At 46.1% G+C, this 57,671-nt stretch carries 48 protein-coding genes (2 of these 48 cut by a window edge); 24 read left to right on the top strand and 24 right to left on the bottom strand.

All coding sequences use genetic code 11. The features are described 5' to 3' along the window. The 5 genes from ABQ275_RS21775 to ABQ275_RS21755 form a co-directional block, all read right to left on the bottom strand. Positions 1-457: the 5' portion of a type II CAAX endopeptidase family protein gene (locus ABQ275_RS21775; RefSeq protein WP_349315249.1), read on the bottom strand. 407 nt of this gene lie to the left of the window's left edge; the window shows 457 of its 864 coding nt (coding positions 1-457); the start codon lies at positions 455-457; the stop codon falls past the left edge of the window. Between the two features lie 65 nt (positions 458-522). Beyond that, complete coding sequence (locus ABQ275_RS21770) at positions 523-1,767, bottom strand: DUF1015 family protein (protein ID WP_349315248.1); 1,245 nt, start codon at positions 1,765-1,767, stop codon at positions 523-525. A 164-nt stretch (positions 1,768-1,931) separates the two neighbouring features. Further along, positions 1,932-3,002, bottom strand: coding sequence for a 3-phosphoserine/phosphohydroxythreonine transaminase (gene serC / locus ABQ275_RS21765; protein ID WP_349315247.1), 1,071 nt, complete (start codon positions 3,000-3,002; stop codon positions 1,932-1,934). A gap of 192 nt (positions 3,003-3,194) precedes the next feature. Further along, positions 3,195-4,175 (bottom strand): zinc dependent phospholipase C family protein, encoded by a 981-nt coding sequence (locus ABQ275_RS21760; RefSeq protein ID WP_349315246.1) that lies wholly within the window; start codon positions 4,173-4,175, stop codon positions 3,195-3,197. Between the two features lie 117 nt (positions 4,176-4,292). Beyond that, positions 4,293-4,901, bottom strand: a complete 609-nt coding sequence (locus tag ABQ275_RS21755; protein WP_349315245.1) for a DUF502 domain-containing protein — start codon at positions 4,899-4,901, stop codon at positions 4,293-4,295. Positions 4,902-5,219: 318 nt separating this feature from the next. Here ABQ275_RS21755 and ABQ275_RS21750 point away from each other — a divergent pair, with 318 nt between their 5' ends. From ABQ275_RS21750 to ABQ275_RS21725, 6 genes are all read left to right on the top strand, one after another. Continuing rightward, on the top strand, positions 5,220-5,831 hold the full coding sequence (locus ABQ275_RS21750; RefSeq protein WP_349315244.1) for a TetR/AcrR family transcriptional regulator: 612 nt from the start codon (positions 5,220-5,222) through the stop codon (positions 5,829-5,831). A gap of 4 nt (positions 5,832-5,835) precedes the next feature. Beyond that, a complete protein-coding gene (locus ABQ275_RS21745; protein ID WP_349315243.1) occupies positions 5,836-7,194 on the top strand; it encodes a TolC family protein in 1,359 nt (452 codons plus the stop codon). Between the two features lie 38 nt (positions 7,195-7,232). Next, the gene (locus tag ABQ275_RS21740) at positions 7,233-8,354 is read left to right on the top strand and encodes an efflux RND transporter periplasmic adaptor subunit (RefSeq protein WP_349315242.1); all 1,122 of its coding nucleotides are present in this window, start codon (positions 7,233-7,235) and stop codon (positions 8,352-8,354) included. A gap of 30 nt (positions 8,355-8,384) precedes the next feature. Further along, complete coding sequence (locus ABQ275_RS21735; RefSeq protein ID WP_349315241.1) at positions 8,385-11,936, top strand: efflux RND transporter permease subunit; 3,552 nt, start codon at positions 8,385-8,387, stop codon at positions 11,934-11,936. Positions 11,937-12,343: 407 nt separating this feature from the next. Continuing rightward, complete coding sequence (kynU, locus tag ABQ275_RS21730) at positions 12,344-13,612, top strand: kynureninase (RefSeq protein WP_349315240.1); 1,269 nt, start codon at positions 12,344-12,346, stop codon at positions 13,610-13,612. 9 nt (positions 13,613-13,621) lie between these two features. Beyond that, positions 13,622-14,998 carry a 2'-5' RNA ligase family protein gene (locus ABQ275_RS21725; RefSeq protein WP_349315239.1) on the top strand — a complete coding sequence of 459 codons (1,377 nt, stop codon included), beginning with the start codon at positions 13,622-13,624 and terminating at the stop codon, positions 14,996-14,998. A gap of 127 nt (positions 14,999-15,125) precedes the next feature. Here ABQ275_RS21725 and ABQ275_RS21720 read toward each other — a convergent pair whose 3' ends face one another. The 3 genes from ABQ275_RS21720 to ABQ275_RS21710 form a co-directional block, all read right to left on the bottom strand. Continuing rightward, positions 15,126-15,875, bottom strand: coding sequence for a head GIN domain-containing protein (locus ABQ275_RS21720; protein ID WP_349315238.1), 750 nt, complete (start codon positions 15,873-15,875; stop codon positions 15,126-15,128). Positions 15,876-16,089: 214 nt separating this feature from the next. Next, positions 16,090-16,407 (bottom strand): carboxypeptidase regulatory-like domain-containing protein, encoded by a 318-nt coding sequence (locus tag ABQ275_RS21715; protein ID WP_349315237.1) that lies wholly within the window; start codon positions 16,405-16,407, stop codon positions 16,090-16,092. 234 nt (positions 16,408-16,641) lie between these two features. Next, positions 16,642-17,382, bottom strand: coding sequence for a Bax inhibitor-1/YccA family protein (locus ABQ275_RS21710; RefSeq protein WP_349315236.1), 741 nt, complete (start codon positions 17,380-17,382; stop codon positions 16,642-16,644). Positions 17,383-17,661: 279 nt separating this feature from the next. Here ABQ275_RS21710 and ABQ275_RS21705 point away from each other — a divergent pair, with 279 nt between their 5' ends. Next, positions 17,662-19,509: a 2-oxoacid:acceptor oxidoreductase subunit alpha gene (locus ABQ275_RS21705; RefSeq protein WP_349315235.1), complete on the top strand. Its 1,848-nt coding sequence runs from the start codon at positions 17,662-17,664 to the stop codon at positions 19,507-19,509. Between the two features lie 177 nt (positions 19,510-19,686). Continuing rightward, positions 19,687-20,280 (top strand): DUF6134 family protein, encoded by a 594-nt coding sequence (locus tag ABQ275_RS21700; RefSeq protein ID WP_349315234.1) that lies wholly within the window; start codon positions 19,687-19,689, stop codon positions 20,278-20,280. 158 nt (positions 20,281-20,438) lie between these two features. Here ABQ275_RS21700 and ABQ275_RS21695 read toward each other — a convergent pair whose 3' ends face one another. The 7 genes from ABQ275_RS21695 to gldA all read right to left on the bottom strand — a co-directional run bounded on the left by ABQ275_RS21695 (position 20,439) and on the right by gldA (position 26,935). Next, complete coding sequence (locus ABQ275_RS21695; RefSeq protein WP_349315233.1) at positions 20,439-21,635, bottom strand: Gfo/Idh/MocA family oxidoreductase; 1,197 nt, start codon at positions 21,633-21,635, stop codon at positions 20,439-20,441. A gap of 127 nt (positions 21,636-21,762) precedes the next feature. After that, a complete protein-coding gene (locus ABQ275_RS21690; RefSeq protein WP_349315232.1) occupies positions 21,763-22,956 on the bottom strand; it encodes a nucleoside permease in 1,194 nt (397 codons plus the stop codon). Between the two features lie 134 nt (positions 22,957-23,090). Next, positions 23,091-23,738: an endonuclease III gene (gene nth / locus ABQ275_RS21685; protein WP_349315231.1), complete on the bottom strand. Its 648-nt coding sequence runs from the start codon at positions 23,736-23,738 to the stop codon at positions 23,091-23,093. A 79-nt stretch (positions 23,739-23,817) separates the two neighbouring features. Beyond that, the gene (locus ABQ275_RS21680; RefSeq protein WP_349315230.1) at positions 23,818-24,030 is read right to left on the bottom strand and encodes a hypothetical protein; all 213 of its coding nucleotides are present in this window, start codon (positions 24,028-24,030) and stop codon (positions 23,818-23,820) included. Positions 24,031-24,138: 108 nt separating this feature from the next. Then, the gene (locus tag ABQ275_RS21675) at positions 24,139-24,450 is read right to left on the bottom strand and encodes a septum formation initiator family protein (protein ID WP_349315229.1); all 312 of its coding nucleotides are present in this window, start codon (positions 24,448-24,450) and stop codon (positions 24,139-24,141) included. Positions 24,451-24,665: 215 nt separating this feature from the next. Further along, entirely contained in the window at positions 24,666-25,961 is a 1,296-nt protein-coding gene (gene eno / locus ABQ275_RS21670; RefSeq protein WP_349315228.1) for a phosphopyruvate hydratase, read from the bottom strand. Between the two features lie 56 nt (positions 25,962-26,017). Continuing rightward, entirely contained in the window at positions 26,018-26,935 is a 918-nt protein-coding gene (gene gldA, locus ABQ275_RS21665) for a gliding motility-associated ABC transporter ATP-binding subunit GldA (protein WP_349315227.1), read from the bottom strand. Between the two features lie 116 nt (positions 26,936-27,051). Between gldA and ABQ275_RS21660 the strand changes: the two genes are divergently transcribed. Together ABQ275_RS21660 and bcp are read left to right on the top strand one after the other, a co-directional pair. Next, the gene (locus ABQ275_RS21660) at positions 27,052-28,743 is read left to right on the top strand and encodes a M23 family metallopeptidase (protein WP_349315226.1); all 1,692 of its coding nucleotides are present in this window, start codon (positions 27,052-27,054) and stop codon (positions 28,741-28,743) included. 56 nt (positions 28,744-28,799) lie between these two features. Further along, a complete protein-coding gene (gene bcp, locus ABQ275_RS21655; RefSeq protein WP_349315225.1) occupies positions 28,800-29,261 on the top strand; it encodes a thioredoxin-dependent thiol peroxidase in 462 nt (153 codons plus the stop codon). Between the two features lie 125 nt (positions 29,262-29,386). Here the strand turns inward: bcp and ABQ275_RS21650 are convergent, their stop codons facing one another. Further along, the gene (locus ABQ275_RS21650) at positions 29,387-30,937 is read right to left on the bottom strand and encodes an SUMF1/EgtB/PvdO family nonheme iron enzyme (RefSeq protein WP_349315224.1); all 1,551 of its coding nucleotides are present in this window, start codon (positions 30,935-30,937) and stop codon (positions 29,387-29,389) included. A 224-nt stretch (positions 30,938-31,161) separates the two neighbouring features. On the opposite strand from ABQ275_RS21650, the gene porU reads away from it, so the two are divergent. The 8 genes from porU (at position 31,162) to ABQ275_RS21610 (ending at position 42,716) form a co-directional block, all read left to right on the top strand. After that, the gene (gene porU, locus ABQ275_RS21645) at positions 31,162-34,569 is read left to right on the top strand and encodes a type IX secretion system sortase PorU (RefSeq protein ID WP_349315223.1); all 3,408 of its coding nucleotides are present in this window, start codon (positions 31,162-31,164) and stop codon (positions 34,567-34,569) included. Positions 34,570-34,663: 94 nt separating this feature from the next. Further along, positions 34,664-35,863 (top strand): type IX secretion system outer membrane channel protein PorV, encoded by a 1,200-nt coding sequence (gene porV, locus ABQ275_RS21640; protein WP_349315222.1) that lies wholly within the window; start codon positions 34,664-34,666, stop codon positions 35,861-35,863. 193 nt (positions 35,864-36,056) lie between these two features. After that, on the top strand, positions 36,057-36,545 hold the full coding sequence (ispF, locus tag ABQ275_RS21635) for a 2-C-methyl-D-erythritol 2,4-cyclodiphosphate synthase (RefSeq protein WP_349315221.1): 489 nt from the start codon (positions 36,057-36,059) through the stop codon (positions 36,543-36,545). A gap of 106 nt (positions 36,546-36,651) precedes the next feature. After that, on the top strand, positions 36,652-37,095 hold the full coding sequence (gene dut / locus ABQ275_RS21630; protein ID WP_349315220.1) for a dUTP diphosphatase: 444 nt from the start codon (positions 36,652-36,654) through the stop codon (positions 37,093-37,095). A 3-nt stretch (positions 37,096-37,098) separates the two neighbouring features. Beyond that, positions 37,099-38,835: a tetratricopeptide repeat protein gene (locus tag ABQ275_RS21625; protein ID WP_349315219.1), complete on the top strand. Its 1,737-nt coding sequence runs from the start codon at positions 37,099-37,101 to the stop codon at positions 38,833-38,835. A 74-nt stretch (positions 38,836-38,909) separates the two neighbouring features. After that, the gene (locus ABQ275_RS21620; protein ID WP_349315218.1) at positions 38,910-39,740 is read left to right on the top strand and encodes a DUF4292 domain-containing protein; all 831 of its coding nucleotides are present in this window, start codon (positions 38,910-38,912) and stop codon (positions 39,738-39,740) included. A 109-nt stretch (positions 39,741-39,849) separates the two neighbouring features. Next, positions 39,850-41,286 carry a peptidoglycan DD-metalloendopeptidase family protein gene (locus ABQ275_RS21615; protein WP_349315217.1) on the top strand — a complete coding sequence of 479 codons (1,437 nt, stop codon included), beginning with the start codon at positions 39,850-39,852 and terminating at the stop codon, positions 41,284-41,286. 62 nt (positions 41,287-41,348) lie between these two features. Continuing rightward, positions 41,349-42,716, top strand: a complete 1,368-nt coding sequence (locus ABQ275_RS21610) for a peptidoglycan DD-metalloendopeptidase family protein (protein ID WP_349315216.1) — start codon at positions 41,349-41,351, stop codon at positions 42,714-42,716. On the opposite strand, the gene bshA is transcribed toward ABQ275_RS21610, so the two are convergent. Next, positions 42,713-43,852 (bottom strand): N-acetyl-alpha-D-glucosaminyl L-malate synthase BshA, encoded by a 1,140-nt coding sequence (gene bshA / locus ABQ275_RS21605; protein WP_349315215.1) that lies wholly within the window; start codon positions 43,850-43,852, stop codon positions 42,713-42,715. The two genes, ABQ275_RS21610 and bshA, sit on opposite strands and share 4 nt — an antisense overlap. Before the next feature lie 207 nt (positions 43,853-44,059). Here bshA and ABQ275_RS21600 point away from each other — a divergent pair, with 207 nt between their 5' ends. After that, entirely contained in the window at positions 44,060-45,433 is a 1,374-nt protein-coding gene (locus ABQ275_RS21600; RefSeq protein WP_349315214.1) for a M20/M25/M40 family metallo-hydrolase, read from the top strand. Between the two features lie 23 nt (positions 45,434-45,456). After that, a complete protein-coding gene (locus tag ABQ275_RS21595; protein WP_349315213.1) occupies positions 45,457-45,846 on the top strand; it encodes a hypothetical protein in 390 nt (129 codons plus the stop codon). A 132-nt stretch (positions 45,847-45,978) separates the two neighbouring features. Here ABQ275_RS21595 and ABQ275_RS21590 read toward each other — a convergent pair whose 3' ends face one another. The 5 genes from ABQ275_RS21590 to ABQ275_RS21570 all read right to left on the bottom strand — a co-directional run bounded on the left by ABQ275_RS21590 (position 45,979) and on the right by ABQ275_RS21570 (position 51,377). Beyond that, entirely contained in the window at positions 45,979-46,695 is a 717-nt protein-coding gene (locus ABQ275_RS21590) for an SAM-dependent methyltransferase (protein ID WP_349315212.1), read from the bottom strand. Continuing rightward, entirely contained in the window at positions 46,695-47,459 is a 765-nt protein-coding gene (locus ABQ275_RS21585; RefSeq protein ID WP_349315211.1) for an EI24 domain-containing protein, read from the bottom strand. The genes ABQ275_RS21590 and ABQ275_RS21585 overlap by 1 nt, the downstream gene beginning before the upstream one ends. A gap of 121 nt (positions 47,460-47,580) precedes the next feature. Beyond that, complete coding sequence (locus ABQ275_RS21580; RefSeq protein WP_349315210.1) at positions 47,581-48,594, bottom strand: PorP/SprF family type IX secretion system membrane protein; 1,014 nt, start codon at positions 48,592-48,594, stop codon at positions 47,581-47,583. A gap of 237 nt (positions 48,595-48,831) precedes the next feature. Next, complete coding sequence (gene upp / locus ABQ275_RS21575; protein WP_349315209.1) at positions 48,832-49,485, bottom strand: uracil phosphoribosyltransferase; 654 nt, start codon at positions 49,483-49,485, stop codon at positions 48,832-48,834. A 44-nt stretch (positions 49,486-49,529) separates the two neighbouring features. After that, positions 49,530-51,377 (bottom strand): von Willebrand factor type A domain-containing protein, encoded by a 1,848-nt coding sequence (locus ABQ275_RS21570; RefSeq protein WP_349315208.1) that lies wholly within the window; start codon positions 51,375-51,377, stop codon positions 49,530-49,532. A 99-nt stretch (positions 51,378-51,476) separates the two neighbouring features. On the opposite strand from ABQ275_RS21570, the gene ABQ275_RS21565 reads away from it, so the two are divergent. Beyond that, the gene (locus ABQ275_RS21565; protein WP_349315207.1) at positions 51,477-52,568 is read left to right on the top strand and encodes an anhydro-N-acetylmuramic acid kinase; all 1,092 of its coding nucleotides are present in this window, start codon (positions 51,477-51,479) and stop codon (positions 52,566-52,568) included. Positions 52,569-52,625: 57 nt separating this feature from the next. Here the strand turns inward: ABQ275_RS21565 and ade are convergent, their stop codons facing one another. Continuing rightward, positions 52,626-54,266 carry an adenine deaminase gene (gene ade / locus ABQ275_RS21560; RefSeq protein ID WP_349315206.1) on the bottom strand — a complete coding sequence of 547 codons (1,641 nt, stop codon included), beginning with the start codon at positions 54,264-54,266 and terminating at the stop codon, positions 52,626-52,628. 118 nt (positions 54,267-54,384) lie between these two features. Between ade and ABQ275_RS21555 the strand changes: the two genes are divergently transcribed. After that, a complete protein-coding gene (locus tag ABQ275_RS21555) occupies positions 54,385-55,125 on the top strand; it encodes a hypothetical protein (RefSeq protein ID WP_349315205.1) in 741 nt (246 codons plus the stop codon). A gap of 3 nt (positions 55,126-55,128) precedes the next feature. Here ABQ275_RS21555 and ABQ275_RS21550 read toward each other — a convergent pair whose 3' ends face one another. After that, on the bottom strand, positions 55,129-56,133 hold the full coding sequence (locus ABQ275_RS21550; RefSeq protein WP_349315204.1) for a WYL domain-containing protein: 1,005 nt from the start codon (positions 56,131-56,133) through the stop codon (positions 55,129-55,131). Positions 56,134-56,272: 139 nt separating this feature from the next. On the opposite strand from ABQ275_RS21550, the gene ABQ275_RS21545 reads away from it, so the two are divergent. Together ABQ275_RS21545 and ABQ275_RS21540 are read left to right on the top strand one after the other, a co-directional pair. Then, positions 56,273-56,878 carry a hypothetical protein gene (locus ABQ275_RS21545; protein WP_349315203.1) on the top strand — a complete coding sequence of 202 codons (606 nt, stop codon included), beginning with the start codon at positions 56,273-56,275 and terminating at the stop codon, positions 56,876-56,878. Positions 56,879-57,044: 166 nt separating this feature from the next. After that, on the top strand, positions 57,045-57,671 hold the 5' portion of the coding sequence (locus tag ABQ275_RS21540; RefSeq protein ID WP_349315202.1) for a peroxiredoxin. Its footprint extends 9 nt past the window's final position; the window shows 627 of its 636 coding nt (coding positions 1-627); the start codon lies at positions 57,045-57,047; its stop codon lies beyond the right edge, outside the window.

Below are 57,671 nucleotides of genomic sequence, written 5' to 3'. Positions count from 1 at the left end.
GGTAGGAAATATAAGTAATAGGTGTAGGTGCTGTTATACCAACTACATACGAAGTCAATTTAGACCACAACGGTACCTGTAGCCATTCCAGTATTCCTATACAGGCAATAAGGGAGCTGGGTACAATCAGCAATAACAACAGTAATATTTGTACCGGTGGAAATTTAGCAGATAGTTTAAACCCCGGTTCCGCTTTGCTTTTCTGCGAATAGGCAAGCAGGAATATGGCTGTTAACCATATCACGGAAATCAGTATCGTAAATAGTGGCTGTTCTTCCCATACCTTCCCCGTCATACTTGTATAAAAGTAGATGAAGACAATAGTAACAATAGCAAATCCCAGCCATACAGGCAACAAAAGCCAGGTTTGTTTCAGATTAGGATACGCCGCCTTTTGCCGGGTTTGCAGCAGCGGGTCATCGTCAAAAATAGACTTGGCTTGCGTGGATGTTTGCATAGTAACAGGGATAGGGGGATAAAAAAACTCCCCTGACCAAAACAGGGCAGGGGAGCAGAAAAATATTAAATGAGATGTGTGATCAAACCATCGCGCAGCTTAGGTTCAAACCAGGTGCTCTTGGGCGGCATTACATTACCGCTGTCTGCAATGTCAAACAGCTGTTGAATGGTAACCGGGTACAGGGCAAAAGCTACTTTCATTTCGCCGCTGTCTACACGTTTCACCAGTTCTCCCAGTCCGCGGATGCCGCCTACAAAGTCAATGCGTTTATCGGTGCGCTGGTCTTTGATCCCCAGCAGTTTATCAAGTACATTATTGGAAAGGATCGTTACATCCAGGATGCCGATAGGATCGGTGGTATAGGTACCTTCTTTGGCCACCAGGCGATACCAGCTTCCATCCAGGTACATGCTGAATTCATGCAGCATGGCTGGTTGTTGCGGCATATGGCCGGTTTCTTCCACGGTAAAGTCGTAGTCCAGCCGGGATAACAAGTCCGCTTTGCTTAACCCGTTGAGGTCTTTTACGAGGCGGTTATAATCCAGGATGGCCAGTTGACTGGCAGGGAAGATGGTGGTCAGGAAGTAATTTACCGGATTCTCTACAGAAGTGATTTTGCCTTTCTCCTCAAATTCTTTCTGTACCAGGCTGGCGGAAGCAGCGCGGTGGTGCCCGTCGGCGATGTAGGTGCAGGGCACTTTGTCGGCAAACAGGGTGGTGATGTCGAGTACGGCAGAAGGGGTGCTGATCGCCCAAACGGTGTGCTGGATACCATCTTCCGCGGTAAAATCGTATACCGGTTTGTTATGTTCCTGCCAGTGGTCAATCAGGGCGTTTACTTCCGGCACATCGTTGTATGCGAGGAATACATTCCCTGTTTGGGCCAGCGTGGTTTTAATATGGTTGATGCGGTCCAGTTCTTTATCCGGGCGGGTGAACTCATGTTTTTTAATGATCCCGTTATTATAGTCTTCTACAGATGAAGCGCAAACCAGGCCAGTCTGGGAACGCCCGTTCATCACCAGTTTATAGATATAGTAGCTGGGTTGAGCATCCTGGAACAAGGTGCCTTCCTTCACGAGGCGTTGCAGGTTCTCTGCTGCTTTATGATATACTTCCTGGCTGTGCGTATCAATGCCGGCCGGTAAATCTATTTCAGATTTCGAAACATGATAATAAGAATAAGGATTACCGGAAGCCGCTGTTCTTGCTTCTTCTGCGCTGAGCACGTCATAAGGCCTTGCAGCTACTTTCGCCGCTAATTCTGCTTTGGGCCTTAATCCATTAAAAGGTCTGATGATAGCCATGATATAAATGTGAATGAGGGAGTAAAAGTAGATAAAATATTTACGGATTTTGGAATTTTGGAATTTTGAGATTTAAAATGCGGGGAAGATTACTTTATATATAATAATCTTCGCTGCATTTTAAATCTCAAAATCTCAAAATTCCAAAATCCGTAAATTCTTTTTTATGCCTTTTTCAGTGAGAAATATTTCATGGCTTCTACCATTACTTCCACACTTTCATAAGGTAATGCATTATACATAGATACACGGAAACCACCGGATAACCGGTGTCCTTTGATGCCAACGATATCTTCCTTCTTACAGAATTTCAGGAATTCTTCTTCCATTTCAGGCTTGTCCATGATGAAACAGGCGTTCATTTTACTCCGGTCTTCCTTGGCTACGGTGCCACGGAACAGGGGGTTGTGGTCTATTTCATCGTAGAGTAAAGCTGCTTTTTTGTCATTGAGCTTTTCAATGGCAGTTACGCCGCCTTGTTCTTTTAGCCAGCGAAGGGTAAGCATGGAGATGTACACGGCAAATACGGGAGGGGTGTTCAGCATGGATCCATTGTCTATATGATTTTTGTAATCAAGTATAGACGGTACTTTGCGGGTTACTTTACCCAGTATGCTTTTGCGTACAGCTACCATGGTGGCACCTGCAGCGCCCATGTTCTTCTGTACCCCGGCATAAATAAGGGAGTACTTGTTGAAGTCCATGCTACGGCTCATAATGTCACTACTCATGTCAGCTACCAGGGGAACATCGGTAACTGGCGTCATATGCCACTGTGTACCATAAATGGTATTGTTGGTGGTAATGTGGAGGTAACTCGCCTGCGGGGGAATGGTGAACTGTTTCGGGATGTGATTGTAGTTGCTTTCTTTGGAGCTGGCCACTACATCTACGAAGCCAAACAATTTAGCTTCTTTGATGGCTTTATTGGACCAGACGCCGGTGTCTACATAAGCAGCGGTTTCGCTGCTTTCCAACAGGTTCATGGGTACTTCCATGAATTGGGTAGTGGCACCACCATGTAGAAACAGCACTTCAAAATCGTCTTCCAGCTGCATCAGCTCCCTCACAAGGTTGCGCGCCTCATCCATCACTGCCTTAAACGGTTCCGTTCTGTGGCCAATTTCCAGTATAGACATCCCCGAACCTTCAAAGTCGATAAGGGCTTTGCTGGCTTTGTACAATACCTCGTTGGGTAATACAGAAGGACCTGCGTTAAAATTATGCACCTTCATGTTGCGATCTAGATTAAATTCATTTTTTGATCTTTCCACTTGTTTTGGTTTTTCTAAGGAAACGGAAAAAAAACGGCACGGTTGTTTTAAAACCAGTAAGGTGCGTGGTGTAGGACAGGTTAAAAGACGGTATGGGCAAAGATAAAATTTCTTTTCTAATTATTAAGTATTGTCATAAATATTTTGGCCGGTTCATTCCTGCCTGCCTTTCATTTTCCCCTGTATCCATTGTTGTTGCAACTGCCCGAACTCCTGCAACTCGCTATCGGTAAGGGTTGTATGTGTGAGGGATTGTAAAGGGGGCTGCCCTGCATTGACCCAGGCAGTATACCAGCAGGCCGCCACGGCTTCAATGGCATTCTTCATCCTTCTTTCTACCATGTCTCCAAGTGATAACCGGTAGGCTTTCGTATATCCGTCGGCGTAAGTTCTTACAAGTACTCCTTTGCGGTTTTCAAAGGCAAAACGCTGGGAGGGCGCCAGCTGCTCACTGAGCCGCTTCTCCTGCCGTAACACCGTATCTGCCGCCAATCCGCTGGCCGTAATGATCTGCCAGAAATACTTCCGCGTTTCCGGAACATAGCGCGCCTTGCCCGCCCAGTAGTCAAATTCGTCATCTGCCAGCAGCTCCGGTATGCGCGACTCCCACAGGCCATGGATGCCTTGCTGCTCGGTAAACTGCCCGTTATGATTGGAACATACATGGAGCGGAACATGCGCATCGGCAATATAGTGCCCCACTTCCGCCGAAAGTTGCAGGATCCGCTGCTGGTCCTTTTCCCGGAATGCTTTGGTGAGCATGGCCATCATCTTCTCCAGGTGCCAGGGTAAAATACCATTCCTGTTCAGGGAGTCAGCGCCGTATTTTGCCAATGCTTCCTGCCAGCTCCGCGGAATGCGCTGGTAAGGAGGCTGGTCAAATACATCAATATCTATGTAATGCCGCGCACCTTCTGCGGCCACTACATATCTTCTTTTATCCGGATCAGTAGCATGGGTAGTAATATATTCCAGGTGAGGTTTGTATAAGATCATCATCTCCGGCGGCAAACAAAATACCGCCAGCCGGTTGATCCGCTGGTGCGCGAAAAACCCCCAGGCATGCGCATCTGCATGCAATAGCAATATAAGAATAAAATACACGGAAAGTCGTATACAGGTTCGGGTTAACATGACAACATTTTTGGGTAACCGAATATACGACAATTAAAGATTTACGAATTTACGAATTTTGAGATTTTGAGATTTGATCAAACCCCAAAATCTCAAAATTCCTACATCAAAAAATAACTAAATATTTGTGACACCTCCGCTCACGGCAAATTTCATGGCTTCGCCGGCAGAAATATTTTCCAGTGTTTTTACTCTTTCCTGGGGTACCATGAATACTTTGCCTGTGATAGCATAGGCATGGGGTACGTATACGGCCATATATCCTTCCAGTCCGAAGTTCCTGACATCTGTCTGTGTTATAAAGCCCAGTTCCCATACATCTACACCATAGATCTGTACCAGTACAGGATGGTCAAATTTTTTCTTCTCTCCTACAAACGCATCAAAAACATCTTTGATAGAACTATAAATGTATTTGATAAACGGGGTGCGTTCCAGCAAACGGTCAAACAGATCGAAAATGCGGCCTATGATGAATGATGAACTCAGGTAGCCCACTACCACTACAAACAACAGCACCAGTACAAACCGGACCCCCTTGAAGGTCAGGAAGTTAAAGGCGGCATCTGTAGGAATCATTTCTCTTGGAATAATATTGTCGATGGTTACGAACGCCCAGTACAGGGTTAATGCAGTAATCCCGATAGGTGCAAGAATGAGCAAACCCTGGAAAAAATACCGCAACAGGCGCGACGCAATCACTTTTAATCTGAGTTTTGGCGACATGGTAAAATGAAATGTGCAGCTGTGTTCCGGTACTTCCCCGGATGCAGATATGCGAAATTTATAATCAAGTTTCTATTCGGGTGCAAATTATACAAATAAGCCCACATTGTCCTGACGGGCTGTCAGACCTGTCATCCGCCCATTTATCAGGTTGTATCACTTGTATCACCGCGCTATTAAATCATATTAATCACATAAATTATACGTGTAAAGTTCCGTGTTGCCACATGTAAAAAAAAGTTACTGGAAACTTTGGTAGTTTAAAAAGTTTCCATAGTTTTGTCCCAGCATAGCAAAGCCTGTTAATGTATTAATCTTATGGAAGTACAGGAACGTATTATGGACACGGCTTTCAGCCTGTTCCGTCAGTATGGTACCCGATCCATCACTATGGATGACATAGCCGAACGGATGGGCATCTCAAAGAAAACACTCTACGCGCACTTCACAGATAAGGACGATATGGTATTTCAAACCATTACCCGTTTTATCAACCTGGTGAATTCAGAGTGTGTAGCAGACCGTGATCAATCCACGGACGCCATCAATGAGCTGTTTCTTGTGATGGATATGCTGGACCGGCGGTTACGTAATATGAATCCTGTTATCATCCTGGACCTGCAGAAATTTCATTCCAGGGCGTACCAGGTATTCCTGGAATATCAGAACACCTGTTTGAATAATATGATCCGTGAAAACATAGAACGTGGCATTACAGAAGGATTATACCGGCCGGATCTTAACATACAGATTTTAACACAATACCGCATCCATGGATGCCTGTTGTGTTTTCAGCCTGAAGCCTTCCCCGGCGTTTCCGATATGAATAAAGTGCAGAGAGTGTTGCTGGAGAATTTTTTATATGGTGTGGCTTCTTTAAAAGGATACAAACTCATTGAAAAATATAAACAACTATCGCAAAACAAATAACACTATGCAACTAATCAAAAGGCTCACCAGTATGGCTTTAACGGTGTTGCTGCTATCCTTGGCCATGATCACCCGCGCCCAGCAGCTGATCACACCGGACCCGGTTCGCCTGTCCGCCAAAGAAGCAGTGGACTACGCAGTAGCTAACCAGGCTACCGTTAAAACCGCCAAGTTGGACGAGCTCATTCAACTGGCTAAAAACAAGGAAATCGCCGGCCTCGCATTACCCAACGTCGCCGGTACCGGATCTTATCAATATAATCCGATTACCCAGAAACAAATGTTTAACATGCGGAACTTCGGTCTTCCGAAAGACTCCTTTACTGTGGTGTCTTTCCAGCTTCCGCAAAATCTCGTCGGCGAAGTAAGATTAACCCAGACCCTCTTCGATCCCAGTGTACTCGTAGCCTTACAGGCACGTAAAACATTGGAAGAACTGGTTGCTCAGGGCGTCACCAAGTCGGAAATAGATGTGAAGGCCAATGTTTACAAAGCCTATTACAATGTACTGGCCGCTGAAAAAGCACTGAAGATCCTCAGTGGTAACATCACCACCCTGGAGAAATTGTTAAGCGATACCAAAGAGATCTATAAGAACGGAATGGTGGAAAAACTGGATGTAGACAGGCTGGTAGTGCAATTCACCAATTTGCAGACAGAGCAAACCAAACTCCGTAACCTCATAGAACTGGGCGTGGCCTCCCTGAAATACCAGATGGGTATGCCACTGAAACAGGTTATAACGCTAACGGATACACTCTCTACAGAAAGGATTGCTGCTGATGTACTGGATATGGACAAATTCGACTACTCCCAGCGTATTGAATACCAGTTGCTGCAAACACAGAAGAAAGCTAATGAGTACGACCTGAAAAGATACAAACTCAAAGGACTGCCTTCTTTACAGATATTCGGTTCTACCGGTGCCCTCCGCGGCAGCGACAAGTTTGACTACTTTCAAAGCCAGATGTGGTACGGTTATGTGAATACAGGACTGAACCTATCCGTACCCATTTTTAGCGGCATGCAACGCAGACGACAGGTAGACCAGGCTTTCCTGGCCGTGAAGAAATCGGAAATAGCCATCGAAAATGCAAAACTGGGTATTGACCTGGAAAGAGAACAATCCTTTTCCACTTTCCGTAACAACGTGCTGACACTCGAATCGCAGGAGAAAAATATGGAACTGGCAGAAGATGTTCATAACACCACCCAGATCAAATACAGGGAGGGCGTAGGTTCCAGCCTGGAAATGTCGACCGCTGAAAATGACCTGCTCACCGCACAGAATAATTACTTTAACGCACTGTATAATGCCATTGTTGCCAGAATAGATCTGCTCAAAGCATACGGCAAATTATAGTGTAAAAAAAATTCCATTCACCATTCACTACTAACAACATGACTAAAAGATATTTTTTTATTATCCCTGTTCTCACTGTTATACTGGTGGCCTGCGGCGGCGGCGGTAACAAGTCTGAACAACTCCAGCAACTCAAACAGGAGAAAGCAAAATTCAATACAGACATTGACAAGAAAATTGCTGCACTGGAAAAAGAAGTAGGTAAAAGTGATTCGGTTGTGCGGATGAAAGATGTGGTAGTAGCGGCGGTAAAGGATACTACGTTTGAACATTACATAGATGTACAGGGAAGTGTGGATGCCCGCGAAAACGTAAATGTATCCGCCCGCGTACCCGGCGTGATCACTGCTATTATGGTGAAAGAAGGACAGCGTGTAAGCCAGGGACAAACACTGGCACAGGTGGACGACCAGGTACTGAAAGCCAACATGGCGGAACTCCGCACACAGATGGAGCTGGCAAACACCGTATTCGAAAAGCAAAAGAACCTGTGGGCACAGAAAATAGGTTCTGAAATACAATTCCTCAACGCAAAAAGTCAGAAAGAAGGACTGGAAAGAAAGATGGCTACCCTCCAGGATCAGCAATCACAAACCCGCATCATTGCACCTATCAGTGGTGTGGTAGATGCCGTGATAGCCAAAGTGGGCGACAATGCCGCACCCGGCGCACCTGCTTTCCGCGTGATAAATGCCAATAATCTAAAGGTAACTGCCAACGTAGCGGAAGCCTATGCGGGCCTGCTCAAAACAGGCGACCGTGTTATCCTGTCTTTCCCGGATATAAACCGTGAAATCCGCGCGAATATCGGCTTCGCATCCAGGACCATTGATCCACTCAGTCGTACCATAAAAATTGAAGTGCCGCTGAAAGCCGATAACAGCCTGCGTCCCAACATGATCGCTCATATCAGGATCGTAGACTATAAGGCGGATAATGCAGTAGTAATACCTGTTAACGTTATTCAATATTCTTCTGGTAGCCCGTATGTAATTGTAGCGGAAAACAGCAATGGCAAACTGATAGCTAAACGTAAAAATATTGAACTGGGTCGCACCTATAATGATAAAGCAGAGATAAAAAGTGGATTGAATAAGGGTGATAACATCATCACCATCGGGTTCCAGGGGCTGAATGATAATGATCTGATTAAATTATAATGCTGACTGCTAACAGCCAAATCCAAGTGTATGCAAGACAATATTCATAAAGAGTTTAAGCCTACCAGCTGGGCCATTGATAATAAGGTGAGCATTTATGTGGCCACTATTATCATTGCGTTCGCAGGTATTCTTTCCTATATTAATCTGCCCAAAGAACAGTTTCCGGAAGTAGTGTTTCCACAGTTCTTTATCAATACAGTATTGGCCGGTACTTCTCCTGAAGACATGGAAACACTGGTGACGAAACCTATTGAAAAACAACTCAATGGTATCTCCGGTGTAAAGAAGATCAAAAGCACTTCCATGCAGGATTTCTCCGCTATCACTATCGAGTTCAACGCGAATGAAGATATTGAAGCGGCGAGGCAGCAAGTACGTGAAAAAGTAGATGATGCCAAGAAGGATCTGCCCAAAGACCTGACCCAGGAACCACAGATCGTAAAGATCGATGTTTCCCAGATTCCTATCATGAACGTAAACCTCTCCGGTGACTTCGATCTGCAAACATTGAAACGTTATGCGGATGATATGAAAGACCGCATTGAAGCACTGAATGAAATTACCCGTGTAGACCTGGTAGGGGAGCTGGAACGTGAGATTCAGATCAACGTGGACAAATACAAAATGGATGCCGCCAAAATCAGTTTTGAAGATATTATCGGCGCCATTCAGGGAGAGAATATTACCATCTCCGGCGGTCTGGTATCGATGGACGGACAGAAACGCAGTCTCAGTGTAAAAGGCGAATACAAAGATCCTTCCCGTATCGGTAATATCATTGTCCGCGGACAGTCAGGCGCCACGGTGTATCTGAAAGATATCGCCAACGTAGTGGATGGTTTCCTGGAACAGGAAAGCTATGCGCGGCTTGCAGGAAAAAATGTAATTACACTGAACGTCATTAAACAAAGTGGTAAGAACCTGATCGATGCATCTGACAAGATCCAGGAAATTACCAAAGACATGCAGGAGAATTACTTTCCGAAAGGCCTGAACGTCACTATTACGGCTGATCAGTCTAAATCCACCCGTGTTACCTTACATGATCTGATCAATACCATCATCATAGGCTTTCTGTTGGTAACACTGATCCTCATGTTCTTCATGGGTGCGGTGAATGCCATCTTCGTGGCCTTGTCGGTACCTATCTCCATGTTCATTGCATTTCTACTCATGCCGATGTATGGGTTTACGCTGAATATGATGGTACTGTTCTCTTTCCTGCTGGCATTGGGTATTGTGGTAGATGATGCGATTGTGGTGATAGAAAACGTGCACCGTATTTATAATGAGCGAAAGGAACTGGGGATTGTGAAAGCCGCCAAGATAGCGGCGGGGGAAGTATTCCTGCCGGTATTTTCCGGAACGCTCACAGTACTTGCACCATTTGTGCCGTTACTATTCTGGCCTGGTGTGATCGGTAAGTTCATGTTCTATTTACCGGTAACATTGATCACTACTTTAGGTGCATCACTGGTGGTGGCGTACATTATCAACCCGGTATTTGCGGTAGATTTCATGGATCGTCATGAAGGTGAAAACCAGCCGAAGCCCAGGTTCGACAAGAAGTTTAAGATCCTTACAGGTGTATTTGTGTTGCTGGCGCTGGTAGGATATGCCAATGGCAGCAGGGGAGTAGGCAACTTTGTGATCTTCCTGTATCTCATTATTGTGCTGGAACGTTTTTGGCTGGGTGGCGTGGCACGCCGCTTCCAGCATGGGTTCTGGCCTAGAGTGCAAGAGCGTTACAAACGGATCCTGAAGTGGTGTCTGGTAGCCTGGCGTCCAATATGGATCCTGGTAGCTACTTTCTGTCTGCTGATCTTCAGCATTATTTTAACCGGTATCCGGAATCCTAAAGTAGTGTTCTTTCCGCAGGCAGATCCCAACTTTATCTATACCTATATCGAGCTGCCAAATGGTACCGATCAGAAGTATACAGATTCTATTACGCATATCGTGGAAAACCGCATCACTAAAGTGGTAGGCAGCAATAATCCTATTGTGGAATCTATCATTTCCAATGTGGCCAAAGGCGCCGGCGATCCTTCACAGATGGATATGAGTACCCAGCCACAGAAAGGTAAAGTAACAGTGGCCTTTGTGGAATTTGGCGCCAGGAATGGACAGTCTACTGTACAATATCTTGATAAAATCCGTAATGCGGTGAAGGGTATTCCCGGTACCAATATCACGGTAGAGCAGGAGCAGGGCGGACCTCCAACCGGTAAGCCAATTAATATAGAGATCACAGGTGATAATTTTGATGAGCTGACCAGTTCTTCGTTCAGGCTTAAACGTTATCTCGATTCCTTACATGTAGATGGTGTGGAAGAACTGAAGAGTGATTTTGAAGATAACAAACCGGAAATTGTTGTGAGCATTGACCGGGAGCGGGCTAATAGTGAAGGTATTTCCACCAGGCAGATTGGCGGCGCGTTGCGTACAGCGTTGTTTGGCTTCGAGGCTTCCAAGATCAGGGATGCGAAAGATGAATATAAGATTATGGTGAGATTGAAAGAAGATCAGCGGAATAATATCAATAACCTGATGAACCTGAACCTGGTATACCGCGATATGAATATGGGCGGGGCCATCCGCCAGGTGCCGTTGTCTGCGGTAGCTGATATTCATTACTCTAATACTTACGCAGGTATTAAAAGAATAGATCAGAAACGTGTAATTACGTTGTATTCCAATGTGTTGACAGGCTTCAATACCAACGAAGTGGTACAGCATATAGAAACCGCGCTGCGTGATTTCTCTCATCCATCTTCGGTTACCATTAAAATGACCGGTGAGCAGGAAGACCAGCTGGAAACGATGAACTTCCTGATGATGGCTATGCTGGGCGCTTTTGGGCTGATCCTGATGATCATGGTAACGCAGTTTAACTCTATTGGCCGGCCGTTGATCATCTTCCTGGAAATCCTGTTTAGTATTATAGGGGTATTCCTGGGCTTTTCCATCTTCAAAATGGACATTTCCATTGTTATGACGGGGGTTGGTATTATGGCGCTGGCGGGTATTGTGGTACGTAATGGTATTGTGCTGGTAGAGTTTACGGACCTGCTGGTACAGCAGAAGATGCCGGTGTATGAAGCAGTGGTGGAAGCGGGTAAAACCCGTATGACGCCGGTGATCCTGACGGCCATCGCGGCTATTCTGGGACTCATTCCCTTGGCAGTGGGCTTTAATATCGATTTCGCCAGCCTGTTTAGCGACTTTAAGCCGCATATTTTCTTTGGTGGAGATAACGTGGCTTTCTGGGGTCCGCTTGCCTGGACAATGGTATTCGGGTTGATTTTTGCCACTTTCCTGACACTGATCCTGGTGCCGGTGATGTATGCGATGAACAAGCGGTCGCTGGATGTGCTGGACAGGTATAATATGCCCCGTTCGCTGAAGTATGTGCCTTTCCTGGTACTGATCTTAAAAATATTTATGAAGAAGGAAGAAGTGAGGAAGTTGCATGATCCGCAGTATTTATCGCAGAAACCATATGATTTCTTTCCGGAGCCGGGTGACAACGGAGAACCGGTACATGCGGATAAAGTAGACGGAATTTCAGTGAATTAGATACAGAAATAAGCATTTTTATCAATACAGTGTAACAGTTGTAGGTTAACAGTCTCCGTCCCGATTCTTCGGGACGGATTTTTTTTGTAAATTGGCTAATGAAACCATATTTTTGTTGAATTGAAACCATTTTTTGTTTAATTAACAAAGTTTAACAATCAGAATAGTGGGCATTTGATTAGCCTTTATTACTTTTGACCCTTGAATCGTTCACGTTACTAGCCATATACAGCCTTAAGCCTTATATGCCATATGATAATAAGAGTGAAATATTAAAAGAAAACAGTCTTTTTTAAACAGTTATGCATGTTTGCCTGTTTTATAATTATGAGGAAATAAGATACAATCGTTTCAACAGCACAGGATTCATCTGCCAGTAAGAGGGGCCAGGCAAAGATTGGAAGACCATGGAGTACGTAGCAACCTTAGCATTTGCAAAAGAGAAGGACCAACAGGATCCATTGAATAAATTCAGAGAGCAGTTTTATTTCCCGCAACATAATGGAAAAGATGCTATTTATTTATGTGGTAACTCACTTGGCTTACAGTCCAGGAATGTGAAAGCAGCGATAGACCAGGAGTTAGCCGATTGGCAGGCATATGCGGTGGAAGGTTACTGGGCGGCAAAGAATCCATGGTTATATTATCAGCAGTATTGCAGTAAGCCGTTGACAAGTATATTAGGAGCCAGTCAGCAGGAGCTAACGGTAATGAATACACTTACTGTGAATCTGCACCTGATGATGGTGAGTTTTTACCGGCCAACCAGCCAACGGTTTAAAGTGTTAATGGAGGCAGGAGCCTTTCCCAGCGACCAATATGCAATAGAAACCCAGGTGAAATTTCACGGATTTGACCCTGAAGTCGCTATCATAGAGGTTTCCCCCCGGCCCGGAGAGCATTTGATAAGGTTGGAAGATATTTTGGAAATTATTAACAAGGAAAGTGATAGCTTAGCATTAGTTTTATTTGGTGGGATTAATTATTACACCGGACAGTTTTTTGATATACCCGCTATAACAGCCGCTGCACACCGTGCAGGCGCTTATGCCGGTTTCGACCTGGCACATGTAGCAGGAAATATTCCGGTAGCATTGCACAATTGGGGAGTAGATTTTGCCGTTTGGTGCTCATATAAGTATCTGAATGGTGGTCCCGGCGCAGTAGGAGGCGCATTTGTGCATGAAAAACACGCCGGCAACTGCGGACTTTTCCGCCTTGGTGGCTGGTGGGGCAACGAAGAGAGTGCACGTTTTAAAATGGAAAAAGGGTTTGTGCCTAAACAAGAAGCCGAAGGATGGCAGCATAGCACCGCTCAGGTGTTTAATATGGTAAGCCTGAAAGCCTCCCTGGAATTATTTGAAGCAGCCGGTATCGGTGCTTTACGCAGTAAAAGCAATGATATGACTAACTATCTGGTCTTTTTATTGCAGCAGTTGAATGGTATAAATTTTGAAATTATTACACCTAAAAATTGTAACGAACGTGGTGCTCAATTATCTTTGTTATTCCTGGACAATGGTAAAGAAATACATCAGCAAATGAAAAATGCCGGTATAATCGTTGACTGGAGAGAACCCGGAGTCATCAGAGTTTCACCGGCGCCCTTATATAATTCTTATCAGGATGTATTTCATTTTTATGAAATCATATCTAATATTGCTTCAAACGCTTAATTAAGTAAGATGAATTTTGAGAGAAACGAACGCCCCCGCAGGCCCTACTCTTCTGATACCAACAAAGAGAATGATCCCAACAAGGAGAGAGGTGACTTCAAACCCAATTTAAACAATGAGCGGGAGGGTGGAAAACCCGACTACAACAGTGGAGACCGTGAGAGTCGTCCACGTACCGACTACAACGGTGGAGACCGTGAAAGTCGTCCCCGCACTGACTATAACCGCGAAGGCGGATATCGTCCCCGTACTGACTATAATCGCGACGGAGGTTCCGGTGGTGGTTATAATCGTGATGGTGGCGGTGGCTATAACCGTGATGGCGGTGGTGGTGGTTACAACCGTGACGGAGGTTCCGGTGGTGGCTACAACCGCGGTGGCGGTGGAGGCTATGATCGCGGCAGTGGCGGCGGTGGTGGTTACAACCGTGACGGAGGTTCCGGTGGTGGCGGCTACAATCGCGGCGGTGGCGGCGGTGGTTATGATCGCGGCAGTGGCGGCGGTGGTGGTTACAACCGTGACGGAGGTTCCGGTGGTGGCGGCTACAATCGCGGCGGTGGCGGTGGTGGTTATGATCGCGGCAGCGGCGGCGGTGGTGGTTACAACCGTGACGGAGGTTCCGGCGGTGGCGGCTACAATCGTGGTGGCGGCGGTGGTTACAATCGCGAAGGCGGCGGTGGCGGTGGCTACAACCGTGGTGGCGGTGGCGGCGGTTACGATCGCGGCGGTGGTGGCGGTGGCTATAACCGTGGCGGTGGCGGCGGTGGTGGATACCGTAGCGGCGGCAGCCCAAGACAGGGCGGCAGACCTCAACGCTTCGAACCAAAACCAGATAACAAAATATACTTTATCGCCTTGCTGCCAACCGCAGAAGTAGGTAAAGAGATCATAAAAATCAAACAGGAATTTGCAGAACAATACGGTCCTATGTACGCACTGAAAGTGTTGCCACATATTACCCTGCAGGTACCTTTCACGGCTGATCCGGCACTGGAAAAAGCTTTCTGTGATGAACTGACTGAATTTGCCAAAACACAGGCTCCTTTTGAAGTATCACTGAAAGGCTACGGTACATTCCCGAATAAACAGAACCGTGTACTGTTCATCAACGTGGAAAAAAGTGAAACCATGTCTGCTATGCACCGTCAGCTGATCAACTTCCTGCGTAAGGAATTTGGCTTCAGCACCATGCTGGCACGTACCGGGTTCACACCACACGTTACCGTGGCTTTCAAAGACCTGGAAGATGATCAGTTTAACAAGGCATGGCCGGAGTATGAAAACAAAGATTACGAGGCTACCTTTAAAGTAAACAACCTGTATTTCCTCCGTCACAACGGTAAATCATGGGAAGTACTCCAGAAATGTAAACTGGGCGGCGCCTGATAAATGCCCGCTTATAAAATAATAAAAGGCCCCTGCATCAGCGGGGGCCTTTTTCATTCATCCATATTGTGAATGAAGCATAACGGCGTAGGTTATACGAAAATGAGCAATTGCTTATTGCTGCCACTTATATCTTAATCAGTTTTCCTGATCCTTTTATATCAGTCTCCAATTTCGTTGGTGTACCTGAATAGGTAACATTACCACTGCCAAGGATACTCACCCGCAATTCTTTTTCCACCTGGATGGTATGCGCTCCTGAGCCCCTGATCGTAATATCAGCGGTTTGCACGGTCATATCCAGTGCGGAAATATTGCCGCTGCCATTGATATCACTGTTCAGTGTTGTAGCATGACCTTTCATGATCAGATCACCGGAACCATTGATCGTTGTGGAGATTGCTGTGGTGGCCAGTGCCAGGGAAGCATTGGCGCTACCATTCAACACATACCTGAACGATGTACTTTGTAAGGTATCCTTATTATCCAATGAGCCGGAACCGGAAAAAGTGATGCGCTGAAAGAGGCGGCTGTGTACATATATATGTATCGGCATATGCCGGCGGATATTGACATGATTTTTTGTACGCACATACAGGATATTGCCATGGGTACCGGTTTCGATAACACCCATAATATTATCTTCTGCCTTGATTACTACCTGGGCACTGCTATCCTGCAACAGGTGTACCTCAAACGCACCTGATATTTCCACCTCCGTGAAAGGAGCAGTAGTACGTGTTTCTTCTACCACATTTCCTGAGCCGGTAATGCGCTCTTTTGTGCAACCGCCGAGGATCAGCGCGAAGATCGCCAGCATGAGTAAAAACCATCCTACACTGAGGCTGGTATAAGTAATTAAGAATTGTTTCTTCATAACCATCATTTTTTTGGGGGTTTATAAAAGCATGACGGTTGAAGGAACATTTACCCCTACGACCCCGGAATTAAAATCGGGGATCTTGATAAAACGGATCTTTAGCTGGATAAAAAGAAATGGGAACAGCTGCCAGGCCACAAAAAAAGCCGGCCGTACAGACGTACGGACCGGCTTATGATTAACCCCTATGAAAACCAACTATTGCGCTTATTTATTCTCCTAATTTGATCTCTCCGAGATCGGTGGCTTTTCCATCTTCCACTTTAACATCGTTAACAGTTGCAGGTTTAAGTGGTTCTTTGGCTCCTATAATAATAGTATACACGCCTGTTTTTGCATTTTGAAAACTAAATGCGCCATCTGAAACGGGTGACTTGAGCGTATCTGTACCCTGGATGGCCCAGGCCTCTGTGGCTCCGGCAGCAGGTGTTACTTTACCTGTGATGGAACCGCCATCAATACCTTTAAATGCAAAAGCTACAAACGCTACAGCCGCAAGTGCTAACATGGTTACTTTCATCTTTTTCATAGCATACGATTTAAAATGTTTAACAATAAAGATTACATGGTAAGTAAAGGTGTTAGCATTGTATGATGTCTGTTTTAAAATGTAAAGAACTTCTTGTATAGACCAATTTTGCAATTACGGTGCCACAGTATTTCGTTCATCTGCTCTTTAACAATACTTTTGGAAGACATTAACAAAACAAAAAAGTCTTCCGGAATGACCGGAAGACTTCTCCAATAGCTTTTATCTTATGTATTATCTTCTGTTCAATTTGCTCAACAGGCGCAGGATTTCGAGGTACAACCAAACCAGTGTTACCAGCAGTCCGAAAGAACCATACCACTCAAAATACTTTGGTGCACCCTGTGCGGCTCCCTGTTCAATCATATCAAAATCAAGAATGAGGTTCAGGGCAGCAATACTTACTACCACCAGTGAAAATATAATTCCGAAAGTACCGCTGCTGTGAATAAACGGAATATCAACATGGAACAAACGAAGTACAATAGCGATCAGGTAAAAGATACCGATACCCATTGTAGCTGTTATAATGATAGATTTAAAACGTTCAGTTGCGCGGATCACTCCTGTGCGGTATAATACCAGCATCGCGATGAAGGTGCCGAAAGTAAGACCTACCGCCTGTAATACGATACCTTGATATTGACCGTTAAACATAGCAGAGATAGCCCCCAGGAATAAACCTTGTGCAATGGCGTAAGCCGGTGCAAGATAGGGAGACCATTCTTTTTTGAAGATGATCACCAGCGCCAGTACAAAACCGCCTATTGCACCTCCTATTACCAGTGGCATCACATTGCTGCTGCCCCTTAAAAATTCTCCGTAAGAAAATACTGCTGCTGCCATCAGCATGACCAGCAGGAAAGACATCTTATTAACCGTCCCGCGAATGGTCATGGTTTCGCCTTCCGTGTGAGCAACCTTGTCGAATATACTTTGCTTCAGTACAGGGTTGTTCGATTGAAATAGTGCCATAAAGTATAGTTTAAAAATTAGGGGTAAAAATACGATTTGATTTGATATCACCGCATTTGAAGGAGGTAATTTGTCAGAAAATTAGCATTTGTGAGCCAATAACTTCCAGTTATAACCCATAACAAGAAGTAATCAGAATGCTGCATTCAGACGATAATAGTCTACTAAAGTTGTGTACTTTTGTGTAGCAATTTAAAACCAAATCTGAAGGGATATGGTATTACTACCTGCCGATTACCTAAATTTACATCTTTAAAAGATACCTTAAAAGAACAATAGATGCCTAATATTTCGATTCAAAAGCTGGATGATGTCGTGATAAAATTCGCAGGCGACAGTGGAGACGGGATGCAATTAACGGGTAGCCAGTTTTCAAATAATACCGCTTTATTCGGTAATGACCTGAGTACTTTCCCGGATTTTCCCGCCGAAATACGCGCTCCAATAGGTACTTTGCCGGGCGTGAGCGGATTTCAGCTTCATTTTTCTTCTAACAGAATATTTACACCGGGTGATGCCTGTGATGTACTGGTGGCGATGAATGCCGCTGCCCTGAAAGTAAACCTGAAAGGATTGAAAAAAGGCGGGATTATTATCGCCAACACAGACGGTTTTGACAGTAAGAACCTGCGTCTTGCCAACTATCCCGAGGGCATCAACCCCCTGGAAGACGGTTCTCTGGTGAACTATCAGCTGCATTCCATGGATGTTACCAAAATGACCCGTGAAGCACTGAAAGATATCAGCATGGGCATGAAGGAGAAAGACCGTGCAAAAAATATGTTTGTACTGGGCTTCCTCTATTGGCTGTATGACCGTAACATGGAAAACACAGAAGTTTTCCTGAAAGAGAAGTTCGGTAAAAAAGCAGAGATCCTGGAAAGTAACCTGAGAGCCCTGCATGCAGGTTACAACTTCGCCGATACCGTGGAAGCTTTCACTACCCGCTATCACGTAGAAAAGGCCCGTATGGAGCCAGGTACCTACCGCAGCATTACCGGTAATACGGCGCTGTCTTACGGTCTGGTGGCTGCTTCACAGAAAGCTAACCTACCACTTTTCCTGGGTACTTACCCGATTACACCGGCTTCCGATATCCTGCATGAACTCAGCCGCTTCAAAAATTTTGGTATCCGTACTTTCCAGGCAGAAGATGAAATTGCTGGTATTAGTTCCGCTATCGGCGCCTCTTATGGCGGCCATATGGGATTAACCACTACTTCCGGCCCGGGTATGGCGCTGAAAGGCGAAGCCATGGGACTGGCAGTAATGCTGGAAATTCCGTTACTGATCATTGATATTCAGCGTGGTGGACCTTCTACAGGGCTGCCTACCAAAACAGAGCAATCGGATCTGTTACAGGCTTATTATGGCCGTAATGGAGAGTGTCCGATGCCAGTTATATCAGCTTCCACACCGGCAGATTGCTTCGATGCCATTTTTGAAGCCTTCCGCATTGCTGTGCAGCACATGACACCGGTCATCTTCCTCAGCGATGGATATATTGCCAATGGTTCCGAACCATGGCGTTTCCCCAAGAGTGCCGACCTGCCTGCCATTGAAGTGAAATTCAAGAAAGGATTGGAAGAAGGGGAAGAACATTTCCTGCCTTATCACCGCGATGAAAACCTGGTGCGCCCCTGGGCGGTACCTGGTACACCGGGGCTGGAACACCGTATTGGTGGACTGGAAAAACAGAATATTACCGGTAATGTGAGCTATGATCCGGAAAACCACCAGCTGATGGTGAAGATCCGCCAGGAGAAGGTAGATAAGATTGCCGATAGTATTCCGTTACAAAAGATCGAAGTAGGTCCGGAAAAAGGTAAAGTACTGGTATTAGGCTGGGGTTCTACCTATGGCGCTATCAAAAGTGCTGTACTGGAGCTGTTGGCAGAAGGCCACGAAGTAGCGCATGCACAAATTCGCCATCTGCGCCCCTTCCCGAAAAATCTGGAAGAAATATTGCATAGCTACGATAAAGTACTGATTCCTGAAATTAACAATGGTCAGCTCATCAAAATAATCCGTGACCAGTATCTGATTGATGCTCAGGGCTATCACAAAATAATGGGCGTGCCCATTACAAAAGGAGAACTCGTTACGAGGATCAGGGAGATGCTGTAAAAGCTCACGTAAAGACACAAAAGCGTAAAAAAATAAAGGGCGCAGGGATTATTTATAATCTTTGCGCCCTTCTTTTTTACCGGATGCGTTCGTGAAAACCTGCCGGATTTTTTGTATTTTCCCATACGGGGATATTACAGCTACCTCCCGTTTTCGTAGATCTTTAAGTAAGCTATTATGAAAAACCTTTTTCGTGTATTGTTGAGCGTTATTACGGTTGCTGTATTGTACCTGCCAGTAAATGCCCAGAAAAATACTTTTGAAGTGCGGGTGGCGAATCACGCCATAGGTACCATTGAGGCGCAACGTAAGGTAAATGGGACTGCTAAAAGTATTGTCATTAAAACACGTATTCAAACAATATTGTCTAAAGTGAACAGTGATATCATTAATGAATACAATAATAATGTACTGACCATGGCCCGGTCTACACGGGTATCAGGATCCGGTAAGAGCAACGATGATAAGGAGACAACTACCCGCCGTAACGGCAACGACTATACGATTATATTGAATGGCACAAAATTAAAAATAGACAATACCGAAATTGATCATTGTGTAGGAGAACTTTATTTTGCAGAACCCAAACAGGTAACCCGCATCTTTTCTGAAACACTGGGCCGCTTTTTACAACTCAGACCCCTCGGCAGCGGTGAGTATGAACTGGTACTCCCCGAAGGGAAAAAGAACATCTACAAATACCTGAATGGCACCCTCGTACAGGTGGAGGTAAACCACACATTTGGGAAAGCGATATTCGTCAAGATATGAACACCGGATAGGGATTTACGGATTTTTTGATTTACGAATTTAGGGATTTAAAATGTAGCGAAGGTCTTCGCGTAAATCTTCTCTGTGTTTTCAAACGGATCATCTTCGCTGCATTTTAAATCCCTAAATTCGTAAATCAAAAAATCCGTAAATCCTTTCTATGCCTGGTCGGTCTGCTCTATGATCTGTCCTGTTTTTTTATCTTTCAGGATGAGTTTTTGGGCACCGAAATGCGTCATTTCTTCTTTTATCAGGTAGTATTGTTCGTTGTAATCAACCAGTGTTTTTGTTTGGGTAACGCCTTCCTGACCGCGCCAGATTTCCAGGTTCACGGGTTCCCATTGTTTGGTGGCAGCACTTTTGTAGGCGGCATCCAGCACAGCGTTTACAACGTAGCCATCGTAAAAGGTTTCACGGGGTTCCTGCTTACTTTCCATGGCATTGAACATGTCGGTAAACATATGATTGTATCCCAGCTCGTTCAACTCATCACCAACGGGAAACAGCCAGCCGGTATTACTTTCCGCCTTTTCTGCCACGTAGTCGGCGCCTTTTCCGGTGGTGAACATATCGAAGCCGGTACGTAAAAAGCTATTGAGCCAGATCGTTCCTTCTGTGCCCATCACTTCATCGCGCAGGTCAAGACCACCACGGAAAGTCCAGCTTACTTCAAACTGACCGATCGCGCCGTTTTCGTATTTCACCAGCCCTATAGCGTGATCTTCTGCATCAATGGGTTTCACCTGTGTATCTGCCCAACACATTACTTCTACCGGTTTAATATCTTTCCCGATAAAACTGCGGGCAATTTCCACGCAATGACAGCCAAGATCAAGCATACAGCCGCCGCCTGCCTGTTCTTTATCCCAGAACCATTCACTGTGGGGGCCAGGATGTGCTTCCCTGGACTTGGCCCAAAGAATACGCCCTAAAGCGCCATCCTGCACACTTTTCAGGGCCTTTGAAAATTTAGGGGTATACACCAGGTCTTCCAGGTAACCATGGAAAATACCGGCTTTCTCCACTGCTTCCAGCATCCGTTTGGCTTCCGCAGCATTGCGGCCCAGCGGCTTGGTACAGATCACTGCTTTTTTGTGCTTGCAGCACAGGTTCACCGCTGCTTCGTGCAGGTTGTTGGGAAGCGATACACATACCACTTCCACATCAGGATGAGCTATGGCTTCTTCCATGTCCTGTGTCTGATGCGCCACATCATAATCGGTGGCAAATTTTGCAGTACTTTCCGCACGGCGGGAATAAATACTTACAATTTTATCACGGCTGCGCTGCCCCTGTAGCGAATCTGCATAAAACCGCCCGATAAAGCCCGAGCCCAGCATTGCAATTTTTGCCATAGAATTTTGATTTTGAGATTTTTTGATTTTGAGATTTAGGGATTTGAAATGCGGCAAAGACCGATATTAAATAATCTTCGCTGCATTTCAAATCCCTAAATCTCAAAATCAAAAAATCCGTAAATATTTATTTTTTGTCTTTAAACAGTAACATAAATAATACTAATACTACCGCTGCAATACCGGCAGGGATCAGCCAGATGGCTTGCCAGTTATGGCCTCCGGATGTTTTGTATGCCTCTACAATAGGACCGGAAATCAGGAAACCGATCAGCATACCTACTCCATAAGTAGCCAGCGTTACAAAGCCCTGTGCAGAGCTTTTAAATTCTTCTCCCGCCAGTTTATCGGTATAGATCTGACCCGTTACAAAGAAGAAGTCATAACAGATACCATGTAAGATAATACCAACGATCAGCATCCAGTAGTTGGAATCCACATTACCGTAGGCAAACAGTATATAACGCAGCACCCATGCCAGCATACCCAGTGCCAGCATCTTTTTTACACCCAGTCTGACAAAGAACAAAGGCATTACCAGCATGAAGAGGAATTCAGACATCTGACCGAGCGATTGCTTACCGGCAGCTGCATTCATGCCTATTTCATTGAGGAAGGGGTTGGTGAAATTATAGTAAAATGCGAGTGGTATACAAATAGCGATAGAGGAGATGAAGAACAGCAGGTAAGAGCGGTTTTTCAGCATGCGGATGGCATCCAGGCCCAGGATTTCTTTCACGGAAATCTGTGTCCCTTTTTTCAGCGGCGGCGTTTTAGGCAGCGTAAAACTAAAAACACCTAGCAGCAAAGAGGCCATAGCAGCCATTTTGAAAGTAAGGTCCAGGGTGTTGCTTTGTTCCCAGTTTAACCATCCAATCAACAGTCCGGCTATGATCCAGCCGATAGTACCAAATACACGGATAGAAGAAAAATCTTTACTCGGATCATTCATCTGCCGGAAGGAGATGGAGTTTACCAGCGCCAGCGTAGGCATGTACAGGATCATGTACAGCAGTAAAACAGGGTAGAAGCTGTCGAAGTTGGTCATGCCCGAACAGGTCCATAACAGTGCTGCGCCCACCAGGTGGATTGCACCGAGGATAATTTGTGCGGAGATAAAGCGGTCTGCTATAATCCCTACAATGAAAGGTGCAATAACAGCACCGATAGATTGTGTGAGAAAAGCCACGCTTACCTGTGTAGCGTTTGTATCCTGCAGATTTTTTAATACAAAGGTTCCTAATGTCACAAACCATGCTCCCCAGATAAAAAACTCCAGGAACATCATGAAAGACAATTGCACTCTAACGGTTGATTTCATAACGATTGATTCTTTTCTTTATTTGTTGTGTCTTATTGAACTGTTTAAGATAGGAAATAATTGTAATCGTCTGAAAAATTAATGATGGAAGCAGTAAACAATATCCGTTTTTAAAGTTTCTCCAGGTGTAATGGTTACCCGGCTTTAATCAGCTGCTGATAGTATTTGCAGGCGGGTCTTAATCCGCACTCCCCGCATTTTGGACTTCTTGCCACGCAGGTATAGCGGCCATGCAGGATAAGCCAGTGATGGGCGATGTGTACTTTTTCTTCGGGAATATTTTTCAGCAGTTGTAATTCTGTTTGCAAGGGTGTTTTGGCATTGGTAGTAAGACCTATGCGCGCTGATACACGGAATACATGGGTATCTACCGCCATATTGGGTTGCTGGTGTACCACAGATGTGATAACATTGGCCGTTTTGCGGCCTACGCCGGGTAGTTTTATCAGTTCGGCTACGGTAGCCGGGATTTCACCGTTGAAGTCTTCCATGACCATCTGTGCCATCCCTATGAGGTGTTTTGTTTTATTGTTGGGATAACTGATGCTGCGGATCAGTGGAAAGAGGTCGTCGAAGGTAGCATGGCTTAAAGCGGCTACATCCGGGTACTGCGCGAAGATCGCAGGCGTAGTCATGTTTACACGTTTATCCGTGCATTGTGCGGAAAGGATAACGGCCACCAGCAATTGGTAGGTACTGTCATAGATGAGCTCAGTTTCTGCATTGGGCGCATGGGCCTCAAAGTAGTTGAGCACGAATGCATAACGCTCTTTTTTGGTCATGCGGTAAAGATAGAAAAATGAAAGGGCAACTGCACGCCAGGCACAGCAAAATATAGGGGCAAATCCAGTATTACTGTAACTATTCCTGTTCGGCACTGGTGGCCGCATAATCGATGATAAGCTGCATAGTAGCGGCTCTTGGCGAATAGCGAATAGTGTTCAGTGCGGCTTTGGTATTGTCGATACAAGCTTGCTCTTCCCGGGTTAAAATGGGCTCTTCCTGGTGATGTTTTATTTCGCTATCAGTAACAAGACACAGGTTGTTGAGGGCGGATAGTGTAAAATTACTCATGCATTATTGTTTTAATAAAAGAATTGTGTACAGGATTATAACGACAGAATTGCGGTATGTATTGTTAATTTAAGATAAATTTTTAAGATACCCAAGGGTTGGACAATCTTATTGTTGCGGAGCAGGGGCCATAATGAAGAGGTCTTCATTATCTTTCTTCATATAATATTTCTCCCGGGCAAATTTCTCCAATTTTTCAGGGCTGGAAAGCAGCTCCTGCTGTTCTTCTTTGGTTTGTTTGATCTCCTTGATGAAGAATTCTTTCTGACCTTCCAGCTTATTTACTTCAGACTGGAACTGGTATTGGTACATGAGGTTTGTCTTATCCAAAAAAGCGAGCCATACCACAAAAGCCACGGCAGTAATAAAGAACTTGTTCTTTAAATACCTCGGAATTCTTATGGATTTGAATAAAGACATGGGTGTAAATTAAATAAAAAAGACCAGGATTTAACAGATTATCATGATTTATAGGATGGGTGTAGGAGAAAAAGCGAATATTTCCGCTTTAATCTTCCAGACCATCTTATAAATCCTGGTAATCAATTAAATCCCGGTCAACGAAATCCTGATCAAACAAAGCAAATTTCTCTACCTCTATCTCCCGGTTAAATCCTATAAATCTTTGTAATCCGTTAAATCTTGGTCTTTACGCTGATCAGGTTAGTAGGGTATACGGCTACATCGCCCAGTGCTTCTTCAATACGGAGCAGCTGATTGTATTTAGCCATACGATCCGTACGGGAAGCAGAACCGGTTTTGATCTGACCGCAGTTCAGTGCTACTGCGAGGTCAGCGATGGTAGTATCTTCTGTTTCTCCGGAACGGTGGCTCATGATGGAAGTATAACCGGCTTTGTGGGCCATGTTTACTGCATCGATGGTTTCCGTTACGGTACCGATCTGGTTTACTTTAACGAGGATACTGTTAGCGATGTTCTGGTCAATACCTTGTTTCAGACGGAGTACGTTGGTAACGAACAGGTCATCACCTACCAGCTGTACGCGGTTACCCACGGATTCAGTCAGTTTTTTCCAGCCAGCCCAGTCATCTTCTGCCATACCATCTTCGATGGAAACGATCGGATATTTATTACACCATTCTGTCCAGTAAGCCACCATTTCATCGCTGCTGATTACTTTCTGTGAGCTTTTGTAGAATTTGTAAGAGTTGGTAGCATCGTCATACATTTCGCTGCTGGCAGCATCCAGGGCGATAGCAATCTGCTCGCCTGGTGTGTAACCTGCTGCTTTAATGGCTTCCAGTACGGTTTCGATAGCTTCTTCATTGCTCTGTATTTCAGGAGCAAAGCCGCCTTCGTCACCTACGTTGGTGCTGTAACCTTTCTTTTTGAGTACGGATTTCAGGTGGTGGAATACTTCCACGCCCCAGCGCAGGCCTTCAGAGAAGGAAGTAGCGCCTACCGGAACGATCATAAATTCCTGGAAATCGATTTTGTTATCAGCGTGCGCACCGCCATTGATGATGTTCATCAAAGGGATAGGCAGGGTAAATGCGTTTACACCACCGAGGTAACGGTACAGTGGCTGATTGCATTCGTCGGCTGCAGCCTTGGCTACGGCCATGCTTACTGCCAGGGTAGCGTTAGCGCCTAGTTTGGCTTTGTTGGGGGTGCCATCGAGTTCGATCAGCAGTTTATCAATACCGGCCTGGTCGGTAACATCCCAGCCTATCAGTTCTTCCGCAATGATGTCATTTACATTATTAACGGCCTGAAGTACGCCTTTACCCATGTAAACACTCTTGTCGTTGTCACGCAGTTCAACGGCTTCATGCTTTCCTGTAGAAGCACCGGAGGGAACAGCAGCACGACCAAAATGACCATCTTCTGTGGTCACATCCACTTCAATAGTAGGATTACCGCGGCTATCGAGGATTTGCCTGGCATGGATTTCTGAAATAATACTCATAATACGAAAGTTAAAATTGTTATAGTCAGCTGTTGCAATTAGCAAATATCTAACAGTTAATTGCTTTTTTTAGTCAGTTCCCGAAAAATTGTTTCCAGACTTTGTGAATTGCTCTGCAAAGAAAGGATGTTCCTGTTATTTATCAAAGCAAATTGCATTAGGTTTTTTCGGACCTGGTCCACCTGGCTGGTGTATAATTGCCAGGTATTGTCTTCCAGGGCCGACAGACGGGCCACTCCGGCTATTTCCATCAGCTCGGCAGCCGTTATCGGCCCGCCAAAGGTAACCTGTATATAACCATTGTCTGTATTGTTTTTCTGAAGCTGCGAGAGCTGGTCGTCCGCAATGATCTTTCCCTGGTTAATGATGATCACCCGGGCGCAGAGGGCCTCTACTTCCTGCATGATATGAGTAGAGAGGATCACTGTTTTGTCTGTCCCCAGCTCTTTGATCAGCCGGCGGATGTCTGCCAGCTGGTTCGGATCCAGGCCGGTAGTGGGTTCATCCAGGATCAGCACTTCCGGATCATGCAGCAGGGCCTGTGCCAGCCCTACCCGTTGTTTATATCCGTTGGATAATGCCCCGATCTTCTTCCTGCTTTCCGGTAGCAGCCCCGTAAAACCGATCACTTCTGCAATCCGCTGGCTGCTGATACGGCCCATCTGGTGGATACCCGCAATAAATTCCAGGAACTCCTTTACATACATGTCGTAATACAACGGATTGGATTCCGGCAGGTATCCTACGCGTTTACGTACTTCCAGCGACTGATCCACAATGTCAAAGCCACATACACTGGCTTTTCCGCTGGTAGGCGGTAAGAAACCGGTGATCATTTTCATGGTAGTGGATTTTCCAGCGCCGTTAGGACCCAGGAAACCCGTGATCTCCCCTTTCTTTAATTCAAAGGAAATCGCATCTACTGCCCGCTGTTCGCCATAAACCTTACTAAGTTGTGATACCTGGATAGACATGTATGATAGCTCGTTTTGCGGCAACTAAAGTACTGAAGAAATTACGAATTACGAATTGTGAATTGGGATGTGTTGCGGTCGCACCCTTCGTGTGAAATTCCTACATTTGCATAATTATGAAGAGAGTCATAGGTTTATTTTGCTTACTACCGCATTTATTACAGGCACAATCCATCCCGAAAAAGAACTATCCACAGGATTATTTCAGGAACCCGTTGAACGTACCCATTGTATTGGCGGGCAACTTCGGGGAGTTGCGGCCTAACCACTTTCACTCTGGCATGGATATCAAAACCCAGCAAAGGGAAAACCTGGAAGTACATGCTGCGGCAGATGGTTATGTAAGTCGCATCGGGGTTTCTCATACCGGTTTCGGCAATGTGCTCTACATCACTCACCCCAACGGATATACTACGGTATATGCCCATCTGAACAGATTCTTCCCTGCCTTACAGCACTATGTATTGCAGCAACAATATACTGCCGAGAGCTGGGCCAGCAATCTGGCTATTCCTGCCGGCATGTTCCCGGTAAAGAAAGGCGACTTTGTTGCCTGGAGTGGTAATACCGGCGGTTCTGCCGGTCCGCACCTGCACTTCGAAATCAGGAATACACAAACTGAAAAGCCGCTGAACCCCCTGCTTTTTGGTTTCGATATCGCTGATACCCGCGCCCCGGACGTTTATCGTATAGCCATATACGATATGGAGAAAAGTATTTACGAGCAGCAACCCATTATGCTGCCGGTAAAGAAAGTGGGCAATAACTACGTCACCACACAACCCGTTATAAAAGTAAAGGCAGGCAAAGTGGGGTTGGGCCTCAACGCCATCGACCGGATGAACAATGCGCCTAATACATACGGTATATATGAAGTAACTATGCTTCATAACGGCACCCCGGATATTGACTTTCAGCTGGACGACATCGGTTATGATGAAACCCGCTATCTCAATGCACACATCGATTATAAAGTAAAAAAGGGAGGTGGCCCTTATCTGCAGCTGGTATTCGCTTTGCCGGGTAATGAACTGGATGTTTATCACGACCTGAAAGGTGATGGCACCATCAACCTGGCCGACGGCGCTGTACATGAAGTAACATTACTGGTGAAAGACGCCTATGGCAATACCTCCACCGTAAAAGTGGACTTACAGCAGGCAGGTCCCGAAGTAGCAGATAAAGCCTGCGCCAATACCATGTATCCCGACTCCCGCAATATTTTTGAAAATAACCAGGTAGAGTTTTACCTGGATGAAAAAGCGTTGTACGATCATATCTGTTTCAACTACCAGGAACTACCAGCTACCAATCCTAAATGGTATTCCAATATTTACCGTTTGCATACGCCGCTGGTTCCTGTTCACGATGCCTATGATATCCGTATGCGTCCGTCCAGGAATGTTCCTGAATACCTGCGCCCTAAAATAGTGATGGTGCGGGAAGGACTGGGCAGCAGCGTTTCTTCCACAGTACTGGAAGATGGCTGGTATAAAGGCACTTTCCGGGACTTTGGCAACTTCCACCTGGAAGTAGATACCACCGCTCCAAGAGTGGCGCCGGTAGGCGTAAAACCTGGTGCTAACCTGTCAAAGGCCACCAAGCTATCTTTTGTGATCAGCGATGGCAGCGGGATCAAAGACTTCCGCGGCGAACTGGATGGTAAATGGCTGCTCTTCTCGCGCAGAGGCAACGTACTGACCTATACTTTTGATGAGCATTGCCCGCGTGGTAAACATACAATGGTGATGAAGGCCACGGATATCGCCGGCAACGAAGGCGTTTACCGGTTAAGTTTCATCCGTTAAAACACAATAAATTTTTTGATTTTCTATATTATCATTTAAATAAAACAGGCTTCCATATGACGAACTTAAAAGAAGGCGATAAAGCGCCGGTTTTCAAAGGAAAAGATCAGCACGGCAAAACTGTATCATTAACGGATCTTAAAGGCAAACGCGTAGTGCTGTATTTTTATCCGAAGGATATGACGCCAGGCTGCACAGCCCAGGCCTGTAACCTGCGTGACAACTACCAGGAGCTCACCAAAAAAGGATATGCTGTAGTAGGCGTAAGCACCGACAGCGAACAAAGCCATCAGAAGTTTATAGAAAAATATGAACTGCCTTTTACTTTACTGGCGGATGAAGATAAAACCATCGTCAACCAGTATGGTGTTTTTGGAGAGAAGCAGATGATGGGTAAAACCTATGATGGTATCTTCCGTACTACTTTCCTGATCAATGATAAAGGGGTAATTGATCACATCATCAGAAAGCCGGATACCAAAAACCACACAGAGGAGATATTGGAGATCTGGAAATAATAAATATTTAGGGATTTTTTGATTTACGAATTTAGGGATTTGAAATGCAGCGGATATTCACGCGAAAATCTTTGCTGCATTTCAAATCCCTAAATTCGTAAATCAAAAAATCCCTAAATTATTTTCTATCTTTTTTGTCTTTGTTTCCTGAACAGGTTACCGGTTTTGAACTTGTTACCTTCAGGGCTGCCTACACGATCCATGGCACAACGGAAGCCTACGGTGTTAGTGGCCATATCTTCCTGCATAAAGCGGCGGGTGCCTGGTGAAAGCCAGTAAGCACGGTCGTTCCAGCTACCACCTTTGATCACGTGAGATTTATCATTGATCAGGGAAGTGATACCATAACCATATTCAACCTGGGAAAGAGAGTCACCATCGAGGTAGTTGATAACATCTCCTTTCTGATAGTTCAAACGGTTGGCACTTTCTTCGTCGGTTACATCACGCATTTTCAGGTGACCGAGACTATCTTTTTCAAATTCTTTATCGCCATTCTGGTAAACAGTCTGGAATTTGTTACCACGGAAGTAGTTGAAGTCTTCCCCGTCAATCGGGTTGAGTGGTCTGTAAACGTCCAGTACCCATTCCGCTACGTTACCTGACATATTGTAGATACCGAACGTGTTAGGATAGAAAGAGCGGATAGGACCGGGGATAGAGGCACGGTCATTCAAACCACCGGCCACACCCATGTTATCACCGGAACCGCGCTTGAAGTTGGCCAGGAACTGGCCTTGCATGGTGCCGCGGCGGATATCACGCAAGCCGCTGGTATTGGTACCCCAGGAGTACACCTGTTTGTTCATGATCAGCTCTTCCCCATGTTTGCCTTCTTTTTTGGAAGGACCGGGGTTCTGACCAATATAACCCAGTGCAGCATATTCCCATTCAGCTTCTGTAGGCAGGCGGTAAGCAGGCAGCATTACACCATCTTCAAAGATGGCATTACGCGGTGTACCGTCTGCATTTTTAAACTGATCCTTGGTGCCTTTGGACATTTTGCCCGGTGTACCTTCGTACAGGCCGGCACTATAGGATTTGGTATCAAAAGTATTGTCGTCAGACTGGTTGGTAACATCTGCTTTGGAAAGCAAACCTTTATCCATCAACAGTTTTTCATTCACACGGTTGGAACGCCATTTACAGTAGTCAGTGGCCTGTTTCCAGGTAACACCTACTACCGGGTAGTCGTTGTAGGCCGGGTGGCGGAAGTAATACTCCACCAACGGCTCGTTGTAAGCCAGCTCACTACGCCATACCAGGGTATCGGGTAATGCATTGCGGTAAACATCCGGGAAGGACTCGTTGTAAACACGGGCCAGCCAGTAAAGATATTCACGGTAATGTACGTTGGCTACCTCCGATTCGTCAATGTAAAAAGAGGAAACGGTGATACGACGTGGAATGTTATTCCAGTCGCCCATTACGTCCTGCTCCGTAGCGCCCATAGCAAAAGTACCACCTTGTACAAATACAAGGCCGGGGCCGGTTTGCTGGTCCCTATTCTTAGCTACGCTGAAACCGCCCATTTTCTGGTCGTTGTAATTCCAGCCCGTAGCAGAAGATGCTTGTTTCTTCTTGCCGAAAAGTCCCCCGCCATCTTTATGACAGGCAGTCATGGATAGCATTACGCTGGTACCTACGAGCAATGATAAAGAGGTTAATCTACACATGCGATACAGCTTTAGTCGATTATTTTAACTGTAAACGCAAATGTACTCTTTTTTATTTTATGTTGAAAAAAATTAATTTGTAATGAAGATGCATGCATCTCCCCCTCATCACAGGCCCAATGCAGCCACAACCGAAGATATAATTGATATATTATATTATTTTTTTATCTTCGGATCTGCCTTCCTGCTACTTCTTCACAGGATGCGAGGCGGGAAAGAAACCAATGAAATTCAACTGCATTTTTATAGCTGCCTTCCTGTTTTTTGTTTTAGGTAACAGGGGTGTCTCCGCGCAAACACCGCAGCGGACATATAAAAGCAATGCTGCACTGGCTACCGGCAGCTGGCATAAGCTGGCTATCACCGCACCGGGCATCTATAAAATAGATCTGCCTTTGCTTAATAGCCTGGGTATCAACACCGAGCAGTTGTCTTCCGGCAAAATCCGGCTCTTTGGCAGCGGCGGACAAATGCTACCGGAACCAAACCAGGTTGCCCGCTATGACGATCTGCCGGAAATTTCCCTGCTACCGGAAGATGGGGGAGACGGTTACCTCAACGGCAGCGACTACCTGCTTTTTTATGCTCCCGGTCCACACCGGTGGACGTTCGATCCATTACAACGTACTTTTTCACACCAGTATAATCTCTATAGTGACACGGCGTGGTATTACATCACGGCAGCCGGGGATGGGCTGCGCATACAACAGGACAGTACCGACCCGCCACCTGATTTGCGGGAACACAATTTTGATTTTCATGCTTTTTATGAAAAGGATAGTCTTAATTTTCTGAATAGCGGCAAACAATGGTGGGGAGAGGAATTCAGTAAAGTGGTAGGCAACAGCCGTACTTATAATTTTTTATTGCCATCGGCGCCATCAGGACCGGTTACCGTTAATATCCGGGCGGCTGCGCGCAGTGCTACCGGCTGTAATTTCAACGTAAGCATAAATAAGGCGAAGGCGGGCAGTATTTACCTGTTGCCTGTGGCTGGCAGCGTGTTTGAAGCCATCGCTACTGCGGCTTATGGTACCGGGTCAGCCACGGTAACGGAGCCGGCGTTGCAGGTGGGCGTGGACTTTGCGCCCGGCGATCTCAACTCCCGTGGCTGGCTCGATTACCTGGAAGTGCAGGCCCGTTGCCCGCTGATTATGCCGGCATCGGGTGCGCTGCATTTTCGTAGTGCCATCAACGTTGGAAGCGGACAAAACATACAATATGCCCTGTATAACGTATCCGCACAAACGCAGTTGTGGGAAGTCACAGACCCGTTGCATCCGCTGGCCCTGCATAAAAAGATTCAGGGCGATTCACTGCTGTTTACCCGTTCCAACGACGTGTTGCGTGAATACATCGCTTTCCGCAGTGAGGACGCTGCCCGGCCGGTAGTAGTGGGTGCTGTGCCCAACCAGAACCTCCACGGGGCGGACCGGCCGGACCTGCTTATCATTACCACCACGGCGCTACAGGGACAGGCAGAAAGACTGGCCGCCTGGCATCGCAGCCATGATCAGTTGTCGGTGCTGGTAACCACCACCAACCAGGTATACAATGAATTTGCATCCGGCTCGCCAGACCCTACCGCGCTGCGCGACTATGTAAAAATGTTTTACGACCGTGGCGCTGCGCCCCGCTACCTGCTGTTGTTTGGCGCAGCCTCCTATGATTACCGGCAACGGATCAAGAACAACACCAACCACGTACCTTCCTGGCAAAGCGAGGCTTCCCTGGATGCTATTCATTCCTATGTGTCGGATGATTTCTTCGGCTTTCTCGGTGATGAGGAAGATATTACGCGGACAGATATTCCCAACCTGCTGGATCTCGGCATCGGCCGTCTGCCTGTACGCAACATAACAGAGGCTACACTGGCCGTAGATAAGATCATCCGTTACCAGCAACCGCAAACTTTCGGGCCATGGCGTAACCAGGTTACTTTTTTAGCAGATGATGAAGATGATAATCTCCATTTTAAAGATGCAGAGGCCATGAGCGATGTTATCACAACACATAATCATCTCCCAGATATTAATAAAATATACCTGGATGCTTATCCCCAGGAGATCACCGCAGCCGGTAGCAGATCGCCGGAAGTTAACAAGGCTATTGCAGCAGGCATCAATAAAGGCATGCTGGTACTCAATTACAGTGGGCATGGCAGCAATGCCCGGCTGGCAGAAGAAACCGTGATGGATGACACCAGCATCGGCGACTGGCAGAATGAAAACAGGCTGCCCCTGCTCATTACCGCCACCTGCGACTTTGCCCCTTTTGATGACCCGGCGGTGAATTCACTGGGACATAAAATATTATTACAGGGCCGCACCGGCGCCATCGCTTTAATGACCACCACCAGGGCGGTATTTGCCAATTCAAACCGGGTGATTAACGGCAACTACCTGGAGGCGGCTTTTACCCCGCAGGCAGATGGCAGCATGCTATCGCTGGGAGCGGCGGCACAGCAGGCCAAGAATCGCACCTACAGCACCTCCGGCGATATTATCAATAACCGGAAATTTCAACTGCTGGGCGATCCTGCACTCACACTGGCTTTTCCGCAGTACCGGGTTATTACGGACAGCATCAACGGGAAAGCGGTCACCACTGGAACAGATACCCTCAAAGCCCTGCAACAATGCACTATTAAAGGACATATCGCCGATGCGCAGGGCAACCGGGTAACAGACTATAATGGTATCCTGACCACCACGGTATACGATCAACCCGCTAGCCTGAAAACCCGTGGGAACGATCCGCACAGCCAGGTGGCCACTTACTCCCTGCAACAGAACAGGCTGTTCAGCGGTACGCAGTCTATCACCGGCGGCGCGTTTACTGTTACCTTCCAGGTGCCGGCAGATCTGCAGACCGGCGCTATGGCCGGAAAGATCAGTTACTATGCTGCCAACGACCAACATGATGGCGGCGGTTATTTTGATGGGTTTACCACCGGCGGTGTTGTGGTGAATCCACCGGGAGACAATACAGGTCCGGCTATTGGCGCCTGGCTGGAAACCCGTCACTTCAGCAGTGGCGATATTACCGGCCCCGATCCCTTGCTGATACTGGATCTGGCAGATAGCAGCGGTATTAATATCTCCGGAAATAATCCGGCATATAACCTGGTGGCCATACTGGATAGTACAGAATATTTCGTGTTAAATGATTATTTTGCGGCATCTTTGAACAGCTATAGGAAGGGAAACGTATTATTTCCTTTGCGCGGATTATCAACCGGAGAACACCGCATCACAATAAAGGCATGGGATACTTATAACAATGTTACTGTTACAAACATCTTTTTTAAGGTGGCAGAACCAGGCGCATTGGCAATTGAACAAGTAGTGAATTACCCCAATCCATTTCACGATGTGACAAGGTTTTCCTTTCTGCATAATCAGCAAGGGCAACAATTACAGGTAGATTTACAGGTATTTACCATTGGCGGAAGATTGGTCAGAACAATACGAAGCACAATATTTTCCAGTACAAGCCGTTTTGATGGCATCCCATGGGATGGTCGTGGTGATTCGGGAGCAAAGTTGCCGGCTGGCATTTATATTTACAGACTTATTATAGGCAGCGCAGGCAAAACCAGGACACTAGGCGGGAAAATGGTATTATTATAAAGCAGTTTTTTTCAATGTCCCTAACAACTCCTTTCTTAATGATAATATTAATAAATAAGCATATTTTTACACCCTATCAAAATACGAACATTGCATGATCCGAAAGGCAACTTTGAGTCTTGTGCTCTTATACAGTACTTTCACTAGTTTTGAAACCTCAGCCCAGCGAATAGACTCTGTTGGCCAGTTAGATGGTCGTACTAATACTGTTAATACTGCTGTTCCATTTCTAAGAATTACGCCTGATGCGCGTAGTGGTGCTATGGGGGATGTAGGGCTGGCTATCGCGCCGGATGCTTCCTCTATTTACTGGAATCTTTCCAAACTGCCTTTTGCTACTACTAAATCGAGCATGGCTGTTACCTATACACCCTGGTTAAAAGAACTGGTGAATGACGTATTCCTGGCCACAGTGAGTGGTTATACCCAGGTAGATGAAAACCAGGCCATATCAGGATCGTTAAGATACTTTTCCCTGGGTTCTATTAATCTCAGGGATGTAACCAACCAGGACCTGGGTGATTTTCATCCACGGGAATTTGCTATTGATGCGGGTTATGCCCGTAAATTGTCTGATCACTTTGGTGTAGGTTTTACTGCACGGTATATTTATTCAAACCTGGCAGGTGGCCAGAGTGTTGACAATATTGCGATCAGGCCCGGAAAGGCTTTCGCAGCAGACATCTCCGCTTTCTATACTAAAGAGATAGAAAAGGATGATGGCCTTGTCAATAAATTCAACCTGGGCGTAGCGATTACGAATATAGGTACCCGTATATCTTATACCAGCTCGGCGCAAAGTAAAGACTTCATACCCACCAACCTGGGTCTGGGAACGGCTTATACGCTTAGTCTGGATGAGTACAACCAGCTGACCTTTGCACTGGATATTAATAAATTACTGGTACCAACGCCCAGTCGCGATTCTGCCGGAAATCCTACCAACGATTATAAAAACAAGAGCGTGCTGGAAGGCATCTTCTCTTCTTTCGGTGATGCGCCCGGTGGTGCAAAGGAAGAATTGCAGGAGCTGATGTATTCTGTTGGGATGGAGTACTGGTACAACCAGCAGTTTGCAGTAAGGGCCGGTTATTTCAACGAAAATAAGAATAAAGGCAATCGTAAATACTTTACCGCCGGTATCGGTATCAAGTATGATATTTTTGGACTCAACTTCTCTTACCTCGTACCATCGGGTTCGGGTATTCAGCGCAATCCACTGTCTAATACGCTGCGGTTTACGCTGACCTTTGATCTGGGTGGCAGAGATGAGGAAAGCAGAACGGGCTTTTAATATGCAGGGATTTTATGATTTTGTGATTTGTTGAAATAGTTGCTGTGTTGATCAGGGATGAGCGCAGAATAAGCAAATATCAACAGCATAAAAAGACAAAATAAATTGATTTTATCCCTCCGTTTTAGACGGGGGGATTTTATATTTAATGCCTTACCTTGCGGATTGGCAAAAACGTTTAAAAAAACAAGATATGAGTAGGATACGTATTGGCCTGGGTGTAGATTTTCATCAGCTGGTAGAAGGCCGGGAGTTCTGGCTTGGAGGTGTATTGGTACCTCATTATAAAGGCGCATTAGGGCATAGCGATGCAGATGTGTTACTGCATGCGGTGTGCGATGCAATGCTGGGTGCATTGGCATTGGGCGATATAGGGGTGCATTTCCCGGATACAGACAATACCTACAAGAATATCGATAGTAAAATATTATTATCCCGCTGCGCACAGCTCGTCGGGGAAAAAGGTTACCAGGTAGTGAATGTAGACAGTACCCTTTGCCTGCAGGCGCCCAAAATAAAAGATTATGTGCCGCAGATGCAGCAGGTAATAGCAGAAAGATTACGCATCAGTATTGAAGATGTATCTGTAAAAGCAACAACGGCTGAAAAAATGGGCTTTGTAGGCAGGGAAGAAGGCGTAACAGCGCAAGCGGTAGTGCTGTTGGAGAAGGTTTCCCAATAATTATTTACAGATTTAGTTATTGGGGTATTTTTTTAGAAAGATATCATCTACTGAAGCGACATATCTAAATAACTAAATTCCAAAATGTTTAAAATATCTTTGTTCAATGGCTGATATCATTGTGAAAATTATCAATAAGTCGGATAATGAATTGCCGGCTTATGCAACAGCAGAAGCCGCAGGGATGGACCTGCGTGCACATTTGGAAACAGCAATTACGCTTCAGTCACTGGAAAGAACACTGGTGCCTACTGGGTTATTCATGGAGTTACCAACCGGATATGAGGCGCAAATCCGTCCCCGTAGCGGGTTGGCTATTAAACAGGGACTTACCCTGCTCAATACGCCTGGCACGATAGATGCTGACTACCGGGGAGAGATCAAGATAATTATGATTAATTTATCCAAAGAGGCACAAACGATACAACCTGGCGACCGTATAGCGCAGATGGTTATTGCTCCTTTTGTACAGGTAGTGATGGAACCGGTAGAGGTGCTGACCACCACAGAACGTGGCAGCGGCGGTTTCGGTCATACCGGTAAATCCTGATAGATGCGTATATACTTCACCGTTATAGGACTGGCCGGTATATTTTTAATGGGCGCATGTAGCGGAATCAAACATTCCACTACGCAAAGGGGGTATGTCATCAAAGATCCCGCTGTACTGGAACAGCGGGCTGATAGCCTCTTCTTTGCGGCACAGCGTTCTAAAATGCTGGGAGATTACCGTACGGCTATCACCCAATATTCCGACTACCTGCGGCTGAATAAAAATAATGCCACCGTTTATTATGAGTTAGCCCGGTTGTTTATGGAAGTGCGCAATCCGGCCTATGCACTGAGCTTTGCACGCCGCGCCGCCACACTGGACAAGAGCAATCACTGGTTTCAGATTACACTTGCGGATGCATTTGCCGTGAATGAACAGTTTGATAGTGCTGCCCTCGTATTCGACAAACTCACTATTCAATATCCTGACAACGAAGATTATCTTTATAACAAAGGTGTATTTCTTTCCAAAGCCGACAAGCCCGCAGCGGCCCTGGCTGTATTTAACCAGCTGGAAAAAAAGACCGGCGTAGTGGAAGAACTCATCTACCAGAAACAGAAACTGTTACTCAAAATGAGTATGGTAGATGAAGCCGCCGCAGAAATACAGAAACTGATTGACCTGAATCCACAGGAAATACGCTACTACTATCTGTTGGCAGAAGTATATGATGCCAATGACCGTATCTCGCAGGCATCAGACATCTATCATACTATCCTGTCTAAAGATCCTGATAATGCAAGGGCATTGATCGGACTGGCCGGTTACGCCAGGAAGAATAAGGATATGGCCGGCTACTGGGCTTATCTTACCCGCGCCTTTGCTAATCCCGGGTATAACATTGATGAAAAGGTAGCTTATGTATATCCGTATCTGCAAATGATGCAATTGGATTCCTCCAAACTGGAGGAAGGGTTGCAGCTTACATCACTCATTGTAAAAGCGCATCCGCAGGATGCCAAAGCCTACGCACTGAGAGGCGATATGTATTCTCAGGCCGATATGCTGGACAGCGCACAGGATAACTATTCAAAAGCCCTGAGCCTGGATTCTACCCGCTTTTCGGTATGGTACCAGCTGATGTGGATCTACTCCCGCAAGGAAGATCCCAATGCGCTGCTGGTACTCAGCAATTCCGTAACGGAAAAGTTCCCGAAAGAATTCATGGGCTATTATTTCAAAGGATTGGCCGGCTTCCTGTTGCAACAATATCCAGCCGCCATCAATGCACTGAATAAAGCACTGGAAATAGGTAACGGAGAGAAGAAATTTATGGCAGACGTACAATCCCTGCTGGGAGACGCCTATCATGCTACCGGGCAACACCTGCAATCAGACAGCAGTTACGAACGTGCTTTGCTGCTTCGCCCGAAAGACGCTGTGGTACTGAATAATTATAGTTACTACCTGTCATTACGCGGTGAACATCTCGACAGGGCCGCAGAAATGTCGAAACGCTCCCTGGAACTGGAGCCGGAAAGTCCTACCTACATGGATACGTACGCCTGGATCCTCTTCCGTCAGGATAAATTCCAGGAAGCAAAGCAATGGATCGAAAAGGCCATGCAATATCCGGAAGCACAGCAGAATCCCAATGTTCTGGAACATTACGGTGATATTCTGTTTAATTTAAAAGAAGTAACAAAAGCAGTGCAATACTGGCAAATGGCTAAAGACAAAGGTGCTACCTCTGTGGGCCTTGTCCGTAAAATCGCTGAAAAAAGATATATTCAATAGCTGTTGACTTTTATCCTGGCTGCTGGTTGGTATTCCTGCACAGTAAAAGCACACAGCGGAAAGCTAAAAGCTACATGAAGAAAACTGTCATATTTTTAATAGGAATCACGAGCCTGGCAATAGTGGCGTGCCGCCATCCAAAACAGTTGGCGCGCAGTACTTTCCCGGCAACAGACACGAGTAAAATCATTGCACACAAAGACAGCACCTCAGCAGCAGAACGTGCTAAGTTTACCAGCGATATGCTGAAAGGTATCAAGGATAATAATATTGCCTTTAACACCTTTTCCGGCAGGATGAAACTGGCATTTGAAAATGAAAAGAAAAGTCATAATAACCTGACCGCTACTATCCGCATGAAAAAGGATAGTATCATCTGGATCTCTGTGAGCGCACCGATTATTGATGAAGTAATGCGGGCCGTGATCACACCGGATAGCCTGAAACTCTATAACCGCATGGATAAACAATTATTCCTCCGGAAGATGGCTGATGCGGAAGAACTACTGAACATCCCCTTTGATTTTAAAACATTGCAGGACCTGTTGATCGGTAATCCTGTTTATCTCAACGACAGTGTTTTCCAGGTAGTGAAAACGCCTTCCATTATCTCTTTCAGTTGCGATCATCCTAAATATATCAGCCTGTTCAATGTTTTTGCAGATGACTTCGGATTGCAGCAAAGTAAAGTGATGGATAAAGACAGTACCAATCCCAATACGCGGTCCTGTGAGCTGACTTATGGCGATTATGCAAAGGTTGCCGGCCGGAAATTTCCTACTACACGCCGCATTTTTGTAGAAGAAAAAAATGTGACGAAAGTGGCGCTGGATTTCACCCGCTATGATTTTGATGTGCCGCTTACTTTTCCGTTCAGTATGCCTTCCAGTTACAAGCGTATGTAACCGTTGAGCGTAAATGTCATCTTCATTAAACTAATAAACGTTGTATATTTATCGTTTATATACCATAACCTGATATTTAATTGCAGTTACTAAAATAGTCATGTTGTATTTGAAGAAGATTATCCCGTTGATATTGATTGTATGGTTATTGCCAGCTATGTTGGTGGCCCAGAATACTGGCCAGCAGCAACAGTCGCGGGAAGAACTGGAGCGCAGGAAAAAGGAACTGCAGAAGGAAATTGAGGAAGCAAATGAGCAACTGAAAGACACTAAGAAATCCACTAAAGAAAGCCTGGGTCAACTCCGTGCCCTGCGTGATAAAATTACACTCCGTAGCCGCCTGATCAATAATATTAACGAAGAAATTAATTTCATCAACGGAGATATCAATACTGCTTACCGGGATGTAAAAACATTGCAAAAAGACCTGGACACCCTGAAAGCACAATATGCACAACTGGTGATCTATGCTTATAAAAACAGGTCTTCTTACGATATGATGAACTTTGTATTTTCTTCACAAAGTTTTAATGATGCCGTAAAACGTTTTCAATATTTAAAACAATACCGCGATTACCGCCGCAGACAGGCAGAGAATATCGTTTCCACACAGGATCAGCTCAATCAGAAAATACAAAACCTGGAAACACAGCGTGTAAAGCGTTCTGTAGCACTCAAAACAGAACAGGAACAACGTTCCACACTGGAAGTAGATAAGAAGGAAAAGGATCAGGTACTGAACAAACTGAAAGGACGGGAGAAAGAACTCGTGGCGGATATCAATCAACGTAATAAAGATGCACAGAAAGTACAGGCAGCTATCCGTGCAGTAATACGCCGTGAAATTGAAGAGGCCAGACGTAAGGCCATAGCAGAAGAAACAGCCCGCCGCAAAGCTGCGGAAGAAAAACGCAGGCGTGAAGATGAAGCGCGTAAAGCCGCTATCGCCGCCGCTGCTGAAAGAGCAAAAGCTGCTGCCGCTGCCAATGGCAATGCTGCGAATGTTCCCGCACCCGAAAAACCGGCGCCTGTACCGGAACCTCCGAAACCCGCACCGGAACCGGAACCAGAGAAAACCACAGCCCGTAGCGAAAACGTACTGGAAGCCACCCCCGAAGCACTCGCATTGTCTGAGAGCTTTGAAGCTAACCGCGGTAAGCTGCCATGGCCGGTAGATGCAGGCAATATCATTGAACACTTCGGGATTCACCAGCATGCCGTAATGGAACATATCCAGGTGCCTTCAGATGGTATCGTGATAGCCACCAACAAAGGCGGTGCAGTGAAATCTATTTTTGAAGGAGAAGTGAAATCTGTAGTGGTAATGCCAGGATCAGGATATGTAATTATTATCCGTCACGGACAATACTTTACTACTTATGTACGTTTGCAAACTACCCGAGTGAAGAAAGGTGATAATGTGAAAACAGGCCAGGTAATAGGCACCGCCAGTGTAAATGATATTGAAAATACCGGTGAAGTAGAATTGCAGATATGGAAAGGTATTAGCAAGCAGAATCCGGAACAATGGATTAGAAGAAGATAACAGCGCATTATGCATTACGGATTACAAATCCGTAATGCTTCCCCATATAAATACACCTTTTATTGAGAAAGCAGCTTCTTGTCTTAATGGCGCTCTGGCTATTACCGGCAATACTATATGCACAGCGCAGCAAGAATCAATCGCGCGCGGCGCTGGAAAACCGCCGGCAGGAGCTATTGAAGGAAATTGAAGTTGCTACACGATCGCTACAGCTCACGAAGAAATCCACTAAACAGAATATCAGCCTGCAGCATGAACTGCAACAAAAAATAAGCAGCCGCACCGCGCTCATTACAAATATCAATAAGGAGATAAACCTGATTAACGGAGATATCAGTGCTACTAACAGCAACGTACAAACGCTGGAGAAGGAAGTAGACTCGCTCAGGGCGCGTTATGCCCAACTGGTGGTATATGCCTACAAAACACAGGGGTCCTATGATCTGCTGAATTTCCTCTTTACCGCCAACAACTTTAATGATGCATTGCGCCGCTATCAATACCTGCGTCAGTACCGTGAAAACAGGCGGCGACAGGCAGAGAACCTGCTCTCTACCCGGGAATTGCTCGGTGAGAAGCTACATAGCCTGGAAGACCAGCGCGCACAAAAAACGGGTGTGCTCCATACCGAGAAACGGCAACAGGTGGCTTTGCTGGTAGATAAAAAGGAAACGGATCAGACGATTGTACAGCTAAAGGGAAAAGAAAAAGAACTGCAACAGCAAATCAGCAAAAGCAGGGCAGAAGCGCGGCAGGTAGATAATGCCATCCAGAGCGCCATCCGCCGCGAAATGGAAATAGCCCGTAAAAAGGAGATAGCAGCTGCCTCGGCCCGGAAGAAACTGGCAGCAGCAAAACGTCAGCAGTTGCAGGAAGCAGCAAGGAAAAGGGCATTAGCAGCCGCTAAAAAAGCAAACGGTAAACCAACAGTAAAAGAAACAATACCAGAAGATGATGTACCCGCTACTGTTACTACTTCGCCGGAAGATGTTTTGGTAGCCACACCGGAAGCACTTTCGCTATCAAGGGATTTTGAGGCCAACCGGGGCCGGTTGCCATGGCCGGTAGATGCAGGCCGCATCACTGCCCGTTTTGGCACCAGTAACATAGGTAAGATAGAAGTGGATCATAACGGCATTATCATCGCTACCGGTAAAGGAGCGGCGGTAAAAGCCATTTTCGACGGCGAAGTAATCATGGTATTTATGGTGCCAGGCGCAGGATATATGGTTACCCTGCGCCATGGAAAATATTTTACCAATTATGTACGCCTGCTCGATATACATGTTAGAAAGGGAATGTCCGTGAAACGCGGTCAGGCACTGGGCGCTGCGGCCGCTGCACCTGGTAGTAGTACCGGCGAAATAGAATTACAGATCTACCGCAACATGGTGAAACAAAACCCCGAGCGATGGCTCCGTAGCCGTTAAAGCAACTGTGCCTGTTTCAGTAACACCTGTTCATACAACGCTTCATACTGAGGAATGATATTGTCAATATGGAAACGTTGCGCCTGTGCAAGGGCGCCTTTACGCACCTTCGCCAGCAATGTTTCGTTTTGCAGCAGTTGAAGCGCCTGGGCAGCCATTCCTTCCACATCTCCCACATCACTCATATAGCCGGTTTGTCCGGGAATATTGATTTCCGGTAAGCCACCGGCATTGGAGGAGATAACCGGCACCTGTGCCGCCATAGCTTCCAATGCAGCCAGCCCGAAGCTCTCATATTCAGATGGCAACAGGAAAAGATCGCTGATAGACATTACATCTTCCAGCTGTTCCTGTTTACCTACAAAACGTACATCTTCACAAATATTTAATTCGCGGCACAAGCATTCAATAGATGGTCTGTCCGGACCATCGCCTACCAGTAGCAACTTGGCGGGGATCTGCTGCCGCACAAGGGCAAAGATCTTTACTACATCAGGTACCCGCTTTACTTTACGGAAGTTGGATACATGCAGCAATATCTTTTCTCCGTTGGGAGCGATAGCATTTCTGAAATGCGGCATCTCACGGCGGCTGAAGCGTTGGGTGTCCACAAAGTTGTAGATCACAGAGATCTCTTTTTCTATCTGGAAATACTTATACGTTTCATCGCGCAGGTTTTCGGATACTGCGGTGATGGCGTCTGATTCATTGATAGAGAAAGTTACTACCGGGGCATAGGTTTTATCCTTGCCTACCAGTGTGATGTCCGTACCATGCAGGGTCGTGATAAAAGGCACCACTCTTCCCTGTTTGCTGACAATCTGCTTGGCCATATACGCTGTAGACGCATGCGGGATAGCATAGTGTACATGAAGAAGGTCCAGTTTCTGATTGATGATCACATCCACCATGGTACTGCTCAGGGCAGACTCATAGGGAGGGAAGTCAAAAAGTGGGTAGGTGGGTACCTGTACCTCGTGGTAATATATATTAGCGTGAAAGGCGTTGAGCCTTACCGGCTGTTGATAAGTGATGAAGTGAACCATATGGCCTTTGTCTGCCAGGGCTTTGCCCAGCTCTGTTGCCAGTACTCCACTTCCACCGTATGTAGGATAACATACTATTCCTATGCGCATGAGCTATTTTTTAAACTTAAAGCAAAAGCTTCGGGCATGAATGGCAGCATGGCGCGCTTTTCTGCTCCCTGCACTCAGCTTTCGGCTTATTTTTGCAACAACGAAGGTAACTATGAAAATCGAAATTGAGGAAACCGCAGATCATTTATTTGTTATTTGTACGAACCCTGTCAATTAATTAGTTTTAGTTATAAATTAGCCGCTTATATGAGAAAACTCTTTTTGCCAATTGTATTTGCCTGCTCCCTGCCTGCCTTAACCATGGCACAGCAGTCCGATTCACTAATGTTGCGACGTATCGCCGACGAAGTATTAACCCATAGTCCGGCATATGAAAACCTTCGTACCCTCACCAAAAAGATAGGTGGCCGTTTGGCCGGATCGCCACAAATGGCGAAAGCAGAGAAGTGGGGCGTAGAAGCATTGAAAGTCGCTGGTGCAGATACGGTATACTTACAGGAGTGTATGGTGCCTCATTGGGTACGCGGCGCCAGGGAAGAGGCCCGCATCATCTCCCGCCGGCGGGACTTTGTACCTCCCTTACAGGTGCTGGCATTGGGTAATTCTGTAGGAAGCTCTCCCGCAGGCGTCACTGCCCCGGTACTGGAAGTGACTTCTTTCGATGATCTCGAAGCTAAAAAAGACCATGTAAAGGGAAAGATCGTTTTCTATAATTATCCGTTCAACCCAACTTTCATAAAAACATTTCACGCCTATGGCGATGCAGTCCAATACCGGGGGCAGGGCGCCAGCCGTGCAGCGAAATACGGTGCGGTAGCGGTTATTGTGCGCTCTATGTCGCATTCTACGGACAACTATCCGCATACCGGCGCCATGACGTATGATTCGGCTTATCCCAAAATCCCCGCAGTGGCCATCGGCCTGAAAGATGCGGAGCGCCTGAGTCTCCGTGTAAAAGACGACCCCAGCGCACAGGTTTTTCTGCGCACCAACTGCCGCATGCTGCCCGATACCATCGGACACAATGTAATTGCAGAACTGCGGGGCAGCAAATATCCGGACCAATACATCACAGTAGGCGGCCACCTCGATTCCTGGGATGTAAGCGAAGGCGCACAGGATGATGGCGCCGGCTGTGTACAATCCATCGAAGTGCTGCGCGCATTTAAGGCACTGGGTATTCAACCCGCGCGCACCTTGCGCGTAGTGCTGTTTGCCAATGAAGAAAACGGTACCCGTGGCGCCCGCAAATATGCAGCGGAAGCAAAAGCACGTAATGAAAAACATATTTTCGCACTGGAAAGTGATGCCGGCGGTTTTACTCCCCGTGGCTTTTCTTCTACCATGGATGCTGATAAAAAAGCTATCATGATCAGTTGGAAGCCCTTATTTGAACCCTACGGACTACATGATTTTGAAGAACCAGGCGGTGGAACGGACGTCGGACAACTGCATCAGGCATTAGGTACCCCAATGGCTGAACTTTATCCCGACTCCCAGCGTTATTTCGATATTCATCATGCCCCCAACGATGTATTTGAAGGGGTGAATAAACGTGAGCTGGAACTGGGCGCATTCGGCATGGCCGGCCTTATCTACATGGTAGACCTTAATTTCTGATCATCAATCACTAAACTATACACATGGGCCGGTTTGTATTTATTGTCGTAACTATCATCTTATTGGTACTGGGCGGCATCTTCTTTTATAAGTTCTATTTCGTATTCGGAAAAGGAGTGAAGGCCGGTGAGCTCAACTACTTTGTGGAAAAGGGCTATGTGTTTAAAACCTACGAGGGTAAACTGATCCAGTCCGGCTACAAAGGCCGCGTAACAGGAACCATTCAGTCAAATGAATTTGAGTTTTCCGTAACAGATGAAAGAATAGCCCAACAGCTGATGACTGCCAGCGGTAAACTGGTGGAGCTACATTACAAAGAATACCTCGGCAAATTGCCCTGGCGAGGATTCAGTCCGTTTATTGTGGACAGCGTAATTACGATTACGGATAACACCAGAAGAGATTTGCCATAATATTTAGGGATTTACGAATTTTTTGATTTACGAATTTTGGGATTTTGAAATGCAGCGGAGATATAAGCGATATGATCATCTCCGCTGCATTTCAAAATCCCAAAATTCGTAAATCAAAAAATTCGTAAATCCCTAAATGATTTCTGCGGCGTATAGGAGGAATATTGCTGGTTTTTTATGTATTTCGGGTATTGCAGTTTTCCACTCCTTTACTGTTTTTGTTTTGATGTATTCAGTAGGGGCGGTGATGTCTGCCGCGATGCAAACCTGGGTATCGTCCTTACAGTTATCCAGGATGTCTCTCATCATTGGGTTATTGCGGTAAGGTGTTTCGATAAATAATTGTGTTTGATTTTTCTTTCCTGAGATTTCTTCCAGTTCCCGGATCATTTTTCCTCTTTCGGGGGATTTGATGGGCAGGTAACCAACAAACTGAAAGTTCTGCCCGTTCATACCGGAGGCCATCAGGGCCAGTAGTATGGAATTGGGACCTATCATGGGAATCACTGGTGCGTCAATGCTATGCGCTACTTGTACTATGAGGTGGCCCGGATCGGCGATAGCGGGGCAACCAGCTTCACTGATAACACCGATATCCGTTCCTTCCAATAAGAGCTTTTTTGCCAAAGCCAGGTCTGGTGGATGGTTTTCGTGCATGAGCAGCAAACGGAGGTCATCTATCACAATACTTCTGTCGAGTGCTTTTAAATAACGACGGGCAGTACGCTCGTTTTCTACATAAAACACCCGGAGCTGTTTTACAATAGGAGTTACATAAGCCGGGATGCTATATAAGGCATCTGCGCTCAACACGGTAGGAATCAGGTACACTTTGCCTGGTGCATTCATTATATAAGTCTTTTATCTTGTAAATCAATAGTAGCAGCAATAACCGCATAAGAAGGTGCCAGCATCCATCCCAGTACAGGAATCAGCATAAACAGGTAGAATACGATCCCGTTGCCCAGTGCCATACCACGATGCTGCCGGACGAATGTGATACTCTGTTTCATACTCAGGCGGTGGCGTTCGCAGCTGTAATCCATCATGGAAAATCCGTAAAAGTATGCTTCTATAAAAAAGCCTACCATCGGCGTAAGCCAGCCTATCACCGGTATAAATGAAACCACCAGCAGTACCAGGATAGCGCCTGTCTGGTATACAATATTCCGGAATGACATTTTGATGCCCCGCAGAATATCCTGCCCTAACTGCGACCAGCTGAACGGAAAACTGCGGTGATCAAGGATCGCCTCTGTTTTCTCAGACAGGTAGGAGAAAACCGGCGCGGCTACGATCAGGAATAAATATTTGAAGTAGGAAAAATACAGGAATACAAACACGATCCTCACAGAAAATGCCACCAGGATAAAGAGAAAACTAACCCAGCTGCTTTCCAGGTCCTGCACCCATTCAGTAATGTGCAGCAGCCTGGTCAGGTATTCCACAAATTCTCCGGAATATCCCCACACGAAATAAAAGCCAATGAAAAATAACAGGCAGTAAATGATGCCCGGTATTAATATCCACTTCCATAATTTATGCTGCATAATGAACTGGTGGGCTTTGCCATATGATTGAATGGCTGCCAACACTTCTCTGAATGAAAACAACGTCTGCGTATTTTTAAAGTAACGGAATTAGTTTTAGTCCCCTGATTAACGAAGGAGGAACGAAACTAATGCAAAAATAGCTAGGATTAATATGATTTAGGTGATTATCCTGTAATGACAGCTAGAAGCGGGGACAAAGGGTTTTGTACTTGTTATTCTCGTTCTTGGTGTGGATATAGATCAATGATAACTCAAGACCGCCGCGGTAGTGGGAAGCGGGGTTCAGGGTAGATATGTTGGTGTCGTAGGTGAGCCCTACCTGGAAGCCTTTTATCTCCAGTCCGATGTAAGGAATGATGGCATCTTTTAACCGATACCAGCTACCCAGGTAAAAGGTGGTGGGGTTATCATCCATATCATTGAGCGCAAAGCCATAGGCGCCGCCAAAAGTTAGCTCCGAGGCGGTACTCTGCTTCATATAGAGGATGCTGGTATGAAAGCGGTCTTTTCCGTTTACAGGTACGGAGCCGCCGCCATGCACGGTCCAGCGGTAGCTGAGCCGGTTCTGTGTCAGGTCCATGAATGATTCTGTGGGCTGGGTAATGTGGTAGTAAGAAGCACCCAGGTATATGTTGGAAGCCTCTCCTATGAGCCCGTTATACAAGATCCCGATATTGGGATCGAAATAACTTATTTTAGGATTCACCAGCGTTTCATTGCTGGGAATTAAGGGGTTATAACCGTTGTTGTCTATCTGATTTTCAAACTGAAGCTTGCTGTTATCTAATCTTTTCTGTACCAGTGTTCCCTGCAAACCGATAGCCAGCGTATGGTTCCCTTCCGGATCGAGGCCCTTGTGGTAAGCGGTGCTGAAGGAAAAGTAACTGGAAGTCAGGGCGCCGCCACCACTTCTGTCGTACATCGCCATCATACCTACTCCCCAGATATCTGTATAGGAAATAACATTTTTCAGGATGCCGAAATCTATAGCGGCAGTACCTGTTACAAAGGGCATGGCGATGCTGCGCCACTGTGAACGATAGTTGCCTGATAAGCGATAATCACCTGAAAATAAGCCTGTATATGCTGGGTTAAGTGTAAGCGGAGACGCGAAAAATTGCGAAAAGTGAGGGTCCTGAGCCCGCAGTGAGTTCAGATTAAAGAATATGGCCAAGAATAGTAAAGCTCTTTTCATATAATAAAGCTTAAAGCATAGGATTTATGCAATAGAGGTGAAGGTACATAAATAATGTTATATTTCAAATTAAATCCATGTGTAAAAATATTTACGAAAGAGAAAAACATTTTCAACTTTCTTATAATCTGATTTAGATATTTAGCTTCACGCAGAATATAACATGAAGCTAAATATCTAAATCCGAAAATCAAAAAATCAAAAAATATTTATACTAAGTAGTTGACCGATATTAAATTATTGTTGCAGTTTGTTTCCGAAAGCCAGGTCACCGGCATCACCAAGGCCTGGTACAATATAGCCTTTCGCAGTGAGTTCGTCATCAATATCTCCGGCCCAGATGGTAAGATCAGCTTTTGTATTGCGGAGTACATATTCAATACCAACGGTACAAGCAATCGCTACTACCAGGTGGATATGACTGGGTTTTCCGATTTCTTCCAGGTGCGCAATGGTTTTCACCAGGGAGGAACCGGTGGCCAGCATGGGATCTGAGAGGATCAGCACCTGTCCTTCAATAGACGGGCTGCTCACATATTCCAGGCTGATATCGAAAGAGCCGTCGCGGTTGTGTTTACGATAGGCGGAGATAAATGCATGATCTGCCTTATCAAAATAGTGCAGTAAACCCTGATGTAAAGCCAGTCCTGCGCGTAAAATAGTGGCGAGTACAGGCTGTTCTTTTAATACCCGGCAGGTAGCTATGCCCATCGGCGTGGTAACTTCCTTATCCACATATTCCAATGTTTTACTGATTTCGTAAGCGGCTACTTCTCCCAGCCGTTCCATATTGCGGCGGAAGCGCATACGGTCCTGCTGAACATCTACATTCCTGATCTCGCTTAGCCATTCTCCTACCAGCGAATTGGTTTCACTTAAGTTAATTATCATGAGCTACCCCTTTGAACTGGCAAATTACCGAAAATTCGTTTAAACTATTGCTTATCCAGCAGGCTGGCCTTTTTAACCAACTGGATAAATTCCGCACGGTACCCTTCGGGATCCTGACCACGGGCAGTACCCGCCCAGCGTAGGATCTGCGCATAGGTAGCAGTGCCCTTAAAGGCGGAGTTGCGCAACAGCTGACCAAAGGCAGCTACAGCCGCCGCCATCCTGAAATCTTCCGGTGCTTCTTCCACACGCTGGTTGTTGTAGGGCAGCACTTTTTGCAGTAGCTGACTCTTGTCTTCATCCGGTTGTTTGTAGCGGAGTTTTACTGTCAGTATTTCCGTATGATTGCCGGCAATCTTTCCCTGCTGGTATTTCAAAGGGTCTACCCAGCTGGTGGCTTTTACTTTACTGCCGGTAGGAATAATTTCATAAAGGGCTGTTACCGTATGTCCTACGCCCATATCGCCGGCGTCTTTTTTGTCGTTGTTGAAGTCTTCATTTGGTAACAGGCGGTTTTCGTAGCCTACTAACCGGTACGACTGCACGAATGCAGGATTGAATTCTATCTGTAGTTTTACATCTTTGGCAATGGTAAAAAGGGTACCGCCAAATTCGGTGACAAAGGTTCTGCGGGCTTCCTCAAAATTATCGATATAGGCATAGTTTCCGTTGCCCTTGTCTGCCAGCAATTCCAGCTTGTTATCTTTGTAATTACCCATGCCGAAACCTAATACAGAGAGATAAATACCCTTTTGCCGTTCCTGTTCAATGATGCGTTGCAACGCGCCATCGCTGGAAGGGCCTACGTTGAAATCCCCGTCTGTAGCCAATATCACGCGGTTGTTGCTTTTCTTTGTCAGGTGCTCGCTGGCTATCTTATAAGCCAGTTGGATACCCTCACCACCTGCGGTAGAACCGCCTGCCTGCAATGCTTCCAGTGCCGCCATGATCTTACCTTTTTCACTGCCTGCTGTTGATGGCAGTACTACACCTGCTGCACCGGCATATACTACAATAGCTACCCTGTCCTGTGGCCGTAGTTGATCTACCAGTACATTAAACGCTTTTTTTACCAGCGGAAGTTTATTGTCTTCTTCCATAGATCCGGAAACATCTATCAGGAATACCAGGTTGGAAGGAGGTAGATCTTTGGTATCTACCTGTTTACCTTTTAACGCAATGCGTACCAGTTGATGATCCGTGTTCCAGGGGCATATGGCCATATCTGTGCGGATGGTCACGGGGTCTTTGTCTTTGCCGGTAGGAGCGGCATAGTGATAATCAAAATAGTTGATCATCTCCTCTACTCTTACGGCATCTGCGGGTGGCATTTCGCCATTATTCAGGAAGCGGCGCACATTGCTGTAGGCGGCACGGTCCACATCAATACTGAAAGTACTCAGCGGCTGATCGGTGACAGCATGGAAAATATTTTCATTGATTGGACTGTAGTCTTCGGTATTAAACCGGGGCGCTGCGGCGTAGCCATGGGTGCTCATTTTGCTGGCCATCATAGGCGCTGCCATGTCGTAGGCTACTTCGGCTTCCTTCCTGGAGATATACCTGTTTTTGTCGGTCTGCTTTACTATTGCCTGCAACCGGTGCAGTTTAAAGTGAACAGTAGTCTGCGTGGCGCCTAACGGTATTTCCAGTTGTTTGAAGTTGGTTGCCACGGCTTCCAGGATAAGCGCGCCTGTGGGCACTTTCAGGCTGAAATTACCTTTGGTATCTGTGGCTGTCAGGAAGTCGGTGCCTTTTACCCTAACCACGGCATTGGAGATCCCTGTATTATCGGCGTTGTTCTGTACAGTGCCGGTAATCAGCCGTTGCTGGCCTGTGGCATGAAATGCGATCAGGCAGGAGAACAGTAATAAAGAAAGATATTTTTGCATAGCAGAGAAGTTTTCTGTCTGCATGATGCCGGGTAAAGAACCATTTCCATAAATCGTTAAAAAAATATTTAAAAACTACCTTTGGCAAAAATTTAGTCGATGGTATATAATGTGATAGGCACCATGTCCGGTAGCTCATTAGACGGACTCGATATAGTTTTCGCGGAACTGACGGAGGTACGCGGGCAATGGACCTATGCTATTAAAGCATCAGAGAGTTTGCCATATGAACCGGAATGGATGGAAAGACTGGCCACAGCTACATCGCTGCCAGCCAGGGACTACCTGTTGCTGCACACGGCTTACGGGCATTACACCGGGCACCGGATCCTTTCTTTTATAGAAAAAAATCAGCTGGACCATAAGGTGCATTTCATTGCATCACATGGGCATACTACTTTTCATATGCCGGCAGATAAAATGACGGCACAACTGGGTGATGGCGCTGCCATTACAGCTGTAACGGGCCTTCCGGTGATCACTGACCTGCGTGCGGTGGATGTGGCACTGGGCGGACAGGGAGCGCCGATTGTACCCATCGGGGAAAAATATTTACTTCCCGGTTACCAGTACTGGCTCAACCTGGGAGGTATTGCCAATATCTCTGCACAACTGCCCGACCAGTTTGCAGCTTTTGATATCTGCCCCTGCAACCGTGTGTTGAATGAACTGGCTGCCGCACTGAACAAGCCTTACGATGATGGCGGCGCCCTGGCTGCCGGTGCTGTGGCAGATCCCGCGCTACTGGAACAACTGAACGCATTACCTTATTACCAGGCGCCCTGGCCAAAATCGCTGGCCAATGACTTCGGTACGGCTACCGTGTTGCCTATGATCATGCCTTTACGTATATCCGTGCAGGGTAAGCTCCGCACTTATACTGCACATATAGCCGCACAGATAGCGAAAGCAGCAGCGGCGCTGAAAGATAAAATGCCGGATGCTCCCGCCAGTATGCTGATCACCGGCGGCGGTGCTTTCAATACTTTTATGGTAAACAGTATCCGCGAAGAGCTGGCGCCACTGGGTATTACCGTGGAAGTACCGGATGAACTGACCGTTAATTTCAAAGAGGCGCTGGTAATGGCCCTCATCGGTGTGCTACGCTGGAGACATGAGGATAATGTATTGTCGTCTGTTACCGGGGCTGCGAGAGATTCGGTGAATGGGGCACTCTGGACGAGCCGTTAAGAACCGACCTTAAAAATAGAAGCGGATACTGTCTGAATACGGTATCCGCTTCTATCTTTAATAAACAGCTGTAAACTGAAACCCGTCTCCATCAAATAATCCCAAGTCACTTAGTTTTAAATGTGGAATCACGAGCAGCGCCATGAATGACAAGGTCATGTATGGTGATGCGAGCTCTGAGCCCAATGCCTTCGCTGATTGATCGAAAGTGCTGTATTGCTGCGCTACCGTATAGCCGTCGAGGTTACTCATCAGGCCGGCTACAGGAAGGGGTAGTACCTGGGTGTTGGTTTTATTGGTAAAACTGATGCCACCTTGCTGCGCAATGACTGCATTGACAGCGGCACAAAGACTTTCATCATCCGTTCCTACCACAATAATATTATGGCTGTCATGTGCTACAGAAGAGGCGATGGCTCCTTGTTTCAGTCCAAATCCACGGATAAATCCCAATGCCACGGGCGCTTCCCGGTAGCGGTTTACGACTGCCAGTTTCAGGATATCCTGACTGGTGTCGCTGTGCAACAATCCTGCTGTTACGGCGAGGTTGGCAGTAAGGGCATTAGTGATCAGCTGACCATTCATCGCTTCAATCACCTTTACCGTTACGGCAGTTGCATTACTATCGTTTACGGGCATACGAAAATCATCCACTGCTTTATCACTGCATACAAAATTATTGACAGGGGTAGCAGGGATAGAAGGGATGAGCGTCTGGCCATTTTCGGCCACTTTTTCGCCATCGATATAAGTAGCGAGGATATTAAAATCCTGTAGGTTATCTACCACAATAAAATCCGCAGCATCCTGTTCCCGCAGCATTCCGTTGTCCAGTTTATAATGTAGTACGGGGTTTATGCAGGCGGCACGCAACACCTTAAAGAGATCAATACCATGTGCCAGCGCACGTTTCACCAGTTGGTTGATGTGGCCTTCAACCAGGTTGTCGGGGTGTTTGTCGTCACTGCAAAACATGATCTTTTCAGGATAGTCATGCAGCAGGGGGATGAGGGCTTCAAAGTTTTTGGCCGCACTTCCTTCCCGGATGAGTATATGCATGCCATATTGTAGTTTTTCCAGACCTTCTTCCAGCGTAAAACATTCATGATCGGTACTGATACCGGCTGCGATATAAGCGCGGGCAGCATCGCCGCGAAGCCCTGGTGCGTGGCCGTCTACCGGTTTGCCTGCCCGTTGTGCCGCGGCTATTTTAGCCAGCACTTCCGGGTCTTTGTTGAGTACGCCGGGAAAGTTCATCATCTCTGTCAGGTAGCGGATGTCGTCGCGCTGTAGTAGTTGTTCGATGTCTGCTACATCTACGGTGGCGCCGGCTGTTTCAAATATGGTGGCGGGTACACAGGAAGGTGCGCCGAAATTGAATTTGAAAGGAACCTGTTTGCCATTGTCCAGCATAAATTCCACGCCTTTTACACCCATTACATTGGCAATTTCATGGGGATCGCTGACGGTGGCGACGGTGCCGTGTACCACTGCCAGCCGTGCAAATTCAGTTGGGATCAGCATAGAACTTTCTATGTGTACATGAGCGTCTGTAAAGCCGGGTAGCAGATAATGCGGCCAGGCATTGTTATTGCGTTCTATATTATGGATGCGGCCATCCGCTATGTGCAGGGTAGCAGGATAAATTTCCTGGTGTAATATATCTACAAGGTTGCCGGAAATCTGGTATGTATTCATGCCGTAAAGCTAAGGAATAGCCGGCATTTTCAGCTTTAGCCAAATTTTTGTGAAGATGTAAACGCGCCATGTTTTTTGGCTATCTTTATTTGATAATAATAATTACTAAATACGTTATATGAATTATGTAAAGGTTCTTTCGCTGGTAACAGGTATGGTGATAGCGGGTATCAGCTTACAGGCACAGACATTGGCTGAGATCATAAATAAAAATACGGATGCAATGGGTGGCGCCGAAAAACTGAAGGCGATCAAAACCCAGTATACAGAAGGTTCGATGGAAATCCAGGGCATGCAGGTGCCTATCAGGAGATGGGTGAAACAGGGAGAAGCGATGCGGCTGGAGTTTGAAATCATGGGCACTACCAATGTACAGGTAGTAACCAAAGATATGGGCTGGCAGTTTATGCCTATCGCACAGAAAACAGCGCCGGAAGATATTGATCCTACCGTATTGAAGCTGATGAAATCGCAGCTGGATGTGACCGGTGAACTTTTCGACTATGCTGCAAAAGGCAAGAAGGTGGAGCTGTTAGGTAAAGATACCGTGAATGGGGCGCCGGCATACAAGCTAAAGGTAGTGAGTGCAGAGAATATCTCCGGCATCGCTTACCTGGATGCCCAAACCTTTTACCTGGTAAAGGCTACCAACGTGCTGGAAATAAACGGTCAGAAAGGAGAAATGGTGACCATGCTGTCTGACTACAAGAAAACACCCGATGGATACGCTTATCCGGGCACTACTGAGCAGTCACCCATGGGTCAGGGCATGAAAATAAATATCACCAAAATAGAGGTGAACCAACCAATAGCCGATAGCTTGTTTGAGAAGCCGGCTTCTAAACCGGACGTTAAATAAAAGTCATTTATATAAAGCCATCATGGCTTTTGCTTCTGCAGCCAGTTTCACCGCCAGGTGTGCTGGCTGCAGAACTTTTACCTGGGCGCCGTAGCTGAGCAGGGTCATAGTAAGTTCCGGGTTAATCACAACGTCAAGGGATATACGACATTCTTTACTATTATCTTCCACTACCTGCTGCGAAGTGTGAATAGGCTGTGATTTGATATATTTTCCCTGTCTGGGTGTGAAAGCCAGCAGCACATTTTCGGGCTCCCCTTCATGCACGGTAATACCGATGGCATGCTGAAAGTAGCTGGCATCATCAAAATTCTTCTCGTCAAAATGTTTCATGGTAGGCCAGATCTTCACGACTCTGTCGAGCGCAAAAGTGATCACGGCGCCGCCTCTTGTCTGCTGACTTTTACCGATCAGGTAAAAGCGGTGCTGGTATTCACGGAGGTGATAGGGTTCTACCCAGTGTTCTTTGGGTTCGTTGCGGTCAAAGCTCTGGTAGGCGATACGGATCACTTCCAGGTTTTTGATGGCGTCTACTATCTCTGTGATATGTTCAGCGCCTTTGTATTGTGAGGTGCGGGTAAATTTGATCAGTCCTTTGTGTTGCAGTGCTTCCCTGTTCATTTTCAGGCTGGCGGCTATTTTGAGGATAGCATCTTCAAACTGCTGTACAACCGGCAGGCTGCGGAATTGTTCCAGGATGCCGATCGCAATTTCCAGTCCCTGCAAGTCGGCTTCTTCGATGGGTATATTGCTGATGGAGAAGCTATCGTCTGCATAGCGGTAGGTGCCGCTGCTACGTTCGTAGACAATGGGCGCCATATAGTTCAGTTCAGGATCCTGCCGCATATCCTGAATATCTTTTTGTATAGTACGCCTTGATATGTCGGCATCCATTTTTTTGGATACATAGTCAATCAGGGTTTCCAATGTAGGTTTGGGCAGACGTTTGTTGCGTAGCCGCTCGTCAAGCCAGCGGTAGCGCGATACTGCATCCTTATTTTTTGGCAAAAGATAAAATTTAGATAATAAAAATAAGCAATTCCCGCTTTTGAAAAGATGATTTAAAATTTTACAGGTAATTGTTCACTGCGCAAATCCCTTGCGCGAAGGGCAGGTAGATTTGTATTGTTAATTAAAGTTGACGGTTATGAATAAAGTACATACAACAACGACAGCGATTACGCAGATGCAGGCCGTTTCCATTGGCCAGATTGTAATGGATGACACGAATTACCTGACACTCTGGGGCCATGTGCAACAGAATGGTGAGTGGCATCCCTGTGATTTTGTAACTACTTATGAAGTAATGAATACGATGCTGCGATACAGCCAGGAGCAACATGATGCCGTGCAGATGAGCATTGTGAAGCAACTGGAAGATATGCGTCGTATCCCGGAAATTGTTGACCTGGAAGCAGAACTGGGGGCCGCTGTTATTTTTGATAACATGACCTTTTATATGAGCGAGCCGGAGCATAATGAGTGGGAAGTATACGCAGAGGGAACCTGTTATTTTATCCAGAAGGTAGTAGCATTGCCTGTTGTACCCACTTTGCCTCCTGCTATCCGCGCAGATCTGAACAGGAAAATGGAGCAGTGTATGCAAACACTCCGTAACAATTATACCCTGTACCTTGGATTTATTGAAATAGAACTGGAAGAGGAAGCAGCCCGCATAAAAGCAGGCCTGGCAGATGATACCAACTTTAGCCTGGCCTACTATGCGTGGCAGCTTCATACTTCCATGCCATAATATTTTTTAACCACCTTTATCTTGTTGATTGATCCCGTTTGTTAGCCTGTTTGTTAACCCCAATTACTTTCCCCCCTAAAAAAGGCACGAATGGAGAAAAAAATCCTTTAAAGTCTATAAATCTTGTAGGAAAAACGCTATTTTTGATTAAGTAAATCGTAAAACTATGAGTTTAAGACTGGGCGATGCCGCTCCCAATTTCAAAGCGAAAACCACCTTAGGAGAAATCGATTTTTATGATTTTCTCGGAGATAGCTGGGGTGTATTATTCTCGCATCCTGCTGACTTTACGCCTGTTTGTACCACAGAACTTGGTAAAACAGCCCTGCTGAAGGATGAATTTGCTAAACGCAATGTAAAAGTATTAGCCCTCAGTGTTGATCCACTGGATAAACACCTGGGTTGGATAGGAGATATTAACGAAACACAACAATGTGATGTAACTTTTCCTATTATTGCTGACGAAGACAGAACGGTGGCCAATCTCTACGATATGATCCACCCGAACGCTTCCGAAACATTTACTGTAAGATCCTTGTTTATAATAGGACCTGATAAAAAAGTAAAACTGATGATCACCTATCCGGCTTCTACCGGCAGGAATTTTCACGAAGTTTTACGCGTTATCGATTCTTTGCAGCTCACTGCTAACTACAGCGTAGCTACACCAGCTGACTGGAAAGATGGAGAAGATGTAATCGTTAGTGGAGCAGTAGCTACTGCCGATATCCCGCAACGTTTTCCGAAAGGCCACAAAATCATCAAGCCTTATCTGAGAACAACACCACAGCCT

This window comes from Chitinophaga sp. MM2321 (assembly GCF_964033635.1).
Lineage (GTDB): Bacteria > Bacteroidota > Bacteroidia > Chitinophagales > Chitinophagaceae > Chitinophaga.
This window is presented reverse-complemented; position numbering and strand designations above follow the sequence as displayed.

Bases quoted from the DNA above. Each gene is read 5' to 3' on its own strand.
- ABQ275_RS21770 (WP_349315248.1), bottom strand. From the start codon at position 1,767: ATGGCTATCATCAGACCTTTTAATGGATTAAGGCCCAAAGCAGAATTA.
- serC (WP_349315247.1), bottom strand. From the start codon at position 3,002: ATGAAGGTGCATAATTTTAACGCAGGTCCTTCTGTATTACCCAACGAG.
- ABQ275_RS21760 (WP_349315246.1), bottom strand. From the start codon at position 4,175: ATGTTAACCCGAACCTGTATACGACTTTCCGTGTATTTTATTCTTATA.
- ABQ275_RS21755 (WP_349315245.1), bottom strand. From the start codon at position 4,901: ATGTCGCCAAAACTCAGATTAAAAGTGATTGCGTCGCGCCTGTTGCGG.
- ABQ275_RS21750 (WP_349315244.1), top strand. From the start codon at position 5,220: ATGGAAGTACAGGAACGTATTATGGACACGGCTTTCAGCCTGTTCCGT.
- ABQ275_RS21745 (WP_349315243.1), top strand. From the start codon at position 5,836: ATGCAACTAATCAAAAGGCTCACCAGTATGGCTTTAACGGTGTTGCTG.
- ABQ275_RS21740 (WP_349315242.1), top strand. From the start codon at position 7,233: ATGACTAAAAGATATTTTTTTATTATCCCTGTTCTCACTGTTATACTG.
- ABQ275_RS21735 (WP_349315241.1), top strand. From the start codon at position 8,385: ATGCAAGACAATATTCATAAAGAGTTTAAGCCTACCAGCTGGGCCATT.
- kynU (WP_349315240.1), top strand. From the start codon at position 12,344: ATGGAGTACGTAGCAACCTTAGCATTTGCAAAAGAGAAGGACCAACAG.
- ABQ275_RS21725 (WP_349315239.1), top strand. From the start codon at position 13,622: ATGAATTTTGAGAGAAACGAACGCCCCCGCAGGCCCTACTCTTCTGAT.
- ABQ275_RS21720 (WP_349315238.1), bottom strand. From the start codon at position 15,875: ATGAAGAAACAATTCTTAATTACTTATACCAGCCTCAGTGTAGGATGG.
- ABQ275_RS21715 (WP_349315237.1), bottom strand. From the start codon at position 16,407: ATGAAAAAGATGAAAGTAACCATGTTAGCACTTGCGGCTGTAGCGTTT.
- ABQ275_RS21710 (WP_349315236.1), bottom strand. From the start codon at position 17,382: ATGGCACTATTTCAATCGAACAACCCTGTACTGAAGCAAAGTATATTC.
- ABQ275_RS21705 (WP_349315235.1), top strand. From the start codon at position 17,662: ATGCCTAATATTTCGATTCAAAAGCTGGATGATGTCGTGATAAAATTC.
- ABQ275_RS21700 (WP_349315234.1), top strand. From the start codon at position 19,687: ATGAAAAACCTTTTTCGTGTATTGTTGAGCGTTATTACGGTTGCTGTA.
- ABQ275_RS21695 (WP_349315233.1), bottom strand. From the start codon at position 21,635: ATGGCAAAAATTGCAATGCTGGGCTCGGGCTTTATCGGGCGGTTTTAT.
- ABQ275_RS21690 (WP_349315232.1), bottom strand. From the start codon at position 22,956: ATGAAATCAACCGTTAGAGTGCAATTGTCTTTCATGATGTTCCTGGAG.
- nth (WP_349315231.1), bottom strand. From the start codon at position 23,738: ATGACCAAAAAAGAGCGTTATGCATTCGTGCTCAACTACTTTGAGGCC.
- ABQ275_RS21680 (WP_349315230.1), bottom strand. From the start codon at position 24,030: ATGAGTAATTTTACACTATCCGCCCTCAACAACCTGTGTCTTGTTACT.
- ABQ275_RS21675 (WP_349315229.1), bottom strand. From the start codon at position 24,450: ATGTCTTTATTCAAATCCATAAGAATTCCGAGGTATTTAAAGAACAAG.
- eno (WP_349315228.1), bottom strand. From the start codon at position 25,961: ATGAGTATTATTTCAGAAATCCATGCCAGGCAAATCCTCGATAGCCGC.
- gldA (WP_349315227.1), bottom strand. From the start codon at position 26,935: ATGTCTATCCAGGTATCACAACTTAGTAAGGTTTATGGCGAACAGCGG.
- ABQ275_RS21660 (WP_349315226.1), top strand. From the start codon at position 27,052: ATGAAGAGAGTCATAGGTTTATTTTGCTTACTACCGCATTTATTACAG.
- bcp (WP_349315225.1), top strand. From the start codon at position 28,800: ATGACGAACTTAAAAGAAGGCGATAAAGCGCCGGTTTTCAAAGGAAAA.
- ABQ275_RS21650 (WP_349315224.1), bottom strand. From the start codon at position 30,937: ATGTGTAGATTAACCTCTTTATCATTGCTCGTAGGTACCAGCGTAATG.
- porU (WP_349315223.1), top strand. From the start codon at position 31,162: ATGAAATTCAACTGCATTTTTATAGCTGCCTTCCTGTTTTTTGTTTTA.
- porV (WP_349315222.1), top strand. From the start codon at position 34,664: ATGATCCGAAAGGCAACTTTGAGTCTTGTGCTCTTATACAGTACTTTC.
- ispF (WP_349315221.1), top strand. From the start codon at position 36,057: ATGAGTAGGATACGTATTGGCCTGGGTGTAGATTTTCATCAGCTGGTA.
- dut (WP_349315220.1), top strand. From the start codon at position 36,652: ATGGCTGATATCATTGTGAAAATTATCAATAAGTCGGATAATGAATTG.
- ABQ275_RS21625 (WP_349315219.1), top strand. From the start codon at position 37,099: ATGCGTATATACTTCACCGTTATAGGACTGGCCGGTATATTTTTAATG.
- ABQ275_RS21620 (WP_349315218.1), top strand. From the start codon at position 38,910: ATGAAGAAAACTGTCATATTTTTAATAGGAATCACGAGCCTGGCAATA.
- bshA (WP_349315215.1), bottom strand. From the start codon at position 43,852: ATGCGCATAGGAATAGTATGTTATCCTACATACGGTGGAAGTGGAGTA.
- ABQ275_RS21600 (WP_349315214.1), top strand. From the start codon at position 44,060: ATGAGAAAACTCTTTTTGCCAATTGTATTTGCCTGCTCCCTGCCTGCC.
- ABQ275_RS21595 (WP_349315213.1), top strand. From the start codon at position 45,457: ATGGGCCGGTTTGTATTTATTGTCGTAACTATCATCTTATTGGTACTG.
- ABQ275_RS21590 (WP_349315212.1), bottom strand. From the start codon at position 46,695: ATGAATGCACCAGGCAAAGTGTACCTGATTCCTACCGTGTTGAGCGCA.
- ABQ275_RS21580 (WP_349315210.1), bottom strand. From the start codon at position 48,594: ATGAAAAGAGCTTTACTATTCTTGGCCATATTCTTTAATCTGAACTCA.
- upp (WP_349315209.1), bottom strand. From the start codon at position 49,485: ATGATAATTAACTTAAGTGAAACCAATTCGCTGGTAGGAGAATGGCTA.
- ABQ275_RS21570 (WP_349315208.1), bottom strand. From the start codon at position 51,377: ATGCAAAAATATCTTTCTTTATTACTGTTCTCCTGCCTGATCGCATTT.
- ABQ275_RS21565 (WP_349315207.1), top strand. From the start codon at position 51,477: ATGGTATATAATGTGATAGGCACCATGTCCGGTAGCTCATTAGACGGA.
- ade (WP_349315206.1), bottom strand. From the start codon at position 54,266: ATGAATACATACCAGATTTCCGGCAACCTTGTAGATATATTACACCAG.
- ABQ275_RS21555 (WP_349315205.1), top strand. From the start codon at position 54,385: ATGAATTATGTAAAGGTTCTTTCGCTGGTAACAGGTATGGTGATAGCG.
- ABQ275_RS21545 (WP_349315203.1), top strand. From the start codon at position 56,273: ATGAATAAAGTACATACAACAACGACAGCGATTACGCAGATGCAGGCC.